We start from the raw sequence: 57,671 nt of genomic DNA on the forward strand, positions 1-57,671 counted from the left end.
GGACCGACGTACACACCGTCCAGCCCGGGCGTCTGGCAGATCTCGGCCACGTTCTTCAGCCCGTCCGGCGTCTCGATCATCGCCAGTACGACGGTCGCCGCGTCGGCGTCGGCCGGGACCGGGCCGACTCGCAGGGCCGACCGCATCGGACCGTACGACCGCACACCGGCCGGCGGGTACTTCGCCGCCTGCACCGCCCGCGTGACGTCCTCGGAGCTGTCCACCAGCGGCACGATCACCCCGGCGGCACCAGCGTCCAGCGCCCGCCCGATCGGCGTCGGGTGGTTGGCCTCGACCCGCACCAGCCCGACCGAGCCGGTCCCGAGTGACGCACCCGCGTCCACGGCCAGGAGGCCGGTCAGCAAACCCTGGTACCCGATCAGCCCGTGCTGCCCGTCCAGCACGACGTAGTCGTACCCCACCCGCGCGATCCGCTCCGTGGCCACCGGCGCATCCAGCACCACCCAATACCCGACCAGCTTCTCCCGCCCCCGAAGCCGACCGGCAAAGTCCTGAGAACTCACGTCTTCTCCTCCAACGATTTCCCCAACCCTAAACCGCTTCCGCCGGGCGCTGTGCGAGTATCACCAACCATGGAACTGCCGTTCACCGTCCAGTCCGGGCCGGCCGACCGGCCGATCCCGATCGACTGGGAGGCCGTCGAGTCCTGGCTTGGGGTCGGGCTTCCGCGGGACTACAAGTCGCTGGCGGATGCCTACGGGCCGCTGGACATCGGTGAGTTCATCTGGCTGTCCGTGCCTTGTGTGCAAGAAGGGCGGTTCGACTACGGCGACTGGCTGAAGGACACGCATCGGCTCTGCCGGAGCTGGTCCCGTTCGGCGCCACCGAACACGCCGCCGCCGTTTCATCCGGAACCCGGTGGGTTGCTCGCCTGGGGTCACACGCGTCGATCGGCCTACCTGTTCTGGGACACGTCGGCCTCACCGGATCCGGACCAGTGGCCAGTCGTCGTCTTCGACGCGGACACGGCGCATGCGGGCAACAATCCCTGGCAGAACCTCGGCATGCCGCTGCTGGAGATGCTCGACGCAGCCATCCAGGAGTCGCTACCGCCGACGGCCCGACGCACCGCGTTCCTGCCGGACCCGCGTCCCTGGACGCCTCCGCCTCCGCCCGCACCGGTCGCCCCCTCACGCCGGGCCGCCCTCACCGAAGGCACGGGCCTCGACGCATTGCAGCAACTCGTACCGCCGCCGGCGACGCCGTACCTCGGCGACGACAGCTGGGAACGGCTCTACGAGCGTCTGGGCACGCGACTGCCCACCGAGTACGTCACGCTGATGGAGACCTACGGCGCCGGAAGCTGGCGGTCCTGGCTGGGATTCGTCACGCCACTCCGCGACCCCGAGACAGCACGATCGAACGGCTACCGCGGCCTGGCCGCCTACGTCACGGACATCCTCGACATCTATCGCGAGCTCCGGGCCGCGCATCCGGAGTTCCAGCCGCTGGCGGTCTGGCCCGAGCCGGGTGGTTTCCTGCCGTTCGCCGACTCGATCGACGGCGACGTGTTCGGCTGGCTGACGCTCGGCGACCCCGACGACTGGCCGGTCATCATCTATCCCCGGCACCACGACCAGGGACCACCGCTTCCCGACGGCCTGGTCGACACCCTGCTGGCCTGGCTGCGCGCCCAGCCGGTGTCCCCCGTGTTCGAGCGGCTCGACGAAGCCGACGATCCGCTCGAGTACGCGACCTTCGAGCCGTGGACGGACGAGTCGTACCTGTGACTCAGACCGGCGGGACGCCGTGCCGCCGGGTGCTGAAGTGGCGGTCCTTGGACTGGGCGGCGGCCAGCCGGGCGATCAGGTCGGTGCGCAGGTCCTCCGGCTCGACGATCGCGTCGATGACCAGGTCGGCGGCCAGCCGAAGGATGTCGATGTCGGTCTCGTACTCCTCGCGCAGCCGGGACACGTACTCGACGCGCTCGGTCTCGTCCGCGATCTCCTGGATCTTGTTGTAGTACACGGCGTTGATCGCCGCCTCCGGTCCCATCACCGCGATCTTCGCGGTCGGCAGCGCGACACACGCGTCCGGCGAGAACCCGGGTCCACACATCGCGTAGAGGCCGGCGCCGTACGCCTTGCGGACGATCACCGACACCGTCGGCACGGTCGCCTCCGAGACCGCGGTGATCATCTTCGCGCCGTGCCGGATGATCCCGGCCCGCTCCACCTCGCTGCCGATCATGAAGCCGGGAACGTCGCACAGGTACACCAGCGGCACGTTGAACGCGTCGCACAGCCAGATGAACCGGGCAGCCTTGTCCGCCGAGTCCACGAACAGCACGCCGCCCTTGACGGCGGGCTGGTTCGCGACGATCCCGACCACCTGCCCGGCGAGCAGGCCGAAGCCGGTGACGAGCTCCGGCGCGTACGACGGCTTGACCTCGAAGAACGTGTCCGCGTCGACCAGCGCGTCGATCACGTCGTGGATGTCGAACCCGACACTCTCCTCGGCCGGCACCAGGTCCCGGGTGAAGTCGCGGGCCGGCGGCGCGGCGTCGTACGACGGCGGCCGGGTCTGCCACGAACCGGGCAGGTAGGAGAAGTACTGCTTGGCCAGGTCGATCGCCTCGGCGTCGTCGGTGGCGAGCAGGTCGCCGCAGCCGGACACGCTGGTGTGCATCCGGGCGCCGCCCATCTCCTCCAGCGTCACCTTCTCGCCGACCACCATCTCGGCCATCCGCGGCGACCCCAGGTACATCGAGGCGTTGCCGTCGACCATGATCACCAGGTCGCAGAACGCCGGGATGTACGCGCCGCCGGCCGCGGACGGGCCGAACAGGCAGCAGATCTGCGGCACCTTGCCGGACAGCGCGACCTGGTTGTGGAAGATCCGCCCGGCGCCGCGCCGGCCCGGGAACAGCTCCACCTGGTCGGTGATCCGGGCGCCGGCGGAGTCGATCAGCCAGAACACCGGCAGCTCGTCGCGGATCGCCACCTCGGTGATCCGGACGATCTTCTCCACCGTCCGGGCGCCCCACGACCCGGCCTTGACGGTCGGGTCGTTCGCGACCACCAGCGCCGGCCGGCCGTCGACCAGCCCGCGGCCGGTGACCACGCCGTCGGCGGGCAGGCCCGGGTTCAGCGCGTTCGCCAGCTGCGCGTCCTCGACGAAGCTGCCCTCGTCGACGAGCAGGGCGATCCGGTCCCGCACGTAGAGCTTGTTCTGACTCGCGAGCTTGGCCGCAGCCTTCTCGGGCGGGCCGAGGGTCGCCTCACGGGCTACCTTGACCTCGGTCCAGTGATCGTGGGTCATGCGGCCATCATTCCACCGGGAGCCCAAGGCTCCGGGCGATCAGCATCCGCTGCACTTCCGACGTGCCCTCGCCGATCTCGAGGATCTTGGCGTCCCGGTAGAACCGGGTGACCGGGTACTCCTCCATGAAGCCGTAGCCGCCGAACACCTGGGTCGCGATCCGGGTCGCGGTCACCGCGGACTCGGTCGCGTACAGCTTCGCCACCGACGCGGCCTGCTTGAAGTCGGCCATCGACGCCCCGGCGTCCTTCAGCGCGGCGGCCCGGTAGACCAGCATCTCGGCCGCGTCCGCCATCACCTTCAGGTCGGCGATCTGGAACGCGACCCCCTGCTTGCGGCCGATCGGGACCCCGAAGGTCTTGCGCTCACCGGCGTACTGAACCGACATCTCCAGGCAAGCGCGAATGCAGCCGAGCGCAACCGCCGCGATCGCGACCCGCCCGTCGTCGAGGGTGGCCAGGAACTGCGCGAACCCCTTGCCGCGCTCGCCTAGCAGGTTGGCCTCCGGCACCCGGCAGCCGACGAAGGACAGCGGGTGCGTGTCCGACGCGTGCCACCCGAGCTTGTCGTACGACGCCTCCGCCGTGAATCCCGGCGTCCCCGCCGGGACGATGATCGTGGAGATCTCCGCCTTGCCGTCCGGTTTCTCGCCGGTCCGCGCGGTCACCGTCACGCAGGACGTGATCGTCGAGCCGGAGTTCGTGATGAACTGCTTCGAGCCGTCGATCACCCACTCGCCGCCGTCCAGCACCGCGCGGGTCTTGGTCGCGCCCGCGTCCGACCCGGACTCCGGCTCGGTCAGGCCGAACCCGGCCAGCTTCCGGCCGGCCACCAGGTCGGGCAGCCAGGTCGCCTTCTGCTCCCCGGTGCCGAAGGTGAGGATCGGGTTGATGCCGAGCCCGACCGCCGCCTCCAGGGTGATCCCCATCGACTGGTCGACCCGGGAGATCTCCTCGATCGCCACGCACAGGCTGGTGAAGTCGCCGCCGGCGCCGCCGTACTCCTCCGGCGCGGTCAGCCCGAACAGTCCCAGCCGGCCCATCTTCTGCACGACCTCCACCGGGAAGTAGTGCTTGCGGTCCCACTCCGCGGCGTGCGGGGCGATCTCCGCCTCGGCGAAGTCGCGAACGCTGTGCCGGAACTCGCGGTGCTCCTCGGACAGTTCGAACATGAGCGGACTCCCTGTGCTTGACGCTTACGTAAACGTAAAGCAACCTGGGGTGTGTGCACAATATCCGGGTGCCCGCTGAGACCTGGTCGATCGCCGAACTGGCCGCCGAGTACGACGTCACGCTCCGGACGATCCGGTTCTACGAGGACCGCGGCCTGCTCACGCCCGAGCGCCGCGGCACCGTGCGCGTCTACCACCCCCGCGACCGCGTCCGCCTCGGCCTCATCCTCCGCGGCAAGCGCCTAGGTTTCTCCCTGGACGAGATCGCCACCATCGTCGACATGTACGACGCCGAACCCGGCGAGGAGGGCCAGCTCGTCTACCTCCTGGACCAGATCACCACCCGCCGGGCCGACCTCGAACAACGCCGCCACGACATCGACGAAACCCTCCGGGAACTGGCCGAGGTCGAAGCCCGCTGCGAGGCCGACCTGGCCGCGCTCCGCTCCGACCGACGTTTCGACAGGAGGTAGTCGGCCGGCGAGGGACGACACGCCGCAGGAAAGCGGTTGGCGGAGCCGAGTCCCGAGACACCTCCTGTCGAAATGCACCTAGACGGCGATCGAGGTCTCCAGGAGTGCGCTCTGGTAGCGGGTCAGGGCGAGGGTTGCCAGGCGGGGGTCGGCGCCCAGCGGTGGGGTAGCGGGACGGTGCGCGGACAGGCGGTGGACTTTGTCGGCGAAGTAGCCGGGGGCCAGGAGGTAGGTGGCTACGGCTACGCGGCCCGGGGTTCGGGCGAGGACGGAGGTGAGGTGTTCGCCGGCGCCGGAGACGTAGCCGACCTCGACGGGGCGGTCGATGCGGCGGGACAGCAAGCGGGCTGTTTGCACGCAGTCGGCCAAAGCCCGGGGGTCGGAGGAGCCGGCGGCGGCCATGACGACGTGGTCGATTCGGCGCAGGTCGCCGAGGTGGTCGGCCATGATGTCGGCCAGGACGGGGTCGGGGCCGAGGGCGGAGACGGCGTGGACGCGACCGGGGTACCGGGTCGACTCGGCGGCGATGTCGACGTGCACGTGGTAGCCGCTGGACAGCAGCAGGGGTACGACGATGGCCTCGCCGGCGTCGGCCATGACCCGGCCGACCAGACCGGGAAGAGCCGGTACGTCGACATCCACGAAACCCAGCGACATCGGGATGTCCGGCCGTTGACGCGCCATCTCGCGGACGAGTTCGTGCACGACCGCGATACCACGCGGGTCCGCCGTACCGTGGGCTGCTGCGATCAGGTCGATCGTCATGACGCCACTCCGGCGGGTTCCACGGCCAGGCGGTAGCCGCGTCGTACGACTGTCCGCACCAGCTCCGGCCTGCCGACCGCCGTACGCAGTCTGTTCACCGTGACCTCCACCGCGTGTACGTCCTCCGCACCAGGAAGCACCGCGAGCAGCTCCGGTCGCGACACCACATCACCACCGGCCGCGACGAGAGCGGCCAGTACGGCGCGGGGCCCCGGACCGAGTGGCAGCACCACCCCGTCCAGGACCGCAGCGCCACCACGAATCACGAGTTGCCCGAACTCCGTCTCGATCGAGCGTGCGTGGTCCTCGGTGAGCCGATCGGTGACGATCCGGATCAGCGCGCCGAGCCGGAAGCGGTCCGGCACCAGCGGCTCCATCCCCAACGCCGCAAACGGCGCGGCCGTGACCGGACCCACGCAGGCGTTCAGCACGCGCCCTGTTCGCAGTGACGTGAGCAGGGCGTCGTACTGCCCGGTCAGCGCCGCCGCGTCGAGCATCGCCTGCGCGCCAGGCGCCGACGTGTGGACCACAGCGTCCACCGCGCCCGAGCAGAGCTGGCCGATCATCCGCTCGACGAGAGCCGCGTCCGGCGCCGGACCCCAGCGGTACACCTCAAGCCCGCGTACGGACGCCCCAGCTCCCCGCAGCGAGTCCTGCAGGCCGGGGTCCGACAGTCCATGCAGCTGTACGACGATCTTCCGCCCGTCGACACCTTGGTCGCGGAGCCACTCCACCACCTCGGCGGTCGTCTCCGACCGGGCAGACCAGTGTTCGACCAGTCCGGCGGCCCGGATCGCGCCCCGAGCCTTCGGGCCGCGGGCGAGGATGCGTGACTGCTCCAGCGTGCCGAGCAGGTCCGCGGCCAGCCCGGCGGTGTCAGCGGCCTCGATCCAGCCGCGGAAGCCGACCGCGGTGGTGACGACGACGTCGTCCGGCGGGTTCGCGATCACCCGCCGGGTCGCCTCGATCAGCGCGTGGTCGTCGGCGACCGGCACGATCTGCAGGGTCGGCGCGTGCAGCACCTTCGCGCCGCGACGCTCGAACGAGGCGATCAGGTCCTCCGCGCGGCGGTGGGCGGTGATCGCGATCGTGCAGCCGCTCAGCGGCCCCGGCTTACTGTTCACCGATGAGCACCTGACCATCGACCACCTGCACCGCATAGACAGGCAGCGACACCTCGGGATCGTCCAGGCACACTCCGGTCCGCAGATCGAAGACCTGCTTGAACATCGGCGAGGCGACGGTCGGGACGTCGCCCCGGTTGCCGACGATCCCGCGCGACATCACGTTCGCGCCGCTGAACGGGTCCTGGTTGCCGAGGGCAAACACCGATCCGTCGTGCGTGCGGAACAACGCGATCTGCACTCCGCCGACCAAGGCGGCGACCCCACGCTCCGGCAGCAGGACGTCGTACTGGCAGACCACTGTCTGACTCATGGCAGTGATACTCATCCGCGTCCTCGCTTCGCTCCGGGCGCGGCTGAGGCACCAGGCACGCTGTGTTTGATGGTGAACTCGCTTCGCTCCTTCACTGGCGTACCTCCAATCGGGGACCGGCGAGCAGCACCGGCTCCAGCTGTCCGCGCTCGGCCGGGGTGGCGGGCCGCGGCTGATTGCGCTCGACCACGTACCGCAGGTCGGCGTCCGGCTGGTCCGGCGCGTTCACGAAGGAGACGAACCGGGCCAGCTTGTCGGGGTCGTTCAGGGTGGCGCGCCACTCGTCGACGTACGAGTCCACGTGCCGAGCCATCGCGGCGTCCAGGTCGCCGGCGATCCCGAGGCTGTCGTTCAGTACGACGTCCTTGACGTGCTCGAGACCGCCTTCGATCTCGCTGATCCAGACCGAGGTCCGCTGCAGCCGGTCGCCGGTGCGGATGTAGTACATGAGGAACCGGTCGATCGCCTGGAACAGCTCTTCGTCGCTCAGGTCCGAGGCGAGCAGCTCGGCGTGCCGCGGGGTCATGCCGCCGTTGCCGCCGACGTACAGGTTCCAGCCCTTCTCGGTCGCGATCACGCCGACGTCCTTGCCACGCGCCTCGGCGCACTCACGGGCGCAGCCGGAGACACCGAGCTTGAGCTTGTGCGGCGACCGCAGCCCGCGGTACCGCAGCTCCAGCGCGATCGCCATCCCGACCGAGTCCTGGACGCCGTACCGGCACCAGGTCGAGCCGACGCACGACTTCACCGTGCGCAGCGCCTTGCCGTACGCGTGCCCGGACTCGAAGCCCGCGTCGACCAGCCGCTTCCAGATCGCCGGCAGCTGCTCGATCCGGGCGCCGAACAGGTCGACCCGCTGGCCGCCGGTGATCTTGGTGTAGAGGCCGAAGTCGCGGGCCACCTCGCCGATCGTGATCAGGCCCTCCGGGGTGATCTCGCCGCCCGGGACCCGCGGGACGACCGAGTACGTGCCGTCCTTCTGCATGTTGGCCATCACGTGGTCGTTGGTGTCCTGCAGCGTCGCCCGCTCGCCTTCGAGCACGTGCCCCGCGGGGTCCAGGCTGGCCAGGATCGACGCGACCACCGGCTTGCAGATGTCGCAGCCGCGCCCGGTGCCGTGCCGCTCGACGATCTCGCTGAACGTGCGCAGCTCGGTGATCCGGACCACGTCGAACAGCTCGGCGCGGGACAGCGCGAAGTGCTCGCACAGCGCCTTGCTGACCTCGACACCGGCCTTGGCCAGCTCGGTGTTCATCAGGTTCTTCACGATCGGCAGGCACGATCCGCACGACGTGCCGGCCTTGGTCTTGCCGCACACCGACTTGATGTCGCTGCAGCCCTCGTCGCGTACGGCGCAGCGGATGGTGCCGGCCGAGACGTTGTTGCAGGAGCAGACCGGCGCGTCGTCGGGCAGCTCGAGCTTGACCGGCCCGGCGCCCTCGGGCAGCAGGAACGCCGCCGGGTCGGCGCCGAGCTCACGGCCGACCATCGGCCGGAGCCCGGAGTACGCCGATGCGTCGCCGACGAGGATGCCACCGAGCAAGGTCCGCGCGTCGTCGGACAAGACCAGCTTCTTGTAGACACCGGCGATCGGGTCGGCGTAGACGATGTCGAGCGCGCCTTCCGACGTACCGAACGCGTCGCCGAAGCTGGCCACGTCGACACCGAGCAGCTTCAGCTTCGTCGAGGTGTCCGCACCTGGGAACGTCGCCTCGCCGCCGAGCAGCCGGTCGGCCACGATCTCCGCCATCGTGTAACCGGGAGCGACCAGACCCCAGACCCGGCCCTCGATGCAGGCGACCTCACCGATCGCCCAGACACCGGGCACCGAAGTCCGGCAGGCCTCGTCGACGATCACACCGCCGCGCTCACCGACGGCCAGGCCGGCCTCGCGGGCCAGCTCGTCACGCGGCCGGACACCGGTCGCGAACACCACCACGTCGGCCGGCAGATCGGGGCCGTCGGCAAGTGCCATCGCACGAGCCGCGCCCTGCGACGTGAGCTTGACCCGGGTGCACTGCGTCGACACCATCACGTCGACGTCGAGTCCTTCGATCAGCCGGGCCAGCGCGGCGCCGCCGCCTTCGTCCACCTGCAGCGGCATCAGCCGCGGCGCGAACTCGACCACCTTGGTCGCCGCACCGAGGGCTCGGAGCGCACCAGCTGCCTCGAGTCCGAGCAGACCACCGCCGACCACGACGCCGTGGACGTCCTTGCCCTCGCTCTTCAGCCGCTCGACATACACCCGGAGCGCGGCCACGTCGTCGATGGTGCGGTAGACGAAGCAGCCCTGCGCGTCGTTGTTCTTCACCGGCGGCACGAAGGCCGACGAGCCTGTCGCCAGGACCAGTTCGTCGTACTCGATCTTCTCGCCGCGGGCGGTCGTCACGGTCTTGGCCGTGCTGTCGAACGACGTGACCTGAACGCCCTTGCGCAGTGTCACCGCCGGGTCGTCCCAGAGCTCCGGGTCACCCAGCGACAGGTCGTGCGGGTCGCGGCCGGAGAAGTAGCTGGTCAGCGCGACCCGGTCGTACGGCAGCCGCGGCTCCTCCGCCAGCACCGTGATCCGCCATTGGATCTCCGGGTCGCGGGACCGCAGCGCCTCGACCAACCGGTGAGCGACCATTCCTCCGCCCACCACCACTACGTGCCGGGCCTTGTTCAGCTCTGTCATCGTCGCCCTCCTGGTTGGTACTGGTTCGGTCTCGCCGCGGCGGAAGCGGTCGAGCAGATCGCCGACGGCGCCGGTGCAACTGCCGCACCCGGTCGTCGCCCGCGTCTTCGCGGCGATGCCGGCGACGCTGTCGGCACCTCCACGCCAAGCCGCCTCGATCGCGGCCCTGGTGACCCCGTTGCACCTGCAGACGGTGGCCACCTTCTTCTTCGGTACGTCGGGAGCCGCCAGCAGCCCCTCGGCCGCAACGGGTGTGCCCCGGTCGGCCAGCAGCACGAGCTCGGCGGCCACCTCGGGGGCGCCGACCGCGACGGCCGAGCGGACGATGCCGTCCCGCAGTACGGCGCGCACGTACCGCTCACCGTCCTCGAGCCGAACCACCTCCCCGTCATCCTCCTTGTCGCCGAGGACAAGCAGATCGAGGCCGCCCGCAGTCAGCCGAACCACCTCGAAGTCGGGTACGTCGAACTCCTCGCCGGACAGGTGCTGCGCGAGCGCCTCGGCCTGGGCCCACGCGGACGCGACCGTCCCGGTGACCAGACCGTCGATCTCGGCGCAGTCGCCGATCGCGTGCACTCGTGGGTCGTCCGGGCTCGTGAACGTGCGGTCGACGACGATGCCTGTCCGGACCGTCAGCCCGGCGGCGAGGTTGGCGCGCGGCTGCACCCCACAGGCGACGACCAGCAAGTCGCCGAAAACCTGCCGACCGCCGCGCAACCGCAGCGCCCGGAACCGCTCGTCGCGCAGGTCCGTGCCTTCGTGGGTCGTGTTGAGCAGCACCTCGACGCCGAGCTCACGCACCGCCCGGGTGACCCGCCGACCGGCAGTGAGCCGAATCGTCTTGTCCAGCAGGGTTTCCCCGTCATGCACGAGCGTCACCGCGACGCCGCGTTCACGCAGTGCGCAAGCTGTCTCGACGCCGAGGACGCCGCCGCCGAGCACGACAGCACGCCGTACGCGCGAGGCCTGCTCCACGATCGCCCGTGCGTCGGCCGCGGACCGAAGCGTGTGCACTCCGGCCGCGTCCGGAATCCCCTTTGGCACAACGGGAGTTGCACCGGTCGCGAACACGAGCCGGTCGTAGGCCCACTCACGACCATCGGTGTCCGTGACCACTTGCCGCGAGCGGTCGACCCGGGCCGCGGTCGACACCAATTCCGAACCGATCACCGGCTCGGCTGCGCGACCGGCGACGTACTCGGTCAGCCGGCCGCGGTTGTAGGACCCCTCGTCGCCGAGGACGGTCACGTCGTACGACGGAAGCAGGCCAGCCAGCCGTCGGCCGGCCATACCGCCTCCGATGATCACCATTCGTTCGTTCATGCCGGAACTCCAGTCGCCGGGAGGCTGGCGGCTGTGACTTCGACGGCACAGGCCTTGAACTCGGGCATCCGGGACACCGGGTCGAGCGCGTCGTTGGTGAGCTCGTTGACCGCGCCGGCGCCGCCGTAGTGGAACGGCACGAAGACCGTGTCCGGACGGACGTCGGTGGTCACCCGGGCCAGGAGGACCATGGCGCCGCGGGTGGTGCGCAGCTGGACCGGGCGCCCATCGGAAACACCCAGCTGCGCCGCCACCCGCGGGTGGATCTCGGCGAACACCTCCGGCTCGGCTTCGGCCAACTCCGGCACCCGCCGCGTCTGCGCGCCGCTCTGGTAGTGCTGCAGCAGCCGCCCGGTGACCAGGTACATCGGCGCCGCGGCGTTCAGGTCGTCCGCGACCGGGCGGTGGTCGACCGGTACGACGTGCGCGCGGCCGTCCGGCGTGCTGAAGGAGTCCGCGAACAGCCGCGGCGTACCCGGGTGGCCTTCGGCAGGCACCGGCCAGAACAGCGCCTCGCCGGCGTCGATGCGGTCCCAGGTGATGCCGGAGTAGTCCGCCTTGCCACCCTTGCTGGCGAGCCGCAGCTCCTCGAAGATCTCCGCCGGATCGGTCGAGAACGGAATGCTGTCCAGGCGCTCGGCGAGACCGGCGAAGATCGCCAGATCACTGCGAACCTCACCGGGCGGAGTGATGGCGGCGCGACGACGGATCACTCGACCCTCGAGCGAGGTCATCGTGCCCTCTTCCTCGGCCCACTGCGTGACCGGGAAGACGACATCCGCGAGCAGTGCGGTCTCCGACGGCACGACGTCCGCCACGACCAGCAGGTCGAGAGCGGCCAACCGCTCACGCACGGAGGAGAGTCGCGGTGCCGACACGAGCAGGTTGCTGCCGTGTACCAGCAGCGCCTTCGGGCCATCCGTCGTACCGAGTGAGTTGATCAGCTCGACCGCGCTCTTGCCCGGGCCAGGCAGGCTGTCCGGGTCCACGCCCCAGACCGACGCGACGTGAGCGCGGGCGGCGGGGTCGGCGATGCTGCGGTAGCCGGGCAACTGGTCGGCCTTCTGGCCGTGCTCGCGACCGCCCTGGCCGTTGCCCTGACCGGTGATGCAGCCGTAGCCGCTGCCCAGCCGGCCGGGCAGTCCGAGCGCCAGCGCGAGGTTGATGCAGGCCGTGACCGTGTCAGTGCCCTTGCTGTGCTGCTCTGCACCGCGCCCGGTCAGGATGAACGCTCCAGCGCCTCCGTGCACGGGTGCCGCGGCCGCAAGTGCGCGCGCTGCCCGCCGGATCGTCGTGGCCGGCACACCGGTCACGCGTTCCGCCCGCTCGGGCCACCAGGAGGCGGTCGAGCGGAACAGCGCGTCCGGGTCGTCGGTGCGCTCGGTCAGGTACGCCGTATCGGCCAGGCCCTCCTGCAGTACGACGTGAGTCAGCGCGAGCACCAGCGCCAAGTCGGTCCCAGGGGTCGCCTGGAGGTGGATGCCGGCGCCGTCCTCGGTCAGCGAGGCTGTCGCCGTACGGCGCGGGTCGACGACCAGAAGCCCACCCGAGCCGCGGACACCTTCGAGGTGCGAGACCGCGGGAGGCATCGTCTCGGCGATGTTGCTGCCGACCAGCAGGACGGCACCGGCACCGGCCACGTCGGCCAGCGGGAACGGCAGCCCCCGGTCGATCCCGAAGGCGCGGTTCGTCGCGGCCGCCGCGGACGACATGCAGAACCGGCCGTTGTAGTCCACGTTCGCGGTCTTCAGCGCCACTCGGGCGAACTTGCCCAGCGCGTACGCCTTCTCGTTGGTCAGTCCCCCACCGCCGAAGACCGCGACGGCGTCGTTGCCGTGCTCGGCCTGCAGCGAACGGATCCGGTCGGCGACGAAGTCGAGCGCCTCGTCCCAGCTGACCGGAACCAGGTCGCCGGCCGCGTCCCGCACCAGCGGAGTGGTGAGCCGGTCGGGCACGGTCAGCACCTCGGCCGCCGTCCAGCCCTTGCGGCACAACCCACCCTTGTTGGTCGGGAAGGCGCGTGGCTGCACCTCCACTGCACCCGGCCGAGCGGCCGGGTGCAGGGAGGTGGCGCACTGCAATGCGCAGTACGGACAGTGGGTGGGGACTGCCGTCACACGCGCTCCCGGCTGAGCGGGCCACCCTTGCGGAGGTAGCAGAAGTACGTCACGGCCAGGCAGACCAGGTAGAAGGCGCAGAAGACGTACAGCGCCGGGATCAGCGAGCCGTAGCTGCTCGTCGACATCGCGAATCCGCGCGGGACCAGGAAGCCGCCGTACGCGCCGACCGCGGAGGCGATCCCGATGCAGGCCGCCGCCTCCCGCTTGGCCCGGCCCGGGTCGTCCGGCGTGGTCAGCCGGAACACCGCGGGGATCATCCGGTACGTCGACCCGTTGCCGGCGCCGCTGGCGACGAACAGGACCAGGAAGCTGATCAGGAACGCCGGGAAGCTGCCCGCGTTCAGCGACACGATCGCCGACAGGATGCCCGCGCCCATCACCACGAACGCGCAGACCGTCACCCAGGCGCCGCCGAGCTTGTCGGACAGCTTGCCGCCGAACGGCCGCGCGATCGAGCCGACCAGGGCACCGAGGAAGACGATGTTGGACACCGTGATCTCGGGGAAGGTGGTCTTGATCAGCAGCGGGAAGGCCGCCCCGAAGCCGATGAACGAGCCGAAGGTGCCGATGTAGAGGAACGAGATGATCCAGGTGTGCGGCCGCTTCGCCGCCGCGATCGAGGTGAAGAACGAGGAGGTCGCGACGGACAGGTTGGACATCACCTTCCAGGCCAGGAAGGCAGCCAGCAGGACCAGCGGGATCCACAGCAGGCCGGCCCGGTTCAGCGACAGGCCGGCGCCGAGCACGATCACCACCGGCACCACCAGCTGGACCACGGCCACGCCCAGGTTGCCGCCGGCCGCGTTGATGCCGAGCGCGAAACCCTTCTCCTTCTCCGGGTAGAAGAAGGAGATGTTCGTCATACTGCTGGCGAAGTTGCCGCCGCCGACGCCCGCGGTGGCCGCGACCAGCGCCATCAGCCAGAACGGCGTGTCCGGCTGGGTCATGAAGTAGGCCAGCCCGGTGGTCGGGATCAGCAGCAGCAGCGCGGACACGATGGTCCAGTTCCGGCCGCCGAACCGCGGCACCGCGAACGTGTACGGCAGCCGCAGCGTCGCGCCGACCAGGCTCGGCAACGCGACCAGCCAGAACAGCTGGTTGGTGGAGTAGCCGAATCCTGCCTTCGGCATCGAGACGACGACGATGCTCCACAGCTGCCAGACGGCGAAGCCGAGGAACTCGGCGAAGATGGACGGCCAGAGGTTGCGCCGCGCGACCGCACGTCCCTTCTCGGCCCAGAACGTGGCGTCCTCCGGGTCCCAGACATCGATCCAGCGCCCGCGCCTGGGCGCCTCGACTGTCCCCACTGCACCGCTGCCATCGCGGGTGGCGACGGCCTCAGGTCGTGCCTCGAGCGTCATGGCAAGTCTCCGATCATCCGACCTCACTGATTAGGCCAGGACGCTATGACCGGGGTGTTTCCGAGTAGTCATCTTGTTGTTACGCCGCCGAAACGGCTCCCGCACACCCATCGGCGGGCAGTGAGAGGACAACTGGCGCGGCTGGGTACTGTGCCCCTACCGACGCTGAGGGGACAACGTTGAAACAGACTGAGCAGACCACCGAAGAGGCAGGTCTGGAGACTGGGGACGGCGGCCAGGGCGGGCGCAGCGGCGGACGCACGGGTGGCCGCTGGGCGTGGCGCGCGGCGATCGCCGCCGTACTGATCGGGTGGCTCGTGCTGGCCTCGCTGGGCGGTCCGACGGTCGGGAAGCTGAGCGAAGTCCAGGAGAACGACAACGCCAATTTCCTCCCGAAACAAGCCGAATCCACGTTGGTCGCCAACGAGTCCGCGAAGTTCGTCGACTCCAACGCGCTGCCGTACTTCGTGCTGATCGTGCGGGACTCCGGGATCACGCCCGCGGACCTCGCGAAGGCCAACGAGTTCCTCGCCAAGGTGCCGACGCTGGACCTCGGCAACGGGTCGACGATCGGTGACTACCTCGTCGCGCCGGCCAAGACGGTGATCCCGTCGGAGGACAAGAAGGCCCTGCTGATCACCGTCGAGCTCGACGGCGACCGCGTCGACGACGTGGTGCACGAGGGCGAGACGGTGCTGTACGCCGCCGCCGAGGCGATGCGGGCCGAGATCAAGCAAGACCTCACACCCACTGGCCTGAACGTCTATGTGACCGGCCCGGGCGGCGTGTTCGCGGACTTCGTCGTCGCCTTCGGCGGGATCGACGGGATCCTGCTCGGCGTCGCGCTCGCGGTGGTGTTCGTCATCCTGCTGATCGTCTACCGCAGCCCGATCCTGCCGATCGCCGTACTGCTCACCGCCGTCTTCGGGCTCGCGCTGGCCGCGCTGGTCGTGTACCCGCTGGCGAAGAACGGCGTCATCGAACTGAACGGGCAGAGCCAGGGCATCCTGTTCATCCTCGTCGTCGGCGCCGCGACCGACTACTCGCTGCTACTCGTCTCCCGTTACAAAGAGGAGTTGCACGACTACACCAGCAAGTACGACGCGATGCGGATCGCGTGGCGGGCGTCGATCGAGCCGATCGCGGCCAGCGCGGCGACGGTCATCCTCGGTCTGCTCTGCCTGCTGCTCTCCCAGCTCGGCAGCACCAAGGGCCTCGGCCCGGTCGGCGCGATCGGGATCGCCGGCGCGCTGATCGCCTCGATGAGCTTCCTGCCGGCCATCCTGCTCGCGTTCGGCCGCCGGATCTTCTGGCCGTCCATCCCGCGCGTCGACCACGTGCACGCCCGCGACCAGGTCGGCGGCCGTCGGCTGTGGGGACGGGTGTCCGGTCTGGTCGGCCGCAGCCCCCGCAAGGTCTGGGCGATCAGCGCGCTCGCGCTGCTGGCGTGCGCGGCGTTCCTGCCGACGTTCAAGGCGAGCGGGATCTCGCAGGAGGACCTGTTCCTCGACAAGGTCGAGTCGGTCACCGGGCAGGAGGAGCTGGCCAAGCACTTCGACGCCGGAGCCGGTACGCCGGTCCAGATCCTGACTCCGGTCGGGCAGGCCGACCAGGTGGTCCAGACCGCGTCGCAGGTCGAAGGCGTCGGTACGGCGTCCGCGTCGGCGGCTCCCGGCGTACCGCCGAAGGTTGTCGACGGCAAGGTTCTGGTCCAGGCGACGCTGGAGGTCGCGGCCGACTCCCCCGAGGCCACCAAGGTGGTCGAACACCTGCGGACCGAGCTGGACAAGGTCTCGCCGGACATCCTGGTCGGCGGGAACACGGCGATCAACCTGGACGTGCTGGATGCGAGTGAGCGCGATCTGCGGGTGATCATCCCGGCGATCCTGGCGGTGATCTTCGTCGTACTGATGCTGTTGCTGCGCTCGATCGTGGCGGCGGTCCTGCTGGTGGTCGCGAACGTGATCTCGTTCGGCGCCACGGTCGGGGTGAGCGCGCTGATGTTCAACCACGTCTTCGGCTTCCCGGGCGCCGACCCGAGCATCCCGCTCTACGCGTTCGTCTTCCTGGTTGCCTTGGGCATCGACTACTCGATCTTCCTGATGACTCGCGTCCGGGAGGAGTCCCAGGAACAGGGCACCAGACCCGGCATCCTGATCGGCCTGGCCGTCACCGGCGGCGTCATCACCTCCGCCGGCGTCGTCCTGGCCGCCACCTTCTCCGCCCTGGCCGTCCTCCCCATCCTCTTCCTGGTCCAAATAGCCTTCATGGTCGCCTTCGGCGTCCTCCTCGACACCACCGTCGTCCGCTCCCTCCTCGTCCCCGCCCTGTCCTACGACATAGGCAAAAAGATCTGGTGGCCCAGCAAACTCGCACGGGAAGACGCGTCAGAGAAGAACTAAACAGCAGCCATCCCTGGTGGTTCCGTTGTCTGCTTGTCCCCGTCCTGTGGGGGCGGACCGCCAGGCCATCACAATTGCCCGCCGGGCCCGTGCGCGAGCGCGGCACCGGGGTGAACGGCCGATTGTGGTGGCCTGGCGGTTCGGATCTCCCGAGCTGGCAGTGGCGTAAGGCGGGCTGGCTCGGCTCCACTCGCCGCTTTGCTTTGTACCTTTGGGGGATGGAGATGTTTGTGGGGACGGTTGTGGTGAATGACGGGGGTGGGGCCTGGGTGGAGGTGCCTGGGGAGGTGATCGCCGCGCTCGGGGGTGGGGGGCGGATTCCGGTGCGGGCCTCGTTTGATGGGGTGGCGTATCGGGGGTCGATCGCGTCCATGGGTGGGTGCATGGTGATCGGGATGCTGAAGGGGATCCGGACTCAGCTGGGGAAGGGCGACGGTGATTCGGTCACCGTGACGCTCGAGCGGGACACCGCTGAGCGGACGGTCGACGTACCGGAGGATCTGGCGGCGGCGCTCGAGGAGGCTGGGCTTCGAAAGAGTTTCGATGCCCTCAGCTACAGCCATCGGCGCGAGCATGTGAACGCGATCAACGAGGCCAAGAAGCCCGAGACCCGCGCCCGGCGGATCGCCAAGGCGGTGGAGGTGCTCAAGTCTCCTTAAAGGCGCACTGTGTCGGGTCGCCCGTGTCGACAGTATTCGTTATGGTCCGGACATAGTGCGCGGGGGTCGAGGAAGTGAGGACCACGATGGCAGACACGACATCGACTGAGCACGGCAGATTCGCTCTGCCGACGCGGAACCTGCCCGCACCGCAGGTTCGCGACCTACCCGAACCACCCACCAACACCTGGAAGATCATCGGCCCCGGCATGGTCGGCGCCGGCGTCGGCCTGGCGTCCGGCGAGTTCATCCTGTGGCCGTACATCGCCAGCCAGGTCGGCCTGGTGTTCCTCTGGGGCGCCGTGGTCGGCGTGATCGTCCAGTGGTTCCTGAACATGGAGATCGAGCGGTACACGCTGGCCACTGGTGAGACAGCGTTGACCGGCTTCAACCGGTACTGGAAGCACTGGGGCCTGTTCTTCGCGATCATGACGTACTTCGCGAACATGTGGCCCGGCTGGGCGACCAGTTCGGCGTCGATGCTGACCTACCTGTTCGGGGCCGGGGACCCGCGCTGGATCGCGATCGGCATCCTGCTCGTGATCGGCCTGATCCTGACCTTCGCGCCGGTCGTCTACGTGATGCTCGAGCGGCTGATCTTCGTCAAGATCGCGGCCGTCGCGCTGCTGGTCGTGCTGGCGCTGGCCTTCGCCATCCGGGGCAAGACCTACAGCGCGCTCGGCGACGCGGTCACCAACCCGCAGTTCCCGGCCGACCAGCTCGGGTTCGCGCTCATCATGGGTGCGATCGCGTACGCCGGCGCCGGCGGCGGGCAGAACCTGGTGCAGAGCAACTGGATCCGGGACAAGGGCTTCGGCATGGGTGTGCACGTGCCGCGGCTGACCTCGCCGATCACCGGTGAGAAAGAGGCGGACCCGACCGCCAACGGCTACACCTTCACCATCGACGACGCGAACATGTCCCGCTGGCGGCGCTGGTGGAAGTTCGCCAACGTCGAGCAGGGCCTGACCTTCGTGGCGATCACGATCCTCACCATCGTGTTCACCTCGATGCTCGCGCACGCGACCCTGTTCGGGAACCCGGACGTCAAGAACAACATCAGCTTCCTGAAGATCGAGGGCACCACGCTGCAGACGCTGGTCGGCGACTGGTTCGGCTACCTGTTCTGGGCGATCGGCGCGTTCTCGCTGTTCGCGGCCGCGACCGGCATCGTCGACTACACGTCCCGGCTGACCGCGGACATGGTCAAGTCGCGCTACCTGCGGACCTCGAAGGTCAGCGAGTCCAAGCTGTACTTCTTCCTGGTCTGGGGACTCGTTGCCTTCGGCATCCTCGTACTGCTGGCCGGCCTGACCCAGCCGCTGGTGCTGCTGGTCATCTCGGCGTGTACCGCGGGCACGATGATGTTCTTCTACTCCGGCCTGCTGTGGTGGATGAACTCGCGGGCCCTGCCCAAGGCGATCCGGATCACGAAGCTCCGCACCGCGGTGCTCGCGTTCTCGTTCCTCGCCTTCGGGTTCCTGGCCGTCTTCACCGTCATCGACCAGGTCAAGAAGAACTTCTGACCCAACCCCGGGTACGGCGCCCCACGACGCCGTACCCGGGTCCGTCAGGTCTACGGCCGTACGGCGACGCCGCCCCAGCGCGGGGCGTAGGAGGGGACGGTCGAGAGGCAGTCGGCGATCGACGGCTTCTCGGCAGCCCAGCTCCAGAGCCAGGCGATCCGGTCGACCTGACCGTCCTTGAGCGAGAACGACACCGGCTTGCCAACCTGGGCGGGATCGTCCGACCTGGTCACCACGCCGGTGGTGACCGCGACGGGGCCACCGGTCTGCAGGCAGGTGAGCCGGCCTTCGAGGTTCGCCTTGCCCCGCTCGGTGAAGCGGAAGCTGCCCTGGACCTGGGTCGGGTCACCCCCAGCCGGCACCCGCGCGGCGAGCTCGAAGCGCAGCGCGCTGCCGGACGGGCTCGGACCACCGAGTACGGCGGCGATCGTCGTACCGTCGCCCGTCTGCACGTCCACCGCCGGACCGTTGCCCTGAGCACCGTGATGGCGCGCTCCCCCGTCGACCCGGAAGCCGCCTTCGGTCAGGGCGAAGTACGGCGCGGTGCCCTGGAGCGGGCTCACCGGGGCACCGAAGAAGCCCCACGCCCAGCCGATCCGGTCGTGGTCGCCGCCGTCGTACACCGTCATCGCGACCGGCTTGCCGACGAACTCCCGGTCGACGTCGGGATGCTCCGCCGCGTCGATCACGCCGGTCACGATCGCCACCTCGTCGACGGCCTTCAGGCTGGTGATCCGGCCGCTGAACTCGGCCAGCAGCCGGCCGTCCGGCTTGCGGTGGACGACGTGGAAGGTCCCGGACGGATGCAGCGGATCGTCGGCCTGGCCGTCGATCTCGAACCACACCGGATCGCCTTCCATCCCCGGCCATTCCGGTCCCAGCTGACCACCCGCCGCACCGGAGACCCGCATCACCGGGTCCTGGCCGGCGGCGGCCGGCGATGCCAGGACGCCGACGGCCGCCAGCAGGGCCAGTGCTCCGGCAGGAACCAGTCGACGGACGAACTTCGGGCTGAGCACGTGAACTCCTTCGGATCCGGCCCGCCCGGTGCGGGCCACCCGAAGCACGCTGTCACTCACACCCTGTCGACGTGATCCATCTGCAGGACCAACGACCTCCCTCGCAGGAGGGAACCGTCAGCGCAGCGGGCCGTACGGGCCGGGGGCGCCGTTGACGGTGGTGAACACCGAGTAGACCGATGTGGTCGCGGTCAGAAAGAGGCGGTTGCGCTTCGGGCCGCCCCAGACCAGGTTGGAGACCGTCTCCGGCACCAGGAGCTTGCCGAGCAGGGTGCCGTCCGGGTGGTACACGTGCACGCCGTCGGCGGCCGAGGCCCAGATCCGGCCCTCGGTGTCGAGCCGGATGCCGTCGAAGATCCCGTTGCCGCACTCCGCGAACAGCTCGCCGCCGGACAGCTTGTCGCCGTCCACGGTGAACACCCGCAGCGTGCCCTCCTCGGAGTCGGCGATGTAGAGCAACGACTCGTCCGGTGAGAAGGCCAGCCCGTTCGGCCGGTTGAAGTCGTCGGCGACCCGGGTCAGCACGCCGTCCGGCGAGACCCGGTAGACATGGCAGCCGCCGGTCTCGATCTCGCCCTTGTACCCCTCGTAGTCGCTGTCGATCCCGTACGCCGGGTCGGTGAACCAGACGGACCCGTCGCGCTTGACCACCACGTCGTTCGGGCTGTTCAGCCGCTTCCCGTCGTACTCGGAGGCCAGCACGGTGACGGCGCCGTGGTGCTCCGTCCGGGTGACCCGGCGGTTGCCGTGCTCGCAGCTGACCAGGCGCCCCTCGGTGTCGAGCGTGTGCCCGTTCGTGTTGCCGGCCGGGTGCCGGAAGACCGAGACCTGGTACGACGTCTCGTCCCAGCGCAGGATGCGGTCGTTCGGGATGTCGCTCCAGAGCAGGTAGCGGCCGGCCGGCGAGTACACCGGGCCCTCCACCCACCGCCCGCCGGTCCACAGCCGTTCCAGCAGCCGGTCGCCGCGGATCCCGGCGAACCGGTCGTCCAGCTTCTCCCAGACGGCCGGCGCAGTACCGGCCAGCGGCTCGAGAATGCCCGTCATCGTCACTCCTCAGAAGGTCGGCTACCCCGGAAAGCCTATTCCGTTTCGGTACGGCGTGGGCCGGAAGACCGCTCGGTGGACCTTCCGGTGCGGAACGATGTCAGCGGCGCCGGACGGGGGCGCGTGCCTTCCCCAACTGAGTCAACACAGTGGAGAAATCCCTTTGAAGCTCGACACCGTCCGCGAGGACAAGGCGATCCTGAACATGACCAGCCGGCTCGCCGACTCCTTCGCCGACATCCACACTTCCGAAGACGTCGAGGCCGCCGTGCGGGCGGCCCGTGAACAGTTCGCCGACGACCCGGTCCGCGAGTACGTGCCGATCCTGGTCGAACGCATCGTCCGTACCCAACTCTCGCCGGCCCCCGATCCCGTCGTACCCGACACGCCTACCGAGCCGCCGACGCCCGCTGGGCCGTCGGCGCCCGCTGACGGCGAGCGGCGCGTGCCCCGGATCGGTGTGGCGCTCCCGGCGGCGGTCGCCGGCGTGCTCGTGGTCGCCACCATCGCCACCGTCGTGATCATCCGGAACGGCGACGACGTCCAGGCGTCCGGGATCACCACGGTCTCCGGCGTGATCGGCTCCGAGAAGCGCGCGTTCTTCGAGGACCCCGACGTCCGAGCCGCGCTGGCCAAGCACAGTCTCGCCGTACAGATCGACACGGCCGGCTCCCGCGAGATCGCGACCAAGATCGACCTGGCCAAGTACGACTTCGCGTTTCCGTCCAGCACGGTCGCGGCCGACCGGATCCAGCAGGGCTCCGCCGATCGCCCCGGTGTCGACGGCAAGCAGTACGCCGTGTTCTCGTCGCCGATGGCGATCGCGACGTACCGTCCGATCGCCAACCTGCTGTCCGCGACCGGCATCGCGAAGCAGGTGAACGGCGTCTGGTACTTCGACATGCGCCGCTACATGGACCTCGCCAAGGCCGGCTGGCGGTGGGACGACATTCGCGGCAACACGACGTACCCGGTGCGCAAGCGGCTCCTGGTCACCACGACCGACCCGCGGACCTCCAACTCGGCGGCGATGTTCCTGTCGATCGCGAGCTACGTGGCCAACGGCCAGACAGTGGTGCAGGGGACGGCGGAGGAGCGGAAGGTGCTCCCGTACGTCACGCCGCTGTTCGTCAACCAGGGCTACACCGACAACTCCAGCGAGGGCCCGTTCGACGACTACCTGGCGCTCGGGATGGGCAAGACGCCGCTGGTGTGCATCTACGAGGCGCAGTTCGTGGACGCCGCCGTCCGCGGGAAGCTAAAGAGCGACATGGTGCTGATGTACCCGTCGCCGACGGTGCAGTCCAGGCACACCATGCTGTCGCTCAAGCCGAACGGCGACAAGCTCGGTCAGCTCCTGTCGACGGACCCGGAGCTCCAGCAGCTCGCCGCACAGCACGGGTTCCGGACTGCTGACCCGGACCAGTTCGCCAAGGTCGTCAGCGCCGGCAAGGTGCCGGTGGCCGAGCAGGTGGTCGACGTGGCCGACCTGCCGACGTACGACACCCTCGAGCGACTGCTCGACAGCGTCTCCAAGGCCTACCGCTGATCAGGCCCCACTGGCGGTGAGCAGCCACGACCACACTGACGTGGTCGCGGTGATGAAGAGGCGGTTGCCCTTGGGACCGCCGAAGCACAGGTTGGACACGATGTCCGGCAGCAGCAGCTTGCCGATCAGAGTGCCGTCCGGGTGGAAGCAGTGCACGCCTTCGTGTGTCGCCGCCCAGACCCGGCCGGCGCTGTCCAGCCTGATGCCGTCGAACATGCCGGCCGTGCAGGGCGCGAACACCTCACCGCCGCGCAGCTTGTCCCCGTCCACGTCGAACCGGCGAATGTGCTTGGCCGGTGTGTCCACGACGTGCAGCTGGGTCTCGTCGCGTGAGAAGGCCAGTCCGTTAGGACGAGTGAAGTCGTCCGCGACCACGGTCAGGACGCCGTCCGGCGCGATCCGATAGACGTGGCAGCCGTCGATCTCCTGCTCGGCCGCGTGCCCCTCGTAGTTCGAGGTGATCCCGTACGGCGGGTCGGTGAACCAGACCGAGTCGTCGCTCTTCACGACCACGTCGTTCGGGCTGTTGAGTCGGTCGCCGTCGCAGTGTGAGGCGAGCACCGTACGGCGTCCGTCGTACTCGGTCCGGATGACCTGGCGGTCGCCCTGCGAGCAGCTCACCAGACGGCCCTGGCGGTCGATGGTGTTGCCGTTCACGTAGCCGGACGGGTCGCGGAAGACGGACACCTGGCCGGAGACCTCGTCCCAGCGGAGCATCCGGTCGTTCGGGATGTCGCTGAAGACCAGGCAGCGCCAGGCCGGTGAGTACGCCGGTCCTTCGAGCCAGCGACCGCCGTCGTACAGGCACTCGACGTACTCGTCTCCGGCGATCTTGCGGAACCGGTCGTCGAGGACCACGAGCTCGGCCCGGATCCGGTGCGGTGGCGGGGACAGCGTGATGGTCATCGGGCTCCTTCGTCGAACCTCATCCTGTTATCGTTGTAGTTCATAGGATGAGGTTTGGCAAAGGGTGATAATGACCATAGACGATACCGATCGGCAGCTGCTGGAGCTCTTGCAGGAGGACGCCACCCAGTCGTACGCCGCCCTCGGGCAGGCGGTCGGGTTGTCCGCGGGGGCTGCGCACGAGCGCGTCCGGAAACTGAAGGCGGCCGGCGTGATCCGGCGGACCACGATCGAGGTCGATCCGGCCGCGCTCGGCCGTGGGGTCCTCTCCTACGTCCTGCTCGATGCGGACGCCTGGATGGGCGACGAGCCGACGCTGCGCGCGCTGCGGGACATCCCGGCGGTCGAGGAGGCGCACATCATCGCCGGTCCGGCGTCGGTGCTGGTCAAGGTCCGGACGGCGACCACCGAGGACCTCCAGGCGACCCTGCGCGCCCTGCACAAGGTGGACGGCGTGACGAGCACCCGGACGGTCGTCGTACTGGAATCCTTCTTCGAGCGATCGCTTACGGTGTGAGCAACGCCCTGTCTCCCCGAAGGGGTGGTTCACCCTAGACTCGGGCTGGCCGAAGGGAGTCAGCTGTGTCCGACAGCAAGCAGATCACCAAGGTGCTGGTCGCGAACCGGGGCGAGATCGCCGTCCGGGTCGTCCGCGCCGCCGCCGACGCAGGGCTGGGCAGCGTCGCCGTGTACGCCGAGCAGGACCGCGACGCGCTGTTCGTCCGGCTCGCCGACGAGGCGTACTCGCTGGACGGCGCGACACCGGCCGACTCCTACCTGAACATCGCCAAGATCCTCGACGTCGCGGCCCGCTCGGGCGCTGACGCCGTCCACCCCGGCTACGGCTTCCTGGCCGAGAACGCGTCCTTCGCCCAGGCCGTCCTCGACGCAGGCCTGATCTGGATCGGGCCGCCGCCGTCGGCCATCGACGCGCTGGGCGACAAGGTCAAGGCACGGCACATCGCCGACAAGGTCGGCGCCCCACAGGTCCCCGGCACGCCGAACCCGGTCGCCGACGCTTCCGAGGTGGTCGCGTTCGCGCAGGAGCACGGGCTGCCGATCGCGATCAAGGCGGCGTACGGCGGTGGCGGCCGCGGCATGAAGGTCGCGCGGACGCTGGAGGAAGTGCCGGAGCTCTACGAGTCCGCCGTACGCGAAGCAGTCAGCGCCTTCGGACGCGGCGAGTGCTTCGTCGAGCGATACCTGGACAAGCCGCGACACGTCGAGACGCAGTGTCTGGCCGATGCCCACGGCAACGTCGTGGTCGTGTCCACGCGGGACTGCTCGCTGCAGCGCCGGTACCAGAAGCTGGTCGAGGAGGCGCCGGCTCCGTTCCTGTCCGCCGATCAACTCGAGACGCTGTACTCCGCGTCCAAGGCGATCCTGCGCGAGGCCGGGTACGTCGGGGCCGGGACGTGCGAGTTCCTGGTTGGGCAGGACGGGCTGATCTCGTTCCTCGAGGTGAACACCCGGCTGCAGGTCGAGCACCCGGTCTCCGAGGAGGTCACCGGCCTGGACCTGGTCCGGGAGATGTTCCGGATCGCCCAGGGCGAGGAGCTCGGGTACGACGACCCCGTCGTGTCGGGACACTCGATCGAGTTCCGGATCAACGCCGAGGACGCGGGGCGTGGGTTCCTGCCTGCACCGGGGACGTTGACGCGGTGGCACGCGCCGTCCGGGCCGGGGATCCGGCTGGACGGTGGGTACGACCAGGGCGAGACCGTGCCGGGTGCCTTCGACTCGCTGGTGGCGAAGCTGATCGTGACCGGTCGGGACCGGACGCAGGCGCTGGAGCGGTCGCGGCGGGCGTTGCGTGAGTTCGTGGTGGAGGGGATGCCTACGGTCATTCCGTTCCACGCTGCGGTGGTGTCGGATCCGGCGTTCGTCGGTGACGACGGGTTCAAGGTGCACACGCGGTGGATCGAGACCGAGTACGACAACCAGGTCCCGCCGTACGACGGACCGGTTGCGGAAACCGTCGAACCTGCGGAACGCGAGAAAGTCACGGTCGAGGTCGGCGGCAAACGCCTTGAGGTCGTGCTTCCCGCCGGTCTTGGCGCATCCGTTGCTGCCGGCGGGGGCGGCTCGGCTGGCGCTGGTGTCGGCGCGAAGAAGAAGCCGACGCGACGGGCCGGTGGGTCGGGCAAGGGCTCTGCTGCTTCGGGTGATTCGCTCACCTCCCCGATGCAGGGCACCATCGTCAAGATCGCCGTCGAGGAAGGCGCAGTGGTTGCCGAGGGCGACCTCATCGTCGTCCTGGAGGCGATGAAGATGGAACAACCCCTCAACGCCCACAAGTCCGGCACCATCACAGCCCTGACCGCCGAAGTAGGCGCCACCGTCACCGCCGGCGCCATCCTCTGCGAAATCAAAGACTGACCACCGCCCAAAGGACACCGCTCCGCGGCGGCATTCCCAATGCCGCCTTCGGCGGGGTGCGCGCAGTGGTCTCACGCGCACCCCAATCGGCGCCAACAACTGCCCACCCGCAGCAGCCCTAAACGGACACCGCTGCGCGGCGGCTGTCTGCCGCCGCCTCCGGTGGGCGCGCGCGCTGTGTCACGTAGGTCCCGATCGGCGCCGAGGACTGCCCGCCGGCGCTGGTGTCGAAGCGGACAGCGCTGCGCGGCGGCTGACTTGTGGCTGCCTTCGGCGGGTGCGCGCATCGACATCGCAGGCGACCGGTCGGCACCGGCAACTGCTGACCGCGATTGGGGCCGGGGAGTGCGAGACACCACCCACGCCGACCGCCTTGTTTCCGGCGGTACTGGCGTCAGGTGGGGGGCGCGTTGGCAACGAAGTGGAGTCCACCTACTCGAAGCAATGCCGTCGCAGCAAAGTGCAGCGAGTGACGGCTGACACGTTTGGGCCTGTACCGGTAGTCTCCGCGTGCGCGGCCGTGGGTGACGGTCGCCTTCGTTGAGGGGACGCCATGCGCTACAAGGCTTTGCTCGCCGCTGTGGGCCTCGTTGGGTCCGGGCTGCTGTTCCAGCAGCCTGCCGAGGCTGCACCAGAACAGGTGACGGCTACCTGCTCGTTTCCGGTCCCGGCCAAGCTGGTCCTCAGTTCGAGGAGCGTGTACGTCAGCTTCCCGCTGGGCGCGGACTGTCCCATGACGACGGCCATGGCCACCTGGATCCCAGTCGACGACTACGGTCGTACGCGCATGGGGATCGGCTGCCCCTGGGAATCGTGTGGTGTCTACGTCGAGTACACCACCGTGGGACAGACCACTCGCTGGACACCGCAGGGCTACGCCCTGGACAAGGACGGTAGGAAGGTCGCCGATCTCCTGCCGGCGACCTCGGTGACCAAGGCGGCTTCGATCGCCGCGCTGGCGGGTGTGCGCCGAGGCAGCAGGGTGACGCTCACCGCCTCCGCGACGTACTACAGCCCTACCCAGAGGGCCTATGTCCGATCGCACGGGCGGATGCTGGTGCAGTACAAGGACCCGGGTACGACGACCTGGAAGAGCCTGTCCTATGTCACCCCACTTGCAAGCGGTGCGGCGACCTACACCATCACCACGAACCGCGCCCGGAGCTACCGCGTGTACCTGCCTTCGACGACTTCGGTCTGGTACACGTACAGCCGAGCAGTCGCCCTCTAAGGGGACCGGTTCTCAGAGCTGGGCTCGTAGTGGGTCGCCAGGGCGGTGGCTCGGTTGTGTAGGGCGTTGCGTAGCGACTGGGGTGTGAGGGCTTCGGCGTCGGTGTTTAGTTGCCAGAGGGCCCATTCGGCGTGGCGGGGGTCTTGGAAGGTCGCTTCCAGGCGTAGCCAGCCGTCTGGGTCGGAGGTTTCGGTCAGGACGGCGAGGGCGGTGTTTGCCAGTTCCTCGCGGCGTGCGGGGTTCATCCGGAGGAGCACGGTGAGCTGGTTGTCGCCGGCGCGGAAGCGGGTGCTGCGTTCTTGCCAGATCTGGTCCAGGTCGACCTTGTCCGGTCGTTGTGCGGGTTCGGGGAGTTCCTCGGCGGCCAGGATCCGGGACAGGCGGTATGTGCGGTCCGCGCCGGATGTTGTCGCCAGCAAGTAGCCCTTGTCTCGCACGGTGACCAGGCCGATCGGGTCTACGGTGCGCCATTTCGGGGTGCGATTCACGGCCGCGTAGTGGATCCGGAGCTTGTGTCCGGCGGCGACTGCGCGCCGTACCTCGATCATTGTGGTGTCGGGAACCTCGTCGGTGGTCAGTCGGCGGGAGAGCAGGTCGGTCGCCGGGTCGACGAGGAATCGCTGGGCCGCGTCGCTCGCGGTGGCCCGGTGGCTTTCGGGGAGGGCGTCGACCACCTTGCGCATGGCCGAGGCGAGCGCCGAGCCGAGGCCGAACACCTGCTCGCCGCGCTTCGTTCCAGCGGTCAGCAACGCAAGGGCCTCGTCGTGGTTCAGCCCGGTGAGCTCGGTCCGGAACCCGGGCAGCAACGCGAACCCGCCATGCCGACCGCGTTCGGCGTACACCGGTACGCCGGCCGCGGACAGCGCCTCGATGTCGCGCAGCACGGTGCGGGTGGACACCTCGAGCTCGCGGGCCAGGACGTCCGCCGTCAGCCGACCGCGTTGGCGCAGCAGCAGGACCAGCGAGACCAGCCGGTCGGCGCGCATGAAAAGACTCTACCGGAATACACGACACAGGGTGTCGTGATTGGTTGAAAGGCTCCTCGACGTACGAACCACCGAATCGAACGGAGCTGATGTGGCACTGCAACGAACGGCGGTCAACCCGGTGAAGTGGTCGGCGGAGCTGGGATTCAACCAGGGCGAGCTCGTCACCGGGCACACCCGGACCCTGTACATCTCAGGGCAGACTGCGATGAGCAAAGACGGCAAGCCCGAGCATGACGGCGACATGGCGGCCCAGTTGGCGCTCAGCCTCGACAACCTGGAGGCCGTACTCGGCGAGGCCGGCATGTCCCTCGCTGACCTCGTCCGGCTCAACGTCTACACCACGGACGTCGATCTGCTCTTCCAGCAGTACGGCGTACTGGCGTCGCGGCTCGGTGCCGCCGGGGTGGCGCCGAGCACGACGATGCTCGGGGTGACCCGGCTCGCGATCCCCGGCCAGCTCGTTGAGCTCGAGGGAACCGCCGTCGCATGATGACTCAGCTTCTCGTGCCGGTTGAACCGGCACGAGATGCTGGCAGATAGGTGATTCCCAATGCTCAAAGTGGTGACAATCGGCGTCTACGGCTTCGACGCCGAGTCCTTCCTGCAACGACTGCTCGACGCTGACGTCCGCCTGCTGGTCGACGTACGTCAGCGGCGCGGTGTTCGCGGACCCGAGTACGCCTGGGCCAACTCACTCCGGCTGCAGGCTGCACTGGCGCAAGCCCGGATCGCCTACGAGCACCACCCCGAGCTGGCGCCAACCACCGAGCTACGCCAAGTCCAGTACGCCGAAGACGACCGCCAAGGCGTCGGCAAACGCTCACGCGTCCAACTCGCCCCCGAGTTCATCCACCGCTACACCACCGAGATCCTCGACCCCACCGACCTCAACTCACTCGTGTCGGCGCTGCCGAGCGCCGGGGCCGCAGCCCTGCTCTGCGTCGAACGCGACCCAGAGGCCTGCCACCGCTCACTGATCACCCAACGATTGACCGAGCAGTACGACGTAGCCGTCGACCACCTGCGCCCGCGGTCCTGCGACACGTCGTCGTAGCTGTCGAACGCGTTGACGTGCTTATCTGGATGCGGTGGAGGTGGTTGGCGTGCGTTTTCGGGAGGAGCCGGCGACGGCGTCGCCAGATCTGCCGGTTGTCCGGCAGTGGGTCGAGCGCAATCCGGGGGTGGAAGCCAGGCTCACCGAGACCGTCGAGCACGGCGGCGACCACGTGGTGCTGGTGATCAGCGTCCCGGTTCACGAGGAGATGCTGCGGGCGCGGGCCGAGATCACGCCGCTCGTACAGTTCCCGGAGTTGTTGCGCTTCAGGCGCTGGCAACCCTCCGAGCAGGAGACCGAGTGGACTCTGCAATGGGTGCTGGGCCTCATGCGCCGGCAGGAGGAGCTCAGCCTGCCGACCAAGGTCACCTCAACGGGTCCGCACCCGGACTCCGGGCTCATCATGATGACGCTCGACCGCGTCGACCCCACGTACGCCGCCGCCCTCGAAGCCCGCGGCAACGGCCTCACCGTCGTCCTGCCCGACCCGGTGAACCCTGTCCCACTGGCGATCGCGAGGGACTGGAGGGCGAAGGGCAATCGAGACCCGAACGCACCAACTCCAACCTGGGTCACCGTCGAGAAACCACGCGTGGACTGACCCATTTCAGTACGGGCGTTCAACGGCCATCCGCCACGTCCGCGGTGAGGTGTGATTCGAGGCCGGTGAGGATTGTTTGGAGGCCGAAGGTGAAGGTGTTGGCGGGGGCGGCGGCGTAGTCGGTGGCGGCGGGGGTGTTGAGGCGTTTGCGGAGGGTTGGGTAGGCGGTGGCTATCCGCTTGGCCTGGGTCATGGTGTGTTCGAGGGCCTGGGCGGGGTCTTGGCCGGCGCGGGTCAGGCGGCGGTTCAGGGAGAGTTGGGCGGCTGAGCCGAGGGCGCTGCCGGCTACGTAGATGAAGACGGTTGCGGCGGCGCGGTCGGCGTCGGCGGGGGTGAAGCCGGCCTTCTCGTAGAGGGAGAGCGTGGCGTCGTCGTAGCGCGCTTTGCCGGGCCCGTAAAGGAGGTAGAGGCCCAACGCCTGGCCGTACCAGGGGTGGCGCGTCAGCATCTCGTGCAGACCGATGGCCAGTGCGGCGGCGGCCTCTCGCCAGTCGCCGTCGAGGTCTGGCAATTCGATCTCCGTCCAGATCGCGTCTCCGGCGAGGCGGACCAGCTCGTCCTTGGTCTTCACGTGCCAGTAGACGGCGGTGGCCGCCGTACCGAGCCGCTCCCCCAGGGCGCGCATATTCAGCCCGTCCAGGCCTACCTCGTCCAGCAAACCGATCGCGGCCGCCACGATCTGCTCCACAGTCAGCGTGTTCCTCGGCATACCAGGCAGCTTAGTTGCACTTAGTTCAGCAGCGGCGACTTATGATCCGTAGGGTGTCGACACCGGTGCTCGCCACGAAGCTGTTCCCGCCCGCCAAGCGGCCCGAGGTGGTCGCGCGCGCCCGGCTGGCCGACCGGCTGGACAGCACCCTGCGCCCCGGGCACCGACTCACCCTGGTCTCTGCACCGCCCGGCTTCGGCAAGACCACCCTGCTCAGCGAGTGGGCCAGGACTCAGGAGCACGTGGGCTGGCTGTCCCTCGACGAAGGCGACAACGCGCCCGCGCGCTTCATGGCACACCTCTCAGCAGCCCTCTCCCGCATCGGCCTCGACCTGGATCCCGACGCACTGAACACCGCCTCCCCCCAAGCCGCACTGATTGCCATAGTCAACGAACTGACGCAACGGCCCGACCACGCGCTGCTGGTGCTCGACGACTACCACGTGATCGAGGCGCCCGAGGTGCATGAGGCCATGACGTTCCTCCTCGACCACGCGCCGGACCACCTGCACCTCCTGGTGGCGACCCGCACGGATCCACCGTTCCCGCTGCCCCGCCTGCGCAGCCGCGGCCAACTGACCGAGGTACGCGCGGCAGACCTCCGCTTCGCCACAGCGGAGGCGCAGACATTCCTCAACGACGCAATGGGCCTGCAACTCGGCGACGACGACGTACAAGCACTGGACGAACGCACCGAGGGCTGGATCGCCGGCCTCCAACTCGCCGCACTGTCACTCCGCGGTACGGCGGACCGCGCGGACGTCGCCGAGTTCATCGCGGCCTTCACCGGCAGCAACCGCTTCGTCATCGACTACCTGGTCGACGAGGTCCTCACCCGCCAGAGCGCCGACGTACGCGACTTCCTGCTGCGGACCGCAGTCCTCGACCGGCTGACCGGTCCGCTCTGCGACGCGCTGACCGGCAGGACGGACGGCGGCCAAGCCTTGGCAGAGCTGGACCGCGGCAACGTGTTCCTGGTCCCGCTGGACGCGGAGCGCTCCTGGTACCGGTACCACCACCTGTTCCGCGATGTCCTCCGCGCCCGCCTCCGGGCCGAGGCCCCCGACGAGGTGCCCACGCTGCACCGAGCAGCAAGCGCCTGGTACGCCGCGCATGACCTCGTCGCGGACGCAGTACGACATGCTCTCGCCGCGGGTGACGACGACCGGGCCGCCTACCTGATCGAGGAGGCGCTACCGCAGGTACGACGTGCTCGCCAGGACAGCCTGCTGTTGGAGTGGATACGGTCGCTGCCGGAGTCCGTCGTACGGCGAAGTCCTGTCCTCAGCATCTTGTCCGGCTGGTCGCAGATGCTGGCCGGCGACCTGGACGGGATGGAGCACCGGCTCGATGACGTCGAGGCGGCGCTCGCGGCAGGTGCTCACGACAAGGCGCTTGCGGCGACGTGGGCCGACACCGAGGACCTGCGAACCGCACCGGCGACGCTGTGGGTCTACCGCGCGGCGCTGGCTCAAGCGAGAGGCGACGTACCGGCGACTGTGCGGCATGCGCGGCACGCACTGGAGCTAGCCGGTGCTGAGGACCACTTCGTGCGCGGTGCGTCGGCTGGATTCCTCGGGCTGGCTGCGTGGGCGGCCGGTGATGTCCCGGAGGCTCTGGCTACGTTCTCCGAAGCAGTGCGCAGTCTGCACGCGGCCGGGAACCTGGTCGACGAGCTGGACAGCACAGTGGTGCTCGGCGACATGTGGATCAGTGCTGGGCGTCCGCATCGGGCACGTCGCCTGTACCAGAAGGCATTGGCGACGGCTACTGGCTCCGGACCGCCGTACCCGCGAGCCACTGCCGACCTGCATGTGGGACTTGCCGAGCTGGACCGTGAGCTGAACGACCTGGCCGGCGCAGAGCAACACCTCGAGACCGCACGGGTCCTTGGCGAGCACGGCTCGATCACTGAGAACCGGCACCGGTGGTACGTCGCTATGGCGCAGGTGCACACGGCCATGGGCGAGCATGCGTCGGCCAAGCAACTACTCGACCAGGCTGCGGACCTCTACCGGCCGGGCTCCTACCCGGACCTCCGGCCGATCGCCGCGATGCGAGCGCGCATCTCTGTCGCGGAGGGCGACCTTGACGCGGCCGCGGAGTGGGCCGACGACCTGAGAGCTGCCGATGAGCTGTCGTACCTGCACGAGTACGAGCACCTCACCGTCGTCCGGCTCCTGCGCGCGCGTGGCTCGACGGGGGCGCTGGACGATGCACTGGCGCTCCTGCAACGACTGCACACCGACGCGAAGCCGACGCGCGCCGGCAGCCTGCTCGAGATCGGCATGCTGCAAGCCCTGACCCAGCACGCGCGCGGTGAGCGACCCGAGGCCCTTGCTGAGCTGAACCGAGCACTCACGACCGCACCGGAGCCGGATGCCTACGTGCGTCTCTTCCTGGACGAAGGCGCGTCGATGCTCGCTCTGCTCGACGACGCCGGCTCCAGCGAGTACGACGTACTGCGCCGGCACGCCCGACGGCTCCTCGACAAGGTCGACGACCGCGCTCCGAGTGAGTCGGCCCCTGCTTCCACCGCGGTGGAGCTGCCGACAGCGCTCAGCGAGCGGGAGCTCGACGTACTGCGCCTGCTCGCCAGCGAGCTCACCGGTCCCGAGATCGCCCGCCACCTGTTCGTCTCGCTGAACACCCTGCGCACCCACACCAAGCGCATCTTCACCAAGCTCGACGTCAACACCCGCTCCGCCGCCGTACGCCGCGGACGCGAGCTCGGCCTGCTGTAGCTGTCACATCGTCAGTCACCACATGTGGTGACGCCTGGTCCCCACCTCGCGGCCTACGTTCCGGACATAGCCAAGCACCACCGGAACCAAGGAGCCGACCATGACCATCACGCCAACCACCGTCACCCGGGCCGCCGGAGCTGCCGCTGCCACTGCCGGACTGCTGTTCATCGGCGTCCAGATCGGCCACCCGCACCTGGACGCCACCACCATCACCACGACGGAGGTCGTCGTACGGAACACGCTGAAGGTCGTCATGGCCATGCTGGCGCTGGCCGGCATCACCGGCATGTACGTGAGCCAAGTACGGCGGAACGGACTGCTCGGACTCGTCGGCTACGCGGTGCTCAGCGTCGGCTACCTCTTCATCATGTGTACGGCGCTGATCGCCGGCTACCTGCTGCCCGCCATCGCCGACACCAACCCCGGCTTCGTGAACGACATCGTCGCCGTCTCCAAGGGCGACACCCCGACCGGTGACGTCGGCCTGTTCGCGACCGTCGTACGCATCCAGGACATCGGCTACCTGGCCGGCGGCCTCGTCTTCGGCATCGCGCTGTTCCGCGCCCGCGTCCTCGCCCGCTGGGCGGCCCTGCTGCTCGCGGTCGGCGGCGTCGTCACCATCGCGCTCGCGGTGATGCCGGACGCGTTCTACCGCCTCCTGGCCTTCCCGAACGGCATCGCGATGATCGGCCTCGGGTATTCGCTGTGGCGAACCGCCCGCAAGACCACCGTGCCCGAACCGACCACCACCCCCGCCGTCACCGCAGGTGCGGAATGACCCAGTACGTCGCACCGCGCTCCCGGACCGCGCCGCACCGCCCGCGGCGCGGCCGGGAGGGCTCTAGCTGGCGGGTTCCGACTGGACTGCTCGCGCTCACGATCTTCCCGCTGATCGCCGGATCGCTCCGGCTGCTCGAGCTCGCCGGTGGCCCGCAGGTCCTGCCGACCAACCCGCGGGTGGACGCCTCACCTGCTCCGGTCGTCGTACACGTCGTCTCAGCCGCGGTATACGCGGTCGCCGGGGCATTCCAGTTCCCAGCAAGGATCCGTCGCCGGCACCGCACCTGGCACCGCCGAGCAGGCCGCGTACTCATCCTCGCCGGCCTACTCGTCGCGGCCTCCGGCCTCTGGATGACCCTCTTCTACCCCGGCGCACCCGGCGGCGACCTCCTGTGGACCGTCCGCCTCGTCGCCGGATCCGCGATCGCAACCAGCCTCGTCCTCGGCTTCACCGCCGTACGACGCCGCAACTTCGCAGCCCACCGCGCCTGGATGATCCGCGCCTACGCCCTCTCGGTCGCGGCCGGCACCCAGGTCTTCACCCAGGGCATCGGCGAGGCCTTCTTCGGAACCACCGAGCTGAGCACAGCCATCTCAATCAGCTCCGGCTGGCTACTCAACGCCGCCGCAGCCGAATGGATCATCCGCCGCCCCACCGCCCGCCGCCCGCGAGCCGCAGCCGAGAGGCCCTGAAATGCCACCCCCACCCCGAACCTACGAGCTCCGCATCGACGGCCACCTGGACCACCACTGGTCCACCTGGTTCGACGGCCTGACCCTCACCCACGAACCCGACGGCACCACCACCCTCCACACCCCCGCAACCGACCAAGCCGGTCTGCACGCCCTCCTGACCCAAATCCACAACCTCGGCGCCACCCTCATCTCCGTCGCCCCCAACCACCCGCATCCGACCGCCTTCCCCTAAGGCTTCCCCGTACCTGCTGCCGCGCTCGCCAGGAGGTCGCCGCAGTAGGACCGGACGGCGCGGTTGACAGTGTCAGGTCGCTCCCAGGCCATGAAGTGGCCGGCGCCTTTGACCCAGAACGGGCCGAGCGCTTCGGGAAAGGCGAGGGCGCATCGCTGCTCGATGTGGTTGCGTATGGTCACCTGGTCGGCGCCGATCAGCACCAGCGCCGGCTGGCGGACCGGTCGGTCGATCATCTCCGGGGCCGACAGCGCCCGGGTGCCCATGACGACCTCGTAGTCGGCGAAGGCGGCGCGCAGCCGAGCGGCGTCGCCGTACGGCTCGGTCAGGAAGGCCAGGTCCTCGTCGTCGAAGGCATCGGGCGGACACCACAGCCGGTGCCCGTAGAACTCGGCCACGTACCGCCGCCGCTGCTCGGGAGTCGCAAGCTCGGCCACCAGAGCGTCAGCGTCGTTACCTTGGCGGCGCTGGTAGTCGTAGACGGCGGGCTTGGGATCGATCGGTGGGATGCCCGCCGCCGCGAACGCCTCCCCCAGATCGGGCATCGAGTCATCCAGAATCACCAGCCGGTCGACCCGATCGGGGTGACGGTTGGCCAGGTCGATCGCGATCATCGCGCCCAGGTCGTGCCCGGCCACGACTGCGCGGTCCCAGCCGAGCCGGTCGAACAGACCGGTCAGGTCGGTGTTGAACGCGTTGAGGTCGTAGAAGTCATCCGGCGCGAAGTCGGAGTCGCCGTACCCGCGCAGATCCGGCGCCACGACGTCGAACCCTGCGTCGGCGAGCGGGACGAGATTGCGCGACCAGATGCGGCTCGTACAGGGGAACCCGTGAATGAGCAGCAACGGCACACCACCGTCCCCACGCCGCCGCACCGCCAACCGATGCCCCGCCCCCACCTCAATCCGCACCGGCGCAACGACCTCACCAGGAAGAACCATGCATCCTGGTCTACACGCCGCCCGGTCCAGCGAGCGCCGCCCAGCTCACCGGCGGTGTGGTTCTTGGCTCGGGTGAGCCGGGTTCGGCCCGGCTCACACGAGTCGGTCAGGTGCTCAGAAGCACGCCTCGGCGTAATAGCACGGTTGCTGGTACCACGGGTCGGGCGGGGGCGGGTCGTTGAAGATGATGCGGAAGTGCGCCTGGTTCTGGACGAACTGCCCGGAGTTTCCGGTCAGGTAGTTGGCCCGGACCGTCCAGACCTCCCCTGCGACGGTGTGCCTCGCCAGGTTGACGTACCTCTCGTTCGCGACGCAGTTGCCTCCGGCGACCGCGCTGTTGAAGGTGAAGGATCCGCTGACGTTGCTCTGGACGTTCCAGAACGCCGACGTGTACGGCCGGAGACCGTTGCCGCCGACCCGGAGCGATGTCCAGTCACCGGCGAACATCTGGTAGTCGTCGGTGCCACCGTCCACCGGCTGGTTCTCGAACCGGAAGCTTCCCGGATACACCGACGTCAGGTAGACGTGAGCGTTGGTACGACAAACCGACGCCTGGGCGGGCTCCGCCATGACGACCGAGACGACCCCCAGCGGGACCAGCACGGCCGCAACCGCGGCGAACCGTCTCAGCGCCCGCCGCCACCGGCTGGGCGCACGCGTGTGTTGCATGACTGTTTCCTCTCTCACGCAGAACGCTTGATCGGTCGACCGGTCGATCGAATGGATCACCCGACGTTCGGCACGACCCCGCCCGCGGATGGTCCCCCGCCGGCCCACGTGGCCGGCCGGTCGCGGATGCGAGTCGCACTGCCCCTCCCGACGGATGAGCGACCGCGCAGCCGCGACGGTCAGCCACCACCACTCTCCCCGGCGCCGACCACAGGCTGCCGGCCGCGCCTCCCGCCGAAGGCGGCTAAGGAACAGTCGCCGCGGAGCGGTGTCGTTTGGGGTGGGTCGCGTAACAGTTCTCGGGGATTGACAGACAGTTCTCAGGTTGACGCTGTAGGTTCCCTGCAGACATCTCGTGAGGAGGGTTCTGCATGTCCAAGAAGACCCATCAGCAGCAGCTGGCGGCGCGGAAGGCCAAGCGGCAGGCTGAACGGGAGGCCGAGCGGCGGCGGCAGCGGCGGAACCTGACGGTCACCGTCACCGCGGTGGTCGCGGTGGTGGCGGTCTTGGTGGGGGTCTTCATCGTGCTCGGGAACGGCGACGACGACGCGCCGGCCGCGTCGGAGAGTGCCCGGACGGAGAACAAGCCGAAGAGCATCCCGACCGCGCTCGCGCCGGCGCCGAAGCGGGCGACGCCGCTGCCGGCCGAGGTGAGCTGCACGTACAAGAAGGGCACCGAGGCGGCGAGCAAGAAGGTGAACCCGCCGGCCGACGGCAAGGTGAAGGCGTCGGGTACGGCGAAGGTCAGCCTCGACACGTCGATCGGCGACCTGCAGGTGACGCTGGACAGCGCGCTCGCGCCGTGCACGGTGAAGAACTTCCTGAGCCTGGCCGGACAGAAGTACTTCGACAACACGAAGTGTCACCGGATGACGGTCGGTGAGGGGCTGCAGGTGCTGCAGTGCGGCGACCCGAGCGGGACCGGGAGCGGCGGGCCGGGGTACAGCTTCGCGGACGAGGTGTTCCCGACGCTGAAGTACGGGCGGGGCACGCTGGCGATGGCGAACTCGGGGCCGAACACGAACGGGAGCCAGTTCTTCATCGTGTACGGCGATGGGAGTGGGCTGTCACCGGACTACACCGCGTTCGGGACGATCGACGAGCCGAGCCTGAAGCTGATCGACAAGGTCGCCGAGGAGGGCGTGGTGCCCCAGAACGGCCCGACCGACGGTGCGCCGGTCACCCCGGTGGACATCAAGACGGCCAGCGCAGCTGCCTGAGCAAGAACAAGCGTGCGGCCCCCTCCTGCAGCAGGAGGGGGCCGCACGTGTTTGTGACGGCTACGCCAGCAGGCCGTACTTGGTGCGGGGCCAGGCTAGTAGGGCTTGGATTTGGGCTATGCCGGATTGTTCCAGGAGTTGGACCGGGCCGTCTACGAAGTGGTAGAGGCCGGTGGCGGGGTCGCGGGCTTCAGTGTAGGCGCGGTCGGCGTAGGCCTGCATGGTCTGCTTGTAGCGGTGGTCGGGGGCGACCGAGTCGAGGATCAGCAGGTTCTTGAACCAGATCGAGTTGAACCGGGTCGGCTGCTTCCACAACCGGTCCTCGGCGCCGTAGAAGGCCAGTGACGCGTTCGCGACCGACTTCGCGTCGTTCAGGTACTTCCGGTCACCCGTTGCCTTGTACAACAGTACGCCGGCCCCGAGCATGACGCCCTGGTTGTAGCTCCACTGCGTCTTCTCGATGGTGCCGGCCAGGTCGATGTGATCCCAGTACAGCCCGTTCGGCGCGAGCATGCAGTCCTGCGTCCAGTCGTACATCCGCTTCGCCCAGGTCAGGTACGAGCGGTCCCGCGTCAGCAGGTAGAGGTGTGCGCCGAGCTCGGCGCCAGGACCGTTCGACACCGTGTTCCGGTCCTGGCTCCAGGGCGCCTGGGTCCAGAAGACGCCGCCCGCGCACGGGTGCGTCGGGTCCGTGTCCCAGCCGTACACGACGAGCGCGAAGATCTCCCGGGCCCGGGCGAGCGCCGCCTTGTCACCGGTCCGCTTGTAGTGCTGGACGAGGTGCAGCCCGATCCACTCGTTGTCGTCGTAGAACTTGTCACCGCCCTGGCCCAGCGGCGGGCGCACGTACGAGTCGTATCCCTTCGGCGTCGTCTCGGCGTTCCAGTACGGCTCGTACGCCGCGATCCGGCGGTCGGCCTCCTTCGACGCCTTGAGGCCGGCGCCGGGGATGCCGGCCAGGTTCTCGGCCGCGATCGCCGCCTGCGAGTACGGCCAGACGTAGGCGTACGGGTTCGGATGGGTGTTCGGGTACTCCTCGAGCAGGAGGTCCTGCCCGGCGTCGAAGTACTTGTTCAGCGCCTCGTACGACGCCTGGGCGCGGGCCGCGTTGCTGGTCACGGCATCAGCTCCGGTCACGTGCAGCGACCCGAGTACGGCGACTGCCAGCACCCCGGCCGCAATCCTGGTTGATATACCAAATTTCCTGCGCATCGACCTGCTCCTCCTGGGCGGTGGCGGTTGACATCGATGTCAAGTTCTAACCGGCGCAGGGGAATCGCGTCAATGGCTCAGCGCCCGGCAGCTTGATCCGGCTCAATTGGTATATCAAGTGGACTGGGCACGAACGCGAACTAGGACGACCGCAGCCGCAGCCGGCCGCGAAGCTGATCGCCGGTCAGCACCCGCCGGCCCTTCGACCCGACGGCCTCCAGCGTGAGCACCCGGCCCCCGCTCGGCCCGACCCCGGTCCGCTTGAGCACCCGCAGGCTCCGGATCGACCCGACGTCGAACGCGGCCTGCATCTCGGCCGCCGTCCGGGTGACCGTCCACGTCACGTTCGGGTTCCCGTTCCCCGGGTACGCGTCCCAGCCGTCCAGCTTCATCACCTGGTACGGAATCGGCCCGGTCGCCGTCGCACCGCCGTTCGACGAGGAGAACTCCGCGATGATCGGCTTGCCCTTGTACAGCCGGACCTGTCCCGCCGTCGCGGCGATCGCGGTGTTGGTCGACGCCTTCTCCGAGTCGTAGCCGCCGTACACCTGACAGGAGATCGTGTCGCACAGGTCGTAGGCCCGTTTCGCCGCCCGGCCACGATGGAAGACCGAATAGGTGCGCGCAGCAACGGACTGCGCCTGCAGCGCGGCCGGACGCCAACTGGACAAGGCCTCTCGCGGTACGACGCCCCGCAGGTAGTGCTCGAGCGCCAGCACGTTCACCGTGTCCAGATGAGCACCCGGTACGTCGATCGCCCGCAGCGCACCGCGATACCGCCGTACGGCGCCACTCGGCAGCACCAGCCCGGTCACGGACGCACCCTCGAACTGCGTCATACCGCCGAACGTCTTCCACAGCGTCCACTTCCGCGTCTTCGCGTCGTACGAGCTGACCTTGGTGCCATGGTCGCCGTACGGGTCGATCGACCACTGGTTCCGGGTCGATGCCTTGGGCAATGGATAGACCTTGCCGGTCTTCAGGTCCCGGACCTTCAGGTGGTTGACGGTGCCGACCCGGACGCCGTCGGTGGTGTCCGCGGTGATCCGGATCCGGATGCTCCCGGTCGCCTTCCCGGTCGTCGTGCCCGGGTAGTAGAAGTCGAGGATCTGCTGCGCCGACTTCCCCGCGATCGCCGCGCCCTGGGCGCCGTACTGCGACATCCCGCGCCCGTGACCGAAACCGCGGCCGCTGATCGTGGTGTCCGGGCCGATCACCCGGGCCTCGGCGGTCGCGCTGATCAACGTGGAGCCGAGGACGACGACCGCGATCGCGCGCTTCTTCATCGGACGCTCTGGTACTGGACGTAGACCTTGCCGCGGTGCTGGTTGTAGGTGAGCCAGCCGTGCTGGTACTTCTGCCGCAGGCCGCCCTTGACCTTGTACATGTCGGTGACCGGCAGCCCCAGCCGCGACCGCTCCGCGCCGAGACCGGCGTACCGCGCGTAGATCAGTCCGCCCACCGGGCGGGTCCCGATCGACTTCGACCAGTAGAGCGCGCCGTTGCGGAAGTGCTGCACCTTCGTGCCGTTCACGCTGTTGCGGAACTCGGTCGTCGGCAGCCCGAGCACGGTGTCGGGACCGAGCTGCCGGTACCGAGCGCGAAAGACGCCGACCGTCGAATGGGTGCCGGTGGCAACAGAGTTGAAGACGTCCCGGGTGGCGAAGTACGTCGCCCAGCCGGTCCTGGTCCGGTGCTCACCCCAGAACGGCTGGCCGGTCTGCCGGAAACCGATGCGCTTGGCGAAGCGGTAGATCGGCGTCGAGACGCTGCCGCCGATCAGGACGCCGACCCGTTGCTTCAGCCAGCCGAGCTTGCCGTACAGCTGGTTGCCCGGGCAGGCCGTCGCCTTGGTGTCGCGATGACCCGAGACTGTGTGCAGCCGGCTGCCGGCCAGCACGACCGTCGCCTGCGGCGAGCGATAGTTCGCGTCGAACTTCCACGCGATCACCCGGGCGGTCTTCTCCAGCATCGCCTGGCTCGGCGCCGTCTTCTCGTAGTTGCCGATCAGCGCAACCCCGAACGAGTTCGCGTTGAAGGAGCCGGTGTGCGCGCCGAGCACCGGCAGCTGCGCACCGCCGTACCGGCCCTCGAAGACCCGGCCGAAGCGGTCGACGAGGAAGTTGTAGCCGAGGTCGCACCAGCCGCGGCTCTTCACGTGGTACGCGTACATCGCGCGCACCATCGCCGGGACCTGCGTGCGGGTGTAGTCGTTCCGGTCGGCGGTGTGGTGGACGAAGGCGGCCTGCACGGTGGTCGTGTACTTCGGACGCGCACAAGCCTTGCCGTTGTGGCTACGCAGCCGCTCGTCCGCACCCCACGCCTTACGGCTCACCATCGCCGGCATCGGGTACGGCGCCCTGGTCGCCTCGGGCTCCACGCTCTGCACGCCCGGCTCGTCGGCGTCGGTCGCGAGTACGCCGGGCTGGATCAGCACCACCTTCGCGTCTGCGACCGTGGTACCACTGCCTGTCACCGCACTGGCCTGCACACCGGTCGCGTCGCCGACCCACAGCGGCTTCGTGCCCGCCCGGACGCCTTCCGGCGACGCCGGGTCGGGGCCGTGCTCGTCCTCGACTGTCAGCCGCTGCCACTCGCCCCACTGGCCGGCCCGCTGCACGCGCACGCGAGCCTGCACCGCCTGGGCGCCTTTCGGCCAGGTCACTCCGACCATCGCGAACGGCTTCGTCTCGGCCGCGATCGTCGGCCCGTCGATCGCCAGTTCCTGGTACGACGCCTCGGCGGGCGCCGGCGGAGTCGTGGGAGGGACGGACTGCAGATCCGGCAGGACCTGTGGGGCGGCGAAGGCGAGCCCGGTCACCGCGAGCGTCACGAGTCGGGAGGTCTTGCTCATGGCCTTGCTCATGCGCTGCCTTCCGGCGGAGGTACAACGGTCGCTGGGCGGCAGTAATCGATTATGCGCGCTCGGTGACCGCTTTCCCGGGATTGCGTCACCCTGCGTGGCGTACGGATGTTGAGGGCTTCGGTAGGCTCTGGGTAAAGCCCTGCGAGACAGCCCTAGAGGCAGAAGAGGCCCGTCATGGAACTCATCCTGATCATCGCGCTCGTGGTGATCGCCGTTCTGGCATACCGGTCGTACCGGCGGACCCAGCTGCAGAACCGCCAGCAGCACGAGATCACCGCCGCCGAGCTCGAGTCGGTCAAGCGCACCGCCGACGAGGACATCACCAGGTTCGGAGAGGAACTCCAGGACCTGGACCTGGACATGGTCGGCAAGGACCTCGGCGACGGGGCCCGGCAGGACTACCAGCGCGCCCTGGACGCGTACGAGTCCGCCAAGGAGGCGGTCGGCAAGGTCACCCAGGCCGAGGAGATCAAGCACGTGATCGAGATCCTCGAGGACGGCCGCTACGCGGCGGCGTGCGTGCGCGCCCGGGTGAACGGCGAGCCGCTGCCGCAGCGCCGCCCGTCCTGCTTCTTCAACCCGCAGCACGGTCCGTCCGTCGAGGACGTGACCTGGGCGCCGCCTGGCGGCGCGCCGCGTGAGGTGCCGGCCTGTGCGGCCGACGCCGAGCGGGTCCGGGCCGGCGCGGAGCCGGACGTCCGCAAGGTGATGGTCGGCCCGCAGCGGGTTCCGTACTGGGAGGCCGGTCCGGCCTACTCGCCGTACGCGCAGGGTATGTTCGGCGCGCTCGGCGGTGTGATGACCGGTATGTTCCTCGGCACCATGCTCGGCGGCATGTTCGCCGGCGGTGGCTACGGCGACTACGCGGCCGGGTACGACGCCGGCCAGGCCGACGCGGGTGGCGACGGCGGTGGCGGCGAGGGCGACTTCAACATGGGTGACAGCGGCGGCGACTCCGGCGGCTGGGACTTCGGCGGCGGAGACTTCGGCGGCGATTTCTGACCCGAACGACCGAGCCCCGGCGACCACCATGGTCGCCGGGGCTCGTGCTTTTCGTGACTACTCGCCGAAGAGGTCTTCGCCCTCGCCGGTCATCGCGTAGTGGGTGACGCCGGGGAAGGTGGTGGGGACCTTGCCCAGGCTCTCGATCACCGTGGCGGTGCCGTTGGCGTGGCCGACGGCGTACAGGTAGGCGCTGTCGGTGTCGTGGTCGACGCCGGTCAGCAGGGTGCCCTGCGTGCCGCACTTGTAGGCGACGATCGACTCGAAGCCCTGCCAGGTCCGGGTCCGGACCGGCTTCACGATCGGCTTCATCGGGGACGTCAGCGGAATCCGGATCGTGTAGAGCGCGCCGCCGCGAGTGGTGGCCAGCAGCGTGTCATAGGTGCCGGTCTCGCTGATCAGCGCCATCGTCTTGACCGCGGCGAAGCCCGGGTACGAGCCGAGCGACCGGAAGCCGTTCGTGTCCCAGCGGAACAGCACGCCGTCGTCGCGCAGGCCGTACAGGTAGCTGTGCGGCTTGCTCACCCACGCCGCGTCGGACTCCTCGATCTGGGTGAACCGGTCCCAGCCGCCGCCGATCCGCTTCGAGCTGACCACCGGCTCCGGCTCGACGCCGTCCCAGCGCACCTCCGCCGAGTACAGGCCGGTGCCGCTGATCACCTTGCCGTACCACCACGACTCCGCGGTGAGGGCGCTGAAGTACCAGGTCGAGCTCTCCTTGATCGGGAACACCTTGATCGGGTCCTCGAACGGCTGTGCGGTCGGCGGCCGGGTCGCGACCACGTCCGCACCGCCGGTGTTCCCGGCCGCGTCGAACGCGCCGACGTACATGCCGCACGGGTTGGCCGCCGTACCGGCTGCCACCTTCGGCGGCCCTTCCTTCAGTTCCGGCCCCGGCTTCGGCGGGGTCGCGCTCGCCGGGATCGCGGCCGCGCCGGCCAGCAGCGCAGCCGCGAGCACGGCGGAGACTCGTTTCAAGCTCATCTGGTTTCTCCCCTCTCTTGCTGAGCTAGATACGGTCTCCGCCGTAAAAGTTGCGATCTACCTGGTGATCGTGATCGGGACCGACAGCGCCGACGGCGCCGTGGCCGGTCCGAGCAGGAGCTCACCGTGGTAGGTCTGGCCGCGGTGGTAGCGACTCCGCCGACTGTTTTCGAACCACGACTTTTGCTTGCCGCAAGCAACGATAACTATTAGTCACCAATATAAATCCTGAGCCCCGTTTCTCCCCGGAACGACGCCCCGGACCTCGATCACACCCCGTGTTCACCCACCGATCTGCGCACATGCAGGTTTTCCCGTGTCTTCCGCAACTTTTCCGGAGCCGCCCGTATCAAGTCGGTATGACCCTGAAACGAACTCTCGCAGTCGCGGCGGCCGCCGGGCTGCTGGGCAGCTTCGCCACCGCCTCCGTGAGTACGGCGGCGCCGGCTGCGGCCTGCACTATGACTGTCGGCTCGATCACGAGTGGCGGCGACATCGGATACTCGGACGTCACGGCCACGGCGCCGGTGACCGCTCGGCAAGGCACCGGCGTACACATCTTCTCGCCGGGGATCGCGAAGATCAGCTCGACCTGGACCCGGAACGTCGGTGAGCCGGACGGGCCGGTCACCACTGGCGAGGTGCTGCTCAACGACACGATCTACAACGCGTGGTACGGGCCCGATCCCGACGGGCCGGTCGGCATGAGCCGGGCGGGCACGGGCTTCGGCACGTACATCGTGACCGAGCGGGCGTCGTACCTGGCGTCCGGGCCGCAGCTTGCGACGTACCGGCTGCGGGGCGACGGCGTGCTGTACCGGTACGCGCACCGATGGGACGGCAACCCGACGTCCACGGTCACCCGCTACACCGGCTTCGCCGCTGTCAAGACGATGGCGTTGATCAGCGAGACCAAGGCCTACGACACGTTCCTCGCGAACACCCGCGGCGGCGCGCTCTACACGATCCGGTTCCCGCGGACCGGCGCCCCGGTGGTCAAGAAGGTGCGCACGTCCACGTGGCAGACCTTAGAGCACCTGGTCGCGGAGAAGTGCGGCGCGCAGAGCACGCTGCTCACCGCAATCGACAAGGACACCGGCTCCGCCTACCTGTACGCCGTTGGGCACGCCAACGGCACCGCCACCGTCATCAAGGGCCTCGGCAAGATCCCCGGCACCTACAAAGACCCCGTCTACTACCTCCGCACAACCGAAACCAACCCACCCCTCTTCGGCGAGTAAGGACATCAGCTTGAAGCGAGCAGTCTCGGTGGCGGCGGCCGCCGTACTCCTGGGGGCTCTGACAACAGCGCCCGCCGAAGCGGCGTCCACCGCCGCGTGTGAGATGTCGGTGGGATCCATCAACGCGAACGGCGACCGTGCGCACGCGACGGTGACCGCCTCGACTCCGCCGACGGTCAAGCAGCGGACGGGGCAGCACATGTTCACGCCGGGCGCCGCCAAGTTGAGCACGACCTGGACCTACACGGTCCTGAATCCGGTCGGCTACTACGACTCGGCGTACGTCGTCCTCGGCTCGTCGCTCTACAAGGCGACGTACGGCGTCAACACCGATGGCAAGCCGATCAACGCGGTGACCCGGGTCGGCGGCGGGTGGGAGAACTTCATCGCCGTCGAGGAGTCGTTCTCCTGGGGACCGACGATCCGGTTCGCCAAGTACGGCCTGCGGAACGACGGTGTGCTGTTCCGCTGGACCGACGGCTTCAAGAAGGTCAGCTCGTACGCCGGCTTCAGCGCGGTGAAGACGATGGCGCTGATCAGCGAGACCGCGACGTACGACACCTTCCTGGCGACCACCCGCGGCGGCGCCCTCTACACGATCCGGATCCCGGTCGGCTCGGCGAAGCCCGTGGTCAAGCAGGTGCGCTCGTCGACCTGGCAAGGGTTCGAGCACCTGGTCGCGGAGAAGTGCGGCACGCAGAGCACGCTGCTCACCGCAATCGACAAGGACACCGGCTCCGCCTACCTGTACGCCGTTGGGCACGCCAATGGCACCTCGACCGTGATCAAGGGCCTGGGCAAGGTGCCCGGCACCTACACCGATCCCGTGTACAACCTCGACACCGCCGAAGGCAACGCGCCACTGTTCGGCGAGTGAGGAGCTCGAGATGCGCATGAAGGCTTTGGCCGCATCAGCCGTACTGCTCGGAAGTACCGTTCCCGTCGGTACCGCGGTTGCGGCGCCGGCCGCGGCCTGTCAGCAGAAGGTCGGGTCGATCACCAGCGCCGGCGCCGCTGTGAGCCGGAGTGTGCAGGCCGGCACACCGCCAACGGCGACCGGACCGGGTGATCCATGGCCGCTGTTCTCACCCGGGTTGGCGCGGGCGAGTACGAGTTGGTTCTGGTCGTTGAACGCACCGCAGGGGACCACGTACGCCGGCACCGTCATCGCGGGCTCGGCCCTGTACAACGCGAGCTACGGCTGGGACCGGGACGGGAAGCCGTTCCAGCAGACCACTCGCGTCGCCGGCGGTTGGGGCAGCTTCACAGCGGTCGCGGACACGCTCTCCACGCCGTACGTCGGCGGTCCGGTTGGCCACCGCTACCTGTACGGCCTGCGGAACGACGGCGTCATCTTCCGCTGGCGTGCCGGCGACAACGGCGGCTGGCACCCGATCGGGTCGTTCCCCGGTTTCTCCGCAGTGAAGACGCTGACCGTGATCAGCGAGACGAAGACGTACGACACCTTCCTCGCATCCACCCGCGGCGGCGCCCTGTACACGATCCGCATCCCGACCACGAACTCGTCGATACCGATCGTGAAGGTGGTCCGGCGCTCGACCTGGGGCGCCTTCGAGTCGCTGGTCGCCGAGAAGTGCGGCCAGCAGAGCACCCTCCTGACCGCCATCGACACCGACGGCGGCGCCGCCTACCTCTACGCCATCAGCCACGCCAACGGCACCGCCACCGTCATCCAAGGCCTGGGCAAGCTCCCCGGCACCTTCAAAGACCCGGTAAACCACCGGCTGGCCCCTGACTCCGCAGCCCCACTCTTCGGCGAGTAGCCCGCGAGCCCCGGCAACCCCTGTGGTTGCCGGGGCGTCCCGGTTTCCGGCCGAGTCCGTCGACAGGCCCGCTCTGTTCGCTCAGGTCGTGTGCAGCCCGGCGTGGTCCCGGCGGCGCTGGACACCGAGAGTGATGCCCAGCCCCGCACCGGCAAGCGTGAAAGCCCCCAGCGCGCCGAGCGCAACCGAGCTCACGTCGAGCCCCTGGCCGGTCTCGACGGTCGGGGGCTGCGTAGGCACCGTAGTCGGTGGTGCGGTCCAGGGCGGCTCCGGCGGCACGCCTGCAGCGGCCGGCGAGGCCGTCATCGTCACCAGCGCCGCGCACACCCCGGCAGCTGCCACTGTCGCCCGGGTCAGTTTCTTCTTCATGCGAATCACCTCCTTTCGGACTCCCGTTGTCGCACCGGGCGGTATCGCGGCGAGCGCGCGCGGTATCGCCGCGGTATCGCGGCCCTTGACCGCGGTCCCGGGCAGGCCGACAGTCGAGGGGTGGGTATCGCCGTTCTCGGCCCGCTCACGATCGAGGGGGAACAGAAGGTCCTCGGCCGGCGTGACCGGGTCGTGCTCGCAGCTCTGTCCGTGCGCCCGGGAGAGGTCGTCAGCGCGGACCTGCTCACCGATGTCCTGTGGGGCGAGCACCCGCCGGCGTCGGCTGCCAAGGTGATCCAGGGTTGCGTCGTCCGGCTCCGCAAGCTCCTCGGCAACCACGCGATCGAGACCTCCCCCCTCGGCTACCGCCTGGCCGTGCCCGCTGATGAGATCGACGCGCGCCGGTTCGAGCGCGCGATCGCCCGTGCGGGTGAACTCCTCGCCGCGAACGAGGCCGAACGGTCGGAGCTGGTGCTCGCAGACGCACTCACGCTCTGGCGCGGCCGGCCGCTCGACGACCTCGACGGATGGGACGTCGCCCAGATCGAGGTGTCGCGACTGGAGGAGCTGCGGCGAACGGCAGAGGAGATGTACGTCGACGCCGCGCTGCGTGCGGGTCGGCATGACTCGATCCTCGCCAAGGCTCAGGCCCTCGTGGCCGAGGCGCCGCTGCGCGAACGTCGCTGGGGGCTGCTGGCCACCGCGCAGTACCAGGCGGGACAACAAAGTGAGGCCCTGCGCACGATCCACCGGCTGCGTGCCGTGCTCAGCCGGGAGCTCGGACTGGATCCGAGCCCGGAAGTCGACACGCTCGAACAGGCGATCCTGCGCCAGGACCCGGCGCTGGTAGTCGCGACCGCGCTGCCGGAGCCGAGCCCACGGTGCCCCTACCCGGGCCTCAAGCCGTACGACGTAGCGGACGCCGACGGCTTCTTCGGACGCGACCACGAAGTCGCCGCCTGCCTGCGCAAGCTTGCCGAGACGCGCGTGCTGGCCGTCATCGGCCCCTCCGGCTGCGGCAAGTCCTCGCTGATCCGGGCGGGCGTGGCCGCCGGCCTGCGTCGCGACGGCCGGGTCGTCGTGGTGATGACTCCTGGAGCACACCCGGTTGCTGCGCTGACCGCCGCCGTGCCGAGGGGCGGAAACGCACCGACTCTGATCGTCGACCAGTGTGAGGACCTGTTCACGCTGTGCCAGAACGCCGCTGAGCGCGAAACCTTCGTCAGTGCCCTCGCAGCCCACCGGCAGGTGGCTCCGCTCATCGTGTCGATGCGGGCAGACCGGCTCGCCGACGTCGCCTCGCACCCGGCATTGGCCCGGATTGTCGAGGAGGGCCTGTACCTGCTGACCGGAATGGCGGACGACGACCTGCGCAGCGCGATCGTGGAGCCGGCCCGACTGGCCTGGCTCGTGATCGAACCGGGACTGGTCGACCTGCTGGTCAACGACGTCGCCGGCCGTCCCGGCGCCCTCCCGCTGATGTCCCACGCCCTGGTCGAAACCTGGCAACGCCGCGAGGGCCGCACCCTGACCGTCGCGGGTTACCAGGCATCGGGCGGAATCCAGGGAGCCATTGCCCAGTCGGCGGAGGAGGTCTACGGGCGTTTCGGCGCCGAGCAGCAGTCGATGCTGCGCGACCTCCTGCTGCGCTTGGTCACGCTTGCATCGGACGGTGAACCAGTGCGAAGCCGGCTGCCACGGCGGGTGGTGGTTACCGGGCCCGAGCAGGACGCAATGGTCGATCTGCTGGTCGCTGCGCGCTTGGTGACCAGCGACGACGACGCGCTGGAGATCGCCCACGAGGCGCTGACGCGAGCCTGGCCGCGGTTGCGGGAGTGGCTGTACGACGACTTGGACGGGCAGCGGATCCTGCACCATCTCGCGGCGGCGGCCGACTCGTGGGACGGTCTCGGGCGACCGGACAGTGAGCTGTACCGGGGGACGCGACTGGTCAAAGCGCTGGAGTGGCAGGCAACCGGCCGAGCGGCCCTGACCGCCACCGAGCAGGATTTCCTTGCCGAGGGCAAGCGGTTGTCGGAGGCGGAGCTTCGTGCGGCCGAGGACCAGGCGCGGCATCAGCTCCGGGTGAACCGGCGGCTGCGAGCTGCGCTGTCCACGGCCGCAGTACTGCTGGTCGGTGCACTGATCGCCGGATTCGTCGCCGTCGACCAGGCAGATCGCGCCGACCGCCAGGCCGGCACCGCCCAGCAGTTGGCCATCGCAGCCGACGCCCAACGCGTCGGAGCGCAGGCGCAACTGTCGGAGGACATCAGCCTGTCCTTGCTGCTCGCGACCGCCGGCCTGCGGCTCCACGACTCGCCGGCAACCCGAGTCAATCTCTTGTCCGTCCTCGGCAAGCACCCGCAGCTCGTACGTTCAGCACCCGCGGCCGGCGGTTACCTGGAAGGGATCGAGTTGAGCCCGGACGGACGACTGCTCGCGTCCGGCGACGACGCGAACCGGATGCACCTCTACGACACCACCGACAACAGCCTGATCGGCACCTACGCGGGCTTCGCCGAGTCCGGCACCCAGGCGTTCGTCGATCCGGTCTTCAGCCCGGACGGCCGGCTCCTGGTGGCCGCGGCGGAGACGCCCGATCCCGACCCGCTCCGGCTGCTCGACCCCGCGACGATGCAGGAGTCCGGGCCTCGGCTGGCCCGGCCGAGCCTGCCGGGACGTTCACAACGGTACGGAATCGCCACGGCGAGATTCAGCCCCGATGGCCAGTTCCTCGTTGGTACGGCAGTCGAGGATCACGCTGTGGATGCGCCGCTCGTCGACATGACCGGGTTCGCGCTGGTGTGGGACCTGCGGGCACGCCACCGGCCGCCGCTCCGGTACCCGCTCGGCAAGGGCTTCCACAGCCTGGCGCTGAGCCCGGACGGCCGCACGATGTACACCACCTGGCCGATGACGGCGTACGAGGTCGCGACCGGGCGGACGATCTGGCGGCGGCCCGACGTCTGGACCGCCTTCTCGCTCGACGCGAGCCCGGACGGAACCCGCCTCGTCGGCGAGTATCACTACCACGACCGGGACAGCACCATGCACGTCCTCGACGCCCGAACCGGAGACGATGTCACCCGGCTTCGCGGGCACACCCAGCAGCCACGAGGGCTGCGGTTCTCCCACGACGGGACGATGGTGGCCTCGGCGTCCCACGACGGCGAGGTGATCGTCTGGGACACCACCACGTGGAAGGTGAAACAGCGCTGGCGGACGTTCGAGCAGACCTGGAGCATCAACTTCAGCGTCGACGACCGGCTGGTCTTCACCGGAGGTGACGACGGCATGCTACGCACGTGGGACCTGGACGCCCAGCACACTTACCTGCGCCGCACCGCGGCCGCCGAGAGCGTGCCGGTCCTGACACACGCGGACCTCTCACCCGATGGACAGCGGGTGGCGTACCGGTGGATTGCCGGCGATCAGGGCTGGATCAGATTCGCCGACACCAGCGGTGCGGATGCGACTCCTCCCCAGCGCCTTCCGACCTGGGAAGGCGAGTGGGTGCCAGGCATCTGGCGTTCCGACGGAAAGCGCTACGTGAGCCACGCAGGCTGCTCCGGCGAGTGCGGCGAGGGCGGTGCGATCACCGTGCTCGACCCAGCCACGGGCAAGGTCCTGGCCGAGCGGCGGGTGACCGCGGCCGAGATCGAGTCGCTGGCCTACGTCGACGGAAGCCGCAGTCTGCTGGCTGGCGACGCCGACCAGCAACTTCGGCTGCTGGATGCCGAGACACTGCAAGTCAGGCAGACCCTGCGCACCGGTGCAGCGGACTGCTGCACCGCGGCATCGGCCGACGGCCGGACCGCGCTGCTCCTCGACAATGCGCCAGACGCTGCGTCGGAGCAGTGGCGCGTGGTCGACACGGCGAGTGGCGAGGTCAGGAGCGATGGAGTCATCGAGTTCCAGGTCTACGGCGCGGCCGCCTCGCCGGCCGGTGACCGCGTCGCGCTCACCGGGCAGAGCGGCGACGTCGTCACGATCGAACTCGCGTCAGGACGTATGCAGCAAGCCTCGACCGGACTCGGCACGGAGGTTCTTCGAGTGCGGTACTCCGACGACGGCACCCGGCTGGTCACCGGAGCCATCGACGGCAGCGTCAGCCTCTGGGACGCCGCGACACTCGAGCTCCTCGGCACGGCTCGCCCACCGCAAGGCCAGGGCGAACCGTTGCCCGCGATGGCCGAGTTCGCGTCGGGTACGCACACCGTTGTCATCGCGACGTACAACGGGCAGATCTTCCACTGGGACACCAGCCCGGCCCGCGCACTCGAAACAGCCTGCCAAATGGCAGGCCGAAACCTGACATCACAGGAATGGTCGCAGTACCTACCACAACAGCCGTTCCAGAAAGTCTGCCCGAACCTCCCCTGACCGCGAAGGTGGAGTTGGCGGGCGGCTTGAGCGGGTCGTCGCTGGAGCAGCATTAGCCGCCTCTACCTCGCTGCGCGGCCACATCAGCCAGAGACCAAATCAAATCCTCTTTTGTTTTCTTTCGTCTTGTTCTTGTCTTGTTTCTGGCTCTGCTGCTCTTCCTCGGGCTTGTCAGTCCCGCAGGTGGAGTTGGCGGGCGGCTTCGGCTATGGAGCCGGAGACTGAGGGGTAGACGGTGAAGGAGGCGGCCACCTGGTCGACGGTGAGGCGGGCGGCTACGGCCAGGGAGATGGGGTGGATGAGCTCGCTGGCGCGCGGGGCGACCACCACGCCGCCGACGATGATGCCGGTGTTCGGCAGGCAGAAGAGCTTCACGAAGCCGTCCCGGACGCCCTGCATCTTGGCGCGGGCGTTGTCGGCCAGCGGGACCTTGACGACGATCGCCGTACTGCCGCCGGCGTCGACGGCGGCCTGGGACACGCCGACGGTGGCGATCTCCGGGGCGGTGAAGACGTTCGCGGAGACGGTCGACTGATCCAGCGGGCTGACCGCGTCGCCGAGCGCGTGCGCCATCGCGATCCGGCCCTGCATGGCGGCGACCGAGGCGAGCATCAGTACGCCGGTGCAGTCACCGGCCGCATAGACGCCGCGGGCGGTGGTCCGCGAGACCCGGTCGACCGTGACGAAGCCGCCGTCGCCCAGCGACACGCCCGACTCGGCAAGTCCCATGTCATCGGTGTTCGGCAGCGATCCGACCGCGAGCAGCGCGTGCGATCCCTCGACCGTGCGGCCGTCGGTGAGCGTCACCACGACCCCGTCGCCCTGCCGCTTGACCGACTCGGCCCGGGACTTGCCCAGCACGGTCAGCCCGCGCCGCTTGAACACGTCCTCCAGTACGGCGGCCGCGTCCGCGTCCTCGCCGGGCAGCACCCGGTCCCGCGAGGACACCAGGACGACGTCGCTGCCGAGGGCGTCGTACGCGCTGGCGAACTCGGCGCCGGTGACACCGGACCCGACCACGATCAGCCGCTCGGGCAGCTCCTCGAGCTCGTAGACCTGCTCCCAGGTCAGGATCCGCTCGCCGTCGGGCTCGGAGCCCTTCAGGATCCGCGGCCGCGCCCCGGTGGCGATCAGTACGACGTCGGCGTCCAGTCGCTCGTCGCCGGCGATCACGGTCTCCGGCCCGTCCAGCCGGCCGCGAGCCTGAATGATCCTCACCTTGTCCCGGTCGAGCCGCCGGGTGATGCCGTCGGACTGCGCGGCGGCCAGCCGCTTGACCCGCTGGTTGACGACGGAGAGGTCGACACGCACGGCGTTCGCCGGATCGTCGTCGCCGTCCTCGAGCCGGACGCCGAGCCGGCCGGCCTCCTCGACCTCGGTCATCACCTCGGCCGTCGCTATCAGCGTCTTGCTCGGAACGCAGTCGGTGAGCACCGCTGAACCGCCGATTCCGTCGGAATCGACGACCGTCACCTCCGCCCCCAGTTGGGCGGCCGCACTGGCCGCTTCGTACCCGCCGGGACCGCCTCCGATGATCACAACTCGCGCCACGGGAGGCCATTCTTCCGTATTCTGTGTCGTCGTGACCCTGTACGCCGCGTTTGCGTCGAATCTGGACCCGAACCTGATGGCCGAGCGGTGCCCGTACTCGCCCCTGCGCGGGACCGGGTGGATCACCGGCTGGCGGCTCACCTTCGGCGGTGAGGAGCTCGGCTGGGAGGGCGCCATGGCCACCGTGGTGGAGGACCCCGCCGACCCGTCCAACCAGGTCTTCGTGGCCCTTTACGACATCCACCCCAAGGACGTCGAGCGGCTGGACGAGTGGGAGTGGATCGACCAGGGCGTCTACCGCAAGATCCAGGTCCGGGTGCAGACCCTGGACGGCGAGCAGCTGGCCTGGATGTACGTCCTGAACGCCTACGAGGGCGGTCTGCCCTCGGCCCGCTACCTGGGCATCCTCGCCGAGGCCGCCGAGGCGGCCGGCGCCCCGGACGACTACGTCGCCGACCTCCGCGCGCGCCCCTGCCAGTCGTCGGGACATTAGCTATCTTGCGGTTGTGACCGTCAACGATGACCTCAGGACCGCCGCCGAAGCCTGGCTGAGCGAGGACCCCGACCCCGACACGCGCGCCGAGCTCCGGGCGCTGCTCGACGCCGGCGACGAGGCCGAGCTGGCCGACCGCTTCGCCGGCACCCTCGAGTTCGGTACGGCGGGGCTCCGCGGCGCCGTCGCCGCCGGGCCGAACCGGATGAACCGGGTCGTGGTCATCCGCGCCGCCGCCGGCCTCTGCGCCTACCTGAAGTCGAAAGGCCTGACCGACGGCCCGGTCCTGATCGGGTACGACGCCCGGCACAAGTCCGACGTGTTCGCGCAGGACACCGCCGCCGTGGTCCGCGGCGCCGGCCTGGACGCCGTGCTGCTGGACCGGCCGGCCCCGACGCCGGTGGTCGCCTTCGGAATCCGGCACCTGAAGGCCGTGGCCGGCGTGGTCGTCACCGCGTCACACAACCCGCCGCAGGACAACGGCTACAAGGTTTACCTGGGTGACGGGTCGCAGATCGTGCCGCCCGCGGACGCGGAGATCGCGGCCGCCATCGCCGCGGTCGGCCCACTGGACTCGGTGCCGCGCGGCGACGACTGGCAGACCACCGGCGACAAGCTGATCAACGCCTACCTGGACCGGATCGGCGAGCTGGTGCCGGCGGACGCGCCGCGCGAGCTGAACGTGGCCTATACACCGCTGCACGGCGTCGGCCGCTCGCTGGTGGAGGACGCGGTCGCCCGTGCCGGGTTCGCAGTACCGTCGGTGGTGGCGTCGCAGGCGGATCCGGATCCGGACTTCCCGACCGTGTCGTTCCCGAACCCGGAGGAGCCGGGCGCGATCGACGCCGCGCTGGAGCTGGCCCGGTCGATGGACGCGGACATCGCGGTGGCGAACGACCCGGACGCGGACCGGTGTGCGGTCGCCGTACCGGATGCCGTGGCCGACGGCGGCTGGCGGATGCTGCGCGGGGACGAGTTGGGCGGGTTGCTCGGCGAGTTCCTGCTGTCGTCCCGGCCCGAGGGCGTGGCGGCGTGCTCGATCGTGTCGTCGTCCCTGCTCGGCAAGATCGCGGCCTCGCACGGCGTCGAGTACGTCGAGACGCTGACCGGCTTCAAGTGGATCGGCCGGGTGCCGGGGCTGGTCTTCGGCTACGAGGAGGCGCTCGGGTACTGCGTCGACCCGGTGGCGGTGAAGGACAAGGACGGCGTGTCGACGCTGGTCCGGGTGCTGCAGCTGGCGGCCGAGGCGAAGTCCGAGGGGCGCACGCTGCTGGACCTGCTTGACGACCTGGCTGTGAAGCACGGCCTGCACGCCACCGACCAACTGTCGGTGCGGGTGGAGGACCTGTCGCTGATCGCGACCGCGATGGAGCGGCTGCGGGCCACTCCCCCGACGTCGCTGGGCAGTCACACGGTCGAGCGGGTGGACGACCTCAGCCAAGGCTCCGAAACCCTGCCGCCGACCGACGGCCTGCGCTACACGCTCTCCGAGGGCGCCAGGGTGGTGGTGCGCCCGTCCGGCACCGAGCCGAAGCTCAAGTGCTACCTGGAGGTCGTCATCCCGGTCACGAGCGACGTGGCGGCCGCCCGTGCGCAGGCGGCCCCGGACCTGGCCGCGGTCAAGCAGGCCCTGTCCGCAGCCCTGGGTCTTTAGAACGCACGAAACGTCAGCCGCTCGACCATCCAGGGTCAGCGGCTGACGTTCGACGTACCGGGAGCACCTGGCGGGTGGCTCCCCGGGACGGGGACGGCTCAGCGAGCGGCGGCGGCGGCTTCGGCTTCTTCGGCGCGGAGCGACGCCTGCAGCGACGAGTGCAGGATGCGCAGCGTGCTGGTCGACTGCATCAGCGCGTCGCGCTCGTCCGGGTTCCGGTTCGCCAGGTTGGAGATCTCGGTGATGCTCGCGTCGATCCGGGCGATCCGGTCCGCGACCGAGCCCTCCTGGCTGCTGGCCCGGCGGATCGCCTCGGACGTGACCGTCCAGACGTCTTCCTTGTCGTTGGTCCGCCGCGACATGTCGACCATCTGGCTCAGCGCCGCGAGGTCGTGGTCGACCTGGGTCCGCTCCACCGGCACGGTGATCCCCGCGGTCGCCTGACGCAGCCGGGTCACGTGACCGGACAGCTCGGACCAGCTGCACCTGCCGCTCTTGATCTTGTCCAGCACCTTGGCGTACTCGGTGTTGAACTCGTCGTAGTTCACTGTCCTTGACTCCTGCCGTGAGACTGCTCGACTCAGAACTGTAAGGCGTGCGAGCCCGAAACAAGTAACCACACGATCGCAGATCGTGCACGTGTCGGCAAAACGCAACAGCCGCCCGGTACGCCAACGCGTACCAGGCGGCCGAGTTACGTTAGAACGTCCAGCGGGTCAGGCGACGTAGGTCGACGACGCGTTGAACGTGTTGCAGTTGCCCGCGACGGTGTAGGTGTGCCGCGCGTTGAAGCCCGCGGTCGACCAGAACGCGTGGTTCTTCGGCGAGCCATGGTCGCGGACGCCGCCCGGCTGGTCGCCCATGTGGCTGATCAGGTAGTTGTACTGCGTGAGCAGGCCACCGGCCATCGGGTAGTACCGCTTGTTCGCGCCGACGTAGGCCGCGCCCAGGCAGGACGCCTGCAGCTCGCGGCGACGGCTCTCCTCTAGCCGCGCGGCGTTGGTGGTGAACGCCCGCTGACGCGTCCAGGACGCGTTCAGGATGCCGGTCAGGAACTGCACGTGGTGCCCGTACTCGTGCGACATCATCTGGGTCAGCCACGCCCGCGCGTAGGTCGGGTTCTGGCCCCAGGTCTTGATGATCTGCGCCGCCGGGACGTAGATGACACCGCCACGCCCGCTGCAGTAGTAGCCGGTGGTGTTGCTGACGGTCCCGCAGTCGGTGGCGATCAGCGTGCCGCTGTGCACGGACAGCTTCGGCTTCACCTTGTACGCCGCGCCGGCTGCCTTCAGCGGAACGGCCCACGCCGCGTACATGCACGTCCAGAGCTGGCTTGCGTACGACGCCACGCCCGCCTGCGTGCGCAGCGAGACGTTGACCTCCCGGCACTTCGACGGCGTGATCGCCGGGGTGCTGTAGAGCCGGTTGTAGCGGACGATGGTCGTCGGCGACGACGCCATGGTCGTCAGACCCTCACCCGCCGGCGGGTTGCCGGCCACCTGGTTCGGCGTCTCGGCCGGCTGCGGCAGGACCGGGTAGGGCGGGTTCGCGGCCGGGACGGCCTGCGCGTTCGGAAGTGCAAAGGCTGCGAGGGCGGTGGCGGCAGCGGCGCCGGCCAGACCACGCAAGGTGTTACGGGAGAGGTTGAGCATGATCTCCACTCTCGAGATTCAGGGACGTGTCGTGCACATCCTGGAGTGCGCAGGGGGCCATCCCAGGCTGAACACGGGCTCTGACGCCGCGAACCCGACCGGAGTTCCCGCTAATCGGCGACTCTGGTGCCGAGGAACCGCAGCTGGTCCGGCAGCATGCGTCGCCAGTAGCCGGCCGTGTGCGCGCCCAACTGGACGCCGCCGGTCGCCCCGAGCTCGGTCCGCAGGTCCTCTGCGGCCTCGGCGAACGGGTCGTCCCGGCCGCAGTCGATGCGCACGGCAACATCCCGGAACCCGCTCCTGCGGCCGAACACCTGACTGGTCTCGAAGTCGGCCGGGTCGTCGAACGCACCGGGCGTGGTGTCCTCGTAGCGATGCCAGAGCGCCGGACTGAGAGCGCCGACTGCGACCGCCCGAGTGGCCGGCCGGACACGTCGTTGCCAGTAGTGCAGCGCGACCCACAGCAGCGCGCCGTACCCGCCCATCGACCAGCCGAGCAGGCCGTAGCGCGTGGTGTC

Annotated in this window: 49 protein-coding genes (2 of these 49 cut by a window edge); 24 read left to right on the top strand and 25 right to left on the bottom strand. The window is 69.2% G+C overall.

Features of this window, described 5'->3' with window-relative positions:
- Window positions 1–524, bottom strand: partial view of an aldolase/citrate lyase family protein gene (locus ACIBGM_RS40225; RefSeq protein WP_360521968.1) — the 5' portion only. It extends 250 nt beyond the left edge of the window; only the first 524 of its 774 coding nucleotides appear in the window; the start codon lies at window positions 522–524; its stop codon lies off the left edge, out of view.
- Between the two features lie 69 nt (window positions 525–593).
- Here ACIBGM_RS40225 and ACIBGM_RS40230 point away from each other — a divergent pair, with 69 nt between their 5' ends.
- A complete protein-coding gene (locus tag ACIBGM_RS40230) occupies window positions 594–1,751 on the top strand; it encodes an SMI1/KNR4 family protein (RefSeq protein WP_360521971.1) in 1,158 nt (385 codons plus the stop codon).
- Between the two features lies 1 nt (window position 1,752).
- On the opposite strand, the gene ACIBGM_RS40235 is transcribed toward ACIBGM_RS40230, so the two are convergent.
- Both ACIBGM_RS40235 and ACIBGM_RS40240 read right to left on the bottom strand, forming a co-directional pair.
- Window positions 1,753–3,282 (bottom strand): acyl-CoA carboxylase subunit beta, encoded by a 1,530-nt coding sequence (locus tag ACIBGM_RS40235; RefSeq protein WP_360521974.1) that lies wholly within the window; start codon window positions 3,280–3,282, stop codon window positions 1,753–1,755.
- A gap of 7 nt (window positions 3,283–3,289) precedes the next feature.
- Window positions 3,290–4,453, bottom strand: a complete 1,164-nt coding sequence (locus tag ACIBGM_RS40240) for an acyl-CoA dehydrogenase family protein (protein WP_396388538.1) — start codon at window positions 4,451–4,453, stop codon at window positions 3,290–3,292.
- A gap of 68 nt (window positions 4,454–4,521) precedes the next feature.
- On the opposite strand from ACIBGM_RS40240, the gene ACIBGM_RS40245 reads away from it, so the two are divergent.
- Window positions 4,522–4,926 carry a MerR family DNA-binding transcriptional regulator gene (locus ACIBGM_RS40245; protein WP_360521979.1) on the top strand — a complete coding sequence of 135 codons (405 nt, stop codon included), beginning with the start codon at window positions 4,522–4,524 and terminating at the stop codon, window positions 4,924–4,926.
- Window positions 4,927–5,004: 78 nt separating this feature from the next.
- Here the strand turns inward: ACIBGM_RS40245 and ACIBGM_RS40250 are convergent, their stop codons facing one another.
- The 6 genes from ACIBGM_RS40250 to ACIBGM_RS40275 form a co-directional block, all read right to left on the bottom strand.
- Window positions 5,005–5,691, bottom strand: coding sequence for a sirohydrochlorin chelatase (locus tag ACIBGM_RS40250; RefSeq protein WP_396388539.1), 687 nt, complete (start codon window positions 5,689–5,691; stop codon window positions 5,005–5,007).
- A complete protein-coding gene (locus tag ACIBGM_RS40255) occupies window positions 5,688–6,815 on the bottom strand; it encodes a uroporphyrinogen-III synthase (RefSeq protein ID WP_360521985.1) in 1,128 nt (375 codons plus the stop codon). The genes ACIBGM_RS40250 and ACIBGM_RS40255 overlap by 4 nt, the downstream gene beginning before the upstream one ends.
- Window positions 6,805–7,128, bottom strand: coding sequence for a nitrite reductase small subunit NirD (gene nirD / locus ACIBGM_RS40260; protein ID WP_396388540.1), 324 nt, complete (start codon window positions 7,126–7,128; stop codon window positions 6,805–6,807). Before nirD ends, ACIBGM_RS40255 begins: the two co-directional genes overlap by 11 nt.
- 91 nt (window positions 7,129–7,219) lie before the next feature.
- The gene (gene nirB, locus ACIBGM_RS40265) at window positions 7,220–11,125 is read right to left on the bottom strand and encodes a nitrite reductase large subunit NirB (protein ID WP_396388541.1); all 3,906 of its coding nucleotides are present in this window, start codon (window positions 11,123–11,125) and stop codon (window positions 7,220–7,222) included.
- Complete coding sequence (locus ACIBGM_RS40270; RefSeq protein ID WP_396388542.1) at window positions 11,122–13,242, bottom strand: molybdopterin oxidoreductase family protein; 2,121 nt, start codon at window positions 13,240–13,242, stop codon at window positions 11,122–11,124. Before ACIBGM_RS40270 ends, nirB begins: the two co-directional genes overlap by 4 nt.
- On the bottom strand, window positions 13,239–14,606 hold the full coding sequence (locus ACIBGM_RS40275; protein WP_396388543.1) for an MFS transporter: 1,368 nt from the start codon (window positions 14,604–14,606) through the stop codon (window positions 13,239–13,241). The genes ACIBGM_RS40270 and ACIBGM_RS40275 overlap by 4 nt, the downstream gene beginning before the upstream one ends.
- Window positions 14,607–14,785: 179 nt before the next feature.
- Between ACIBGM_RS40275 and ACIBGM_RS40280 the strand changes: the two genes are divergently transcribed.
- The 3 genes from ACIBGM_RS40280 (at window position 14,786) to ACIBGM_RS40290 (ending at window position 19,193) form a co-directional block, all read left to right on the top strand.
- A complete protein-coding gene (locus ACIBGM_RS40280; protein WP_360522000.1) occupies window positions 14,786–17,008 on the top strand; it encodes an MMPL family transporter in 2,223 nt (740 codons plus the stop codon).
- A gap of 218 nt (window positions 17,009–17,226) precedes the next feature.
- Complete coding sequence (locus ACIBGM_RS40285) at window positions 17,227–17,667, top strand: YdeI/OmpD-associated family protein (protein WP_360522003.1); 441 nt, start codon at window positions 17,227–17,229, stop codon at window positions 17,665–17,667.
- An 86-nt stretch (window positions 17,668–17,753) separates the two neighbouring features.
- Window positions 17,754–19,193, top strand: a complete 1,440-nt coding sequence (locus ACIBGM_RS40290; RefSeq protein ID WP_360522006.1) for an Nramp family divalent metal transporter — start codon at window positions 17,754–17,756, stop codon at window positions 19,191–19,193.
- A gap of 50 nt (window positions 19,194–19,243) precedes the next feature.
- Here the strand turns inward: ACIBGM_RS40290 and ACIBGM_RS40295 are convergent, their stop codons facing one another.
- On the bottom strand, window positions 19,244–20,212 hold the full coding sequence (locus ACIBGM_RS40295; RefSeq protein ID WP_360522009.1) for a hypothetical protein: 969 nt from the start codon (window positions 20,210–20,212) through the stop codon (window positions 19,244–19,246).
- A gap of 117 nt (window positions 20,213–20,329) precedes the next feature.
- On the bottom strand, window positions 20,330–21,259 hold the full coding sequence (locus tag ACIBGM_RS40300) for an SMP-30/gluconolactonase/LRE family protein (protein ID WP_360522012.1): 930 nt from the start codon (window positions 21,257–21,259) through the stop codon (window positions 20,330–20,332).
- Between the two features lie 163 nt (window positions 21,260–21,422).
- On the opposite strand from ACIBGM_RS40300, the gene ACIBGM_RS40305 reads away from it, so the two are divergent.
- Complete coding sequence (locus ACIBGM_RS40305; RefSeq protein ID WP_396388544.1) at window positions 21,423–22,808, top strand: three-helix bundle dimerization domain-containing protein; 1,386 nt, start codon at window positions 21,423–21,425, stop codon at window positions 22,806–22,808.
- On the opposite strand, the gene ACIBGM_RS40310 is transcribed toward ACIBGM_RS40305, so the two are convergent.
- Complete coding sequence (locus tag ACIBGM_RS40310) at window positions 22,809–23,714, bottom strand: SMP-30/gluconolactonase/LRE family protein (RefSeq protein WP_396388545.1); 906 nt, start codon at window positions 23,712–23,714, stop codon at window positions 22,809–22,811.
- Between the two features lie 70 nt (window positions 23,715–23,784).
- On the opposite strand from ACIBGM_RS40310, the gene ACIBGM_RS40315 reads away from it, so the two are divergent.
- The 3 genes from ACIBGM_RS40315 to ACIBGM_RS40325 all read left to right on the top strand — a co-directional run bounded on the left by ACIBGM_RS40315 (window position 23,785) and on the right by ACIBGM_RS40325 (window position 27,324).
- On the top strand, window positions 23,785–24,231 hold the full coding sequence (locus ACIBGM_RS40315) for an Lrp/AsnC family transcriptional regulator (RefSeq protein WP_396388546.1): 447 nt from the start codon (window positions 23,785–23,787) through the stop codon (window positions 24,229–24,231).
- An 83-nt stretch (window positions 24,232–24,314) separates the two neighbouring features.
- Window positions 24,315–26,093 carry an acetyl/propionyl/methylcrotonyl-CoA carboxylase subunit alpha gene (locus ACIBGM_RS40320; RefSeq protein ID WP_396388568.1) on the top strand — a complete coding sequence of 593 codons (1,779 nt, stop codon included), beginning with the start codon at window positions 24,315–24,317 and terminating at the stop codon, window positions 26,091–26,093.
- A gap of 553 nt (window positions 26,094–26,646) precedes the next feature.
- Window positions 26,647–27,324 (top strand): hypothetical protein, encoded by a 678-nt coding sequence (locus ACIBGM_RS40325; RefSeq protein ID WP_360522027.1) that lies wholly within the window; start codon window positions 26,647–26,649, stop codon window positions 27,322–27,324.
- Here ACIBGM_RS40325 and ACIBGM_RS40330 read toward each other — a convergent pair.
- The gene (locus ACIBGM_RS40330) at window positions 27,321–28,310 is read right to left on the bottom strand and encodes a helix-turn-helix transcriptional regulator (protein ID WP_396388547.1); all 990 of its coding nucleotides are present in this window, start codon (window positions 28,308–28,310) and stop codon (window positions 27,321–27,323) included. The genes ACIBGM_RS40325 and ACIBGM_RS40330 overlap by 4 nt on opposite strands.
- A 97-nt stretch (window positions 28,311–28,407) precedes the next feature.
- On the opposite strand from ACIBGM_RS40330, the gene ACIBGM_RS40335 reads away from it, so the two are divergent.
- The 3 genes from ACIBGM_RS40335 to ACIBGM_RS40345 are packed head-to-tail and all read left to right on the top strand — an operon-like array spanning window position 28,408 to window position 29,968.
- Window positions 28,408–28,803, top strand: coding sequence for a RidA family protein (locus tag ACIBGM_RS40335; protein WP_396388569.1), 396 nt, complete (start codon window positions 28,408–28,410; stop codon window positions 28,801–28,803).
- Window positions 28,804–28,863: 60 nt separating this feature from the next.
- Window positions 28,864–29,367 carry a DUF488 family protein gene (locus ACIBGM_RS40340; protein WP_396388548.1) on the top strand — a complete coding sequence of 168 codons (504 nt, stop codon included), beginning with the start codon at window positions 28,864–28,866 and terminating at the stop codon, window positions 29,365–29,367.
- A 49-nt stretch (window positions 29,368–29,416) separates the two neighbouring features.
- Entirely contained in the window at window positions 29,417–29,968 is a 552-nt protein-coding gene (locus ACIBGM_RS40345) for a hypothetical protein (RefSeq protein WP_396388549.1), read from the top strand.
- 19 nt (window positions 29,969–29,987) lie between these two features.
- Here the strand turns inward: ACIBGM_RS40345 and ACIBGM_RS40350 are convergent, their stop codons facing one another.
- Window positions 29,988–30,677 (bottom strand): TetR/AcrR family transcriptional regulator C-terminal domain-containing protein, encoded by a 690-nt coding sequence (locus ACIBGM_RS40350; protein WP_396388550.1) that lies wholly within the window; start codon window positions 30,675–30,677, stop codon window positions 29,988–29,990.
- 53 nt (window positions 30,678–30,730) lie between these two features.
- Between ACIBGM_RS40350 and ACIBGM_RS40355 the strand changes: the two genes are divergently transcribed.
- From ACIBGM_RS40355 to ACIBGM_RS40370, 4 genes are all read left to right on the top strand, one after another.
- Complete coding sequence (locus ACIBGM_RS40355) at window positions 30,731–33,421, top strand: LuxR C-terminal-related transcriptional regulator (RefSeq protein ID WP_396388551.1); 2,691 nt, start codon at window positions 30,731–30,733, stop codon at window positions 33,419–33,421.
- 100 nt (window positions 33,422–33,521) lie between these two features.
- The gene (locus ACIBGM_RS40360; protein ID WP_396388552.1) at window positions 33,522–34,202 is read left to right on the top strand and encodes a hypothetical protein; all 681 of its coding nucleotides are present in this window, start codon (window positions 33,522–33,524) and stop codon (window positions 34,200–34,202) included.
- Complete coding sequence (locus ACIBGM_RS40365; protein WP_396388553.1) at window positions 34,199–34,897, top strand: DUF2306 domain-containing protein; 699 nt, start codon at window positions 34,199–34,201, stop codon at window positions 34,895–34,897. The genes ACIBGM_RS40360 and ACIBGM_RS40365 overlap by 4 nt, the downstream gene beginning before the upstream one ends.
- Before the next feature lies 1 nt (window position 34,898).
- Window positions 34,899–35,132 (top strand): hypothetical protein, encoded by a 234-nt coding sequence (locus ACIBGM_RS40370; RefSeq protein WP_360522054.1) that lies wholly within the window; start codon window positions 34,899–34,901, stop codon window positions 35,130–35,132.
- On the opposite strand, the gene ACIBGM_RS40375 is transcribed toward ACIBGM_RS40370, so the two are convergent.
- Window positions 35,129–36,073, bottom strand: coding sequence for an alpha/beta fold hydrolase (locus tag ACIBGM_RS40375; protein WP_396388554.1), 945 nt, complete (start codon window positions 36,071–36,073; stop codon window positions 35,129–35,131). The two genes, ACIBGM_RS40370 and ACIBGM_RS40375, sit on opposite strands and share 4 nt — an antisense overlap.
- A gap of 114 nt (window positions 36,074–36,187) precedes the next feature.
- Window positions 36,188–36,742, bottom strand: coding sequence for a hypothetical protein (locus ACIBGM_RS40380; protein ID WP_360522060.1), 555 nt, complete (start codon window positions 36,740–36,742; stop codon window positions 36,188–36,190).
- Window positions 36,743–37,113: 371 nt separating this feature from the next.
- Here ACIBGM_RS40380 and ACIBGM_RS40385 point away from each other — a divergent pair, with 371 nt between their 5' ends.
- On the top strand, window positions 37,114–37,962 hold the full coding sequence (locus ACIBGM_RS40385) for a peptidylprolyl isomerase (protein WP_360522063.1): 849 nt from the start codon (window positions 37,114–37,116) through the stop codon (window positions 37,960–37,962).
- 60 nt (window positions 37,963–38,022) lie between these two features.
- Here ACIBGM_RS40385 and ACIBGM_RS40390 read toward each other — a convergent pair whose 3' ends face one another.
- From ACIBGM_RS40390 to ACIBGM_RS40400, 3 genes are all read right to left on the bottom strand, one after another.
- The gene (locus ACIBGM_RS40390) at window positions 38,023–39,174 is read right to left on the bottom strand and encodes a glycoside hydrolase family 76 protein (RefSeq protein ID WP_396388555.1); all 1,152 of its coding nucleotides are present in this window, start codon (window positions 39,172–39,174) and stop codon (window positions 38,023–38,025) included.
- A 140-nt stretch (window positions 39,175–39,314) separates the two neighbouring features.
- Window positions 39,315–40,460 (bottom strand): SpoIID/LytB domain-containing protein, encoded by a 1,146-nt coding sequence (locus ACIBGM_RS40395; RefSeq protein WP_396388556.1) that lies wholly within the window; start codon window positions 40,458–40,460, stop codon window positions 39,315–39,317.
- Window positions 40,457–42,040, bottom strand: a complete 1,584-nt coding sequence (locus ACIBGM_RS40400; protein ID WP_396388557.1) for an N-acetylmuramoyl-L-alanine amidase — start codon at window positions 42,038–42,040, stop codon at window positions 40,457–40,459. Before ACIBGM_RS40400 ends, ACIBGM_RS40395 begins: the two co-directional genes overlap by 4 nt.
- 174 nt (window positions 42,041–42,214) lie before the next feature.
- On the opposite strand from ACIBGM_RS40400, the gene ACIBGM_RS40405 reads away from it, so the two are divergent.
- Window positions 42,215–43,042 (top strand): hypothetical protein, encoded by an 828-nt coding sequence (locus ACIBGM_RS40405; RefSeq protein WP_360522075.1) that lies wholly within the window; start codon window positions 42,215–42,217, stop codon window positions 43,040–43,042.
- 57 nt (window positions 43,043–43,099) lie between these two features.
- Here ACIBGM_RS40405 and ACIBGM_RS40410 read toward each other — a convergent pair whose 3' ends face one another.
- Window positions 43,100–44,026 (bottom strand): hypothetical protein, encoded by a 927-nt coding sequence (locus ACIBGM_RS40410; protein ID WP_360522078.1) that lies wholly within the window; start codon window positions 44,024–44,026, stop codon window positions 43,100–43,102.
- Between the two features lie 359 nt (window positions 44,027–44,385).
- Here ACIBGM_RS40410 and ACIBGM_RS40415 point away from each other — a divergent pair, with 359 nt between their 5' ends.
- The 3 genes from ACIBGM_RS40415 to ACIBGM_RS40425 are packed head-to-tail and all read left to right on the top strand — an operon-like array spanning window position 44,386 to window position 47,051.
- A complete protein-coding gene (locus ACIBGM_RS40415; RefSeq protein WP_396388558.1) occupies window positions 44,386–45,267 on the top strand; it encodes a hypothetical protein in 882 nt (293 codons plus the stop codon).
- A gap of 10 nt (window positions 45,268–45,277) precedes the next feature.
- Window positions 45,278–46,144 (top strand): hypothetical protein, encoded by an 867-nt coding sequence (locus ACIBGM_RS40420; protein ID WP_396388559.1) that lies wholly within the window; start codon window positions 45,278–45,280, stop codon window positions 46,142–46,144.
- Between the two features lie 10 nt (window positions 46,145–46,154).
- Window positions 46,155–47,051: a hypothetical protein gene (locus ACIBGM_RS40425; protein WP_396388560.1), complete on the top strand. Its 897-nt coding sequence runs from the start codon at window positions 46,155–46,157 to the stop codon at window positions 47,049–47,051.
- A gap of 81 nt (window positions 47,052–47,132) precedes the next feature.
- On the opposite strand, the gene ACIBGM_RS40430 is transcribed toward ACIBGM_RS40425, so the two are convergent.
- Window positions 47,133–47,420: a hypothetical protein gene (locus ACIBGM_RS40430; RefSeq protein ID WP_396388561.1), complete on the bottom strand. Its 288-nt coding sequence runs from the start codon at window positions 47,418–47,420 to the stop codon at window positions 47,133–47,135.
- A gap of 120 nt (window positions 47,421–47,540) precedes the next feature.
- Between ACIBGM_RS40430 and ACIBGM_RS40435 the strand changes: the two genes are divergently transcribed.
- Window positions 47,541–51,803 (top strand): BTAD domain-containing putative transcriptional regulator, encoded by a 4,263-nt coding sequence (locus tag ACIBGM_RS40435; RefSeq protein WP_396388562.1) that lies wholly within the window; start codon window positions 47,541–47,543, stop codon window positions 51,801–51,803.
- Between the two features lie 171 nt (window positions 51,804–51,974).
- On the opposite strand, the gene ACIBGM_RS40440 is transcribed toward ACIBGM_RS40435, so the two are convergent.
- Entirely contained in the window at window positions 51,975–53,354 is a 1,380-nt protein-coding gene (locus ACIBGM_RS40440; protein ID WP_396388563.1) for an NAD(P)H-quinone dehydrogenase, read from the bottom strand.
- A gap of 31 nt (window positions 53,355–53,385) precedes the next feature.
- On the opposite strand from ACIBGM_RS40440, the gene ACIBGM_RS40445 reads away from it, so the two are divergent.
- Together ACIBGM_RS40445 and ACIBGM_RS40450 are read left to right on the top strand one after the other, a co-directional pair.
- A complete protein-coding gene (locus ACIBGM_RS40445) occupies window positions 53,386–53,847 on the top strand; it encodes a gamma-glutamylcyclotransferase (RefSeq protein ID WP_360538196.1) in 462 nt (153 codons plus the stop codon).
- 13 nt (window positions 53,848–53,860) lie between these two features.
- Window positions 53,861–55,501 (top strand): phospho-sugar mutase, encoded by a 1,641-nt coding sequence (locus ACIBGM_RS40450; RefSeq protein ID WP_396388564.1) that lies wholly within the window; start codon window positions 53,861–53,863, stop codon window positions 55,499–55,501.
- 98 nt (window positions 55,502–55,599) lie between these two features.
- On the opposite strand, the gene ACIBGM_RS40455 is transcribed toward ACIBGM_RS40450, so the two are convergent.
- The 3 genes from ACIBGM_RS40455 to ACIBGM_RS40465 all read right to left on the bottom strand — a co-directional run.
- Entirely contained in the window at window positions 55,600–56,049 is a 450-nt protein-coding gene (locus tag ACIBGM_RS40455) for a hypothetical protein (RefSeq protein WP_396388565.1), read from the bottom strand.
- A 168-nt stretch (window positions 56,050–56,217) separates the two neighbouring features.
- Complete coding sequence (locus ACIBGM_RS40460) at window positions 56,218–57,153, bottom strand: neutral zinc metallopeptidase (RefSeq protein ID WP_360538190.1); 936 nt, start codon at window positions 57,151–57,153, stop codon at window positions 56,218–56,220.
- A gap of 110 nt (window positions 57,154–57,263) precedes the next feature.
- On the bottom strand, window positions 57,264–57,671 hold the 3' end of the coding sequence (locus ACIBGM_RS40465; RefSeq protein WP_360538188.1) for an alpha/beta hydrolase-fold protein. 495 nt of this gene lie beyond the right edge of the window; only the last 408 of its 903 coding nucleotides appear in the window; its start codon lies off the right edge, out of view — the gene reads right to left on this strand; its stop codon occupies window positions 57,264–57,266.

Origin of the sequence: Kribbella sp. NPDC050470 (assembly GCF_044458365.1) — a bacterium.
Taxonomy (GTDB): Bacteria; Actinomycetota; Actinomycetes; order Propionibacteriales; family Kribbellaceae; genus Kribbella.

Bases quoted from the DNA above. Each gene is read 5' to 3' on its own strand.
- ACIBGM_RS40430 (WP_396388561.1), bottom strand. From the start codon at position 47,420: ATGAAGAAGAAACTGACCCGGGCGACAGTGGCAGCTGCCGGGGTGTGC.
- ACIBGM_RS40415 (WP_396388558.1), top strand. From the start codon at position 44,386: ATGACCCTGAAACGAACTCTCGCAGTCGCGGCGGCCGCCGGGCTGCTG.
- ACIBGM_RS40375 (WP_396388554.1), bottom strand. From the start codon at position 36,073: ATGGTTCTTCCTGGTGAGGTCGTTGCGCCGGTGCGGATTGAGGTGGGG.
- ACIBGM_RS40325 (WP_360522027.1), top strand. From the start codon at position 26,647: ATGCGCTACAAGGCTTTGCTCGCCGCTGTGGGCCTCGTTGGGTCCGGG.
- ACIBGM_RS40395 (WP_396388556.1), bottom strand. From the start codon at position 40,460: ATGAAGAAGCGCGCGATCGCGGTCGTCGTCCTCGGCTCCACGTTGATC.
- ACIBGM_RS40365 (WP_396388553.1), top strand. From the start codon at position 34,199: ATGACCCAGTACGTCGCACCGCGCTCCCGGACCGCGCCGCACCGCCCG.
- ACIBGM_RS40385 (WP_360522063.1), top strand. From the start codon at position 37,114: ATGTCCAAGAAGACCCATCAGCAGCAGCTGGCGGCGCGGAAGGCCAAG.
- ACIBGM_RS40310 (WP_396388545.1), bottom strand. From the start codon at position 23,714: ATGACCATCACGCTGTCCCCGCCACCGCACCGGATCCGGGCCGAGCTC.
- ACIBGM_RS40350 (WP_396388550.1), bottom strand. From the start codon at position 30,677: ATGCCGAGGAACACGCTGACTGTGGAGCAGATCGTGGCGGCCGCGATC.
- ACIBGM_RS40275 (WP_396388543.1), bottom strand. From the start codon at position 14,606: ATGACGCTCGAGGCACGACCTGAGGCCGTCGCCACCCGCGATGGCAGC.
- nirB (WP_396388541.1), bottom strand. From the start codon at position 11,125: ATGAACGAACGAATGGTGATCATCGGAGGCGGTATGGCCGGCCGACGG.
- ACIBGM_RS40315 (WP_396388546.1), top strand. From the start codon at position 23,785: ATGACCATAGACGATACCGATCGGCAGCTGCTGGAGCTCTTGCAGGAG.
- ACIBGM_RS40460 (WP_360538190.1), bottom strand. From the start codon at position 57,153: ATGCTCAACCTCTCCCGTAACACCTTGCGTGGTCTGGCCGGCGCCGCT.
- ACIBGM_RS40340 (WP_396388548.1), top strand. From the start codon at position 28,864: ATGCTCAAAGTGGTGACAATCGGCGTCTACGGCTTCGACGCCGAGTCC.
- ACIBGM_RS40390 (WP_396388555.1), bottom strand. From the start codon at position 39,174: ATGCGCAGGAAATTTGGTATATCAACCAGGATTGCGGCCGGGGTGCTG.
- ACIBGM_RS40250 (WP_396388539.1), bottom strand. From the start codon at position 5,691: ATGACGATCGACCTGATCGCAGCAGCCCACGGTACGGCGGACCCGCGT.
- ACIBGM_RS40410 (WP_360522078.1), bottom strand. From the start codon at position 44,026: ATGAGCTTGAAACGAGTCTCCGCCGTGCTCGCGGCTGCGCTGCTGGCC.
- ACIBGM_RS40380 (WP_360522060.1), bottom strand. From the start codon at position 36,742: ATGCAACACACGCGTGCGCCCAGCCGGTGGCGGCGGGCGCTGAGACGG.
- ACIBGM_RS40330 (WP_396388547.1), bottom strand. From the start codon at position 28,310: ATGCGCGCCGACCGGCTGGTCTCGCTGGTCCTGCTGCTGCGCCAACGC.
- ACIBGM_RS40290 (WP_360522006.1), top strand. From the start codon at position 17,754: ATGGCAGACACGACATCGACTGAGCACGGCAGATTCGCTCTGCCGACG.
- nirD (WP_396388540.1), bottom strand. From the start codon at position 7,128: ATGAGTCAGACAGTGGTCTGCCAGTACGACGTCCTGCTGCCGGAGCGT.
- ACIBGM_RS40425 (WP_396388560.1), top strand. From the start codon at position 46,155: ATGCGCATGAAGGCTTTGGCCGCATCAGCCGTACTGCTCGGAAGTACC.
- ACIBGM_RS40360 (WP_396388552.1), top strand. From the start codon at position 33,522: ATGACCATCACGCCAACCACCGTCACCCGGGCCGCCGGAGCTGCCGCT.
- ACIBGM_RS40285 (WP_360522003.1), top strand. From the start codon at position 17,227: ATGGAGATGTTTGTGGGGACGGTTGTGGTGAATGACGGGGGTGGGGCC.
- ACIBGM_RS40300 (WP_360522012.1), bottom strand. From the start codon at position 21,259: ATGACGGGCATTCTCGAGCCGCTGGCCGGTACTGCGCCGGCCGTCTGG.
- ACIBGM_RS40400 (WP_396388557.1), bottom strand. From the start codon at position 42,040: ATGAGCAAGGCCATGAGCAAGACCTCCCGACTCGTGACGCTCGCGGTG.
- ACIBGM_RS40240 (WP_396388538.1), bottom strand. From the start codon at position 4,453: ATGTTCGAACTGTCCGAGGAGCACCGCGAGTTCCGGCACAGCGTTCGC.
- ACIBGM_RS40405 (WP_360522075.1), top strand. From the start codon at position 42,215: ATGGAACTCATCCTGATCATCGCGCTCGTGGTGATCGCCGTTCTGGCA.
- ACIBGM_RS40230 (WP_360521971.1), top strand. From the start codon at position 594: ATGGAACTGCCGTTCACCGTCCAGTCCGGGCCGGCCGACCGGCCGATC.
- ACIBGM_RS40370 (WP_360522054.1), top strand. From the start codon at position 34,899: ATGCCACCCCCACCCCGAACCTACGAGCTCCGCATCGACGGCCACCTG.
- ACIBGM_RS40235 (WP_360521974.1), bottom strand. From the start codon at position 3,282: ATGACCCACGATCACTGGACCGAGGTCAAGGTAGCCCGTGAGGCGACC.